Genomic DNA, 57,671 nt, shown 5'->3' with positions numbered 1-57,671 from the left:
CCGGGCCCTGCCCACCCCCGGCACCAGGCCCCTGCCCATCGCCCGCAAGCGGTTCCTCCGCGGGGCGCGCCACCACCCGCGCGCCGCTGCCCGGCATCGCCGCCGGGTCCACCGCCGCGGCGGGCAAGGGCGGCGCCGGCACGCCCGGCGCCGCGGGCAGCGCGGTGCGGTCCACGCGCTGCTGGGCGGGCACGCTCGACAGCCGGTGCGCGCTCTCCTTGAGATCGTGGGCCCCTATGCGCTCCCGGTTGCTCCGGGAGTCCTCGGGCTCCAGCGGTATGGGCGATCCGCGCAGCGCCTCGTCCGCCGTACGGGGCAGTGTCAGCCGGAACTGAGAGCCGCCGCCGGGCTCGCCCCACGCCTGGAGCCAGCCGCCGTGCAGCCGCGCGTCCTCGACGGCGATCGACAGCCCGAGGCCGGTGCCCCCGGTGGTGCGGGCGCGCGCCGGATCGGCCCGCCAGAAGCGGTTGAACACCCGGGTCGCCTCGCCGGGCTTGAGTCCCACACCGTAGTCACGCACGGCGACCGCGACGGCTCCGCCCGCGACCCCCATCCGTACGATCACATCCCGCCCCTCGCCGTGCTCGACGGCGTTGACGACCAGATTGCGCAGCACCCGCTCCACACGGCGGGCATCGGCCTCGGCGACGACCGGCTGCTCGTCCCCGAGAACACGGATCCTGCTGCCCTTCGCCTGCGCCAGCGGCTCGGCCCCGCCGATCACCCGCCGTACGACCACCCGCAGATCTATCGGCTCGGCCTCCAGCGCCGCCGCGCCCGCGTCGAAGCGGCTGATCTCCAGCAGATCCGACAGCAGCGACTCGAAGCGGTCGAGCTGGTCGCCGAGCAGCTCGGCCGAGCGCGCCGTCACCGGGTCGAAGTCGCCGCGCGCCTCATGGATGACATCGGCGGCCATCCGCACGGTCGTCAGAGGGGTGCGCAGTTCGTGCGAGACGTCGGAGACGAACCGGCGCTGCATCCTGGACAGCTCCTCCAGTTGCTGGATCTTGAGCTGGAGGTTCTGCGCCATCTTGTTGAACGCCTCGCCGAGCCGTGCGATGTCGTCCTCGCCCGTGACCTTCATCCGCTCCTGGAGACGGCCGGTGGAGAGCCGCTCGGCGATACCCGCGGCCATCCGTACGGGCGTGACGACCTGCCGCACCACCAGCCAGGCGATGGCTCCGAGCAGCACGACCACGAAGAGCCCCGCCGTGGCGAGCGTGCCCTTGACCAGATTGAGCGACTGCTCCTCCTGGGTCAGCGGGAAGAGGTAGTACAACTCGTACGCGTTGCCGTCGACGTCGTTCAGCCGCTTGCCGACGACCAGCCCCGGCTCCGGCTCCCGGTCCTCGGTGGCGCCGGTGTATCTGATCTGCGCGTACGTCTCGAACGGTCCGGTCCCCCGCGCCACCGCGGACCGCAGATCCGCGGGAACGCTGGCGAAATCCACCCCGCCCGAGACCCGGGGCGCGCGGTTGGTGGAGGCCACATCCTGCGCTTCGGGACTCAGCGCCACCACATTGAAGGCACCCGGGCCACCGCTGGCGAGCTGTTCGACCAGGTCGGAGCGCCAGTTGACGGAGTTCCTGCCCGACTTGCCGCTCGTGTCACCGTCCCGGCCACCGGGCGCGGCCGGTGCGTCGGCCTTCTCCTTGGCCACGGTGAACCCGCCCGCCGCCTGGCTCTGGGCCGCCTTCTCCTTGGCCTCGAGCAGACCGTTGCGCACCTGGCCGATGACGACGAAACCGAGCAGCAGCACCACCCCGAGCGACATCAGCAGCGTGGTCGCGACCACCCGGAGCTGGATATTGCGCCGGTACAGCCGTACCGCGGGCAGCAGCGGCCGCCTCACCCAGCGCACCAGCAGCCGCAGCACCGGTCCGCCCGGCGAGCCGTCCTGGAGCAGCCGGCCGCTCTGGAAGAGCCGGCCGAACCGTGAGAACACCCGTCCCGGGCCGGCAGCCCGCCCCGCACGGACTCCCGGCTCCCCGGGCTTCGGAGCAGCGCTGCCGCCGGACATGTCAGCTCGGTCCTGCCTTGTAGCCGACACCGCGGACGGTCACCACGATCTCGGGACGCTCCGGGTCCTTCTCGACCTTGGAGCGCAACCGCTGGACATGCACATTGACCAGCCGGGTGTCCGCCGCGTGCCGGTAGCCCCACACCTGCTCCAGGAGCACCTCACGCGTGAACACCTGCCACGGCTTGCGTGCCAGCGCGACCAGCAGATCGAACTCCAGCGGGGTCAGGGCGATCGACTGCCCTTCCCGCTTCACGGAGTGACCCGCCACATCGATGACAAGATCGCCTATCGCCAACTGCTCCGGCGCCGGCTCCTCGGACCTGCGCAGCCGCGCCCTGATACGGGCCACCAGCTCCTTGGGCTTGAACGGCTTGACGATGTAGTCATCGGCCCCCGACTCCAGACCCACCACCACATCGACCGTGTCGCTCTTGGCCGTCAGCATGACGATCGGAACCCCGGACTCGGCCCTGATGAGCCGGCACACCTCGATACCGTCCCGGCCGGGCAGCATGAGATCCAGCAGCACCAGATCCGGCTTGGTCTCGCGGAAAGCGGCGAGTGCCTTGTCACCGTCCGCTACAAACGACGGCTCGAAACCCTCACCACGCAGCACAATCCCGAGCATCTCGGCCAGTGCGGTGTCGTCATCGACGACAAGGACACGTCCCTTCATATCGACATCATCCCATTAGCTCATCGTTACCTTGGCGTGACCTGACACACAGCTCCGCGATTCCAGCCCCGGTCACCGGGGACAGCGCGCCTTTTTCGGTGACAATCGCCGTCACCAGTTCCGGGGGCGTGATGTCGAAAGCCGGGTTGTACGCCTGCGTTCCCAGCGGCGCCACCGGCATCCCACTCCCCGCCTCCACTCCCGCCACCGCGGTCTGCGGCGCCGTGACCTCTGTCACTTCCTGTCCCGACCGCTGCTCCACCTCGATCGACGCCCCGTCGGGGGTGTCGAGGTCGATCGTCGTGGTGGGGGCGACCACGACGAACGGCACATGGTGGTACTTGGCCAATACGGCGAGCGGATAACTCCCCACCTTGTTCGCCACCGAGCCGTCCGCGGCGATCCGGTCGGCCCCGATCAGAACGGCGTCCACCTCCCCCGCCGCGAACAGCGAACCAGCCGCGTTGTCCGTGAGCAATGTGTACGCCATCCCGTTGCGAGCCGCCTCATACGCCGTCAGCCGGGCCCCCTGGAGAAGCGGACGGGTCTCGTCCACCCACAGGCGCCGCAGCCGCCCGGCCCGGTGGGCCGACAGTGCCACGGCGAACGCGGTGCCCTCCCCGCCCGAGACAAGCGCCCCGGTGTTGCAGTGGGTCAGGATCCGGTGGCCGCCACCCGGCAGCAGTTCATCGAGGAGCGTAAGCCCAAACTCGGCCATCTGCGCGCTGGCCTCGGCATCCTCCCGGTGCAGCAGCCTCGCCTCGGCGAGCGCGGCCTCGGCGGCCTGCTCAAGACCGGCCCCGCTCGCGGCCGCCGAGCGGTACGCGTCCCGCGCCCTCCGCACTCCGTATCCGAGGTTCACCGCGGTGGGCCGCGCCTGCGCGAGCTGTGTCGCCGCGTCCTCCACGTCATAGCCCCGCCGCGCGGCCAGTGCCACACCGTAGGCGCCCGCGATACCCAGCAACGGCGCCCCCCGCACCGCCAGCGTCCGGATCGCCCGTACGAGGGCGGGCACATCCGTACAGACCAGCTCGGCCTCCTCGACCGGAAGTCTCGTCTGGTCGAGGAGCACCAGCACGGGCCCTTCCGGCGGCTCGTCCCAGCGAATCGAGGGGAGCATGGACGGCTCCACGCCGACCGGGGTTTGTGCGTACTGATCAACCATCCGCTCAGTCTGCCCGCTACGGCACGGACAATGAAGGCAAGCACGGACGCGATAAGGAGATACGGCCCCCGGCCCGCCCGAAGCCGACGCGTGGCACGATGGCTGCCAGCCCGCCACCCCGCTCCGCGGACAGGCACTGTCGAAACGCCGGCTCGCCGAGCCGGTCCCGCAACCAATCCACGAGGTGGACGACCGTGAACGACACTCCGGGCTGGGCCTCGCCCGGATCCGCCCCGTCCGACGGCCAGGACACCACCGTGCCCAGGCCCGCCGCGCCCGCCGACGACACCGGCTCCGCCCCGAAGTGGTCGACCGACCAGCCGCCGGCCGGGCAGTGGTCCCCGCCGAGCGCCTCCGGCACCGGACCCGCGCCGCAGCGGCCGGCACCGGGCTGGGGCGGGCCCGCCCAGGGCCGAGGACCGGGCTACGGCGGAGGCCCCGGCCCCGGTTACGGCTGGGGGCCGCCGCCCGCCGCCAAGCCGGGCGTGATCCCGCTGCGCCCGCTCGGTGTCGGCGAGATCCTGGACGGCGCCGTCTCCACGCTGCGCGCCCACTGGCGGACCGTACTGGGCGTCACCCTCGCCGTCGCCGTGGTCTCCCAGATCGCCGAGATCCTGATCCAGCGTTATCTCCTTCCCGAGCCGGTGGCCCTCGACCCCGACGCCACCCCCTCGGAAACCCTCAGGCAAGCCGCCGACTCGATGCAGCAGAGCCTTGTCTCGCTCGTGCCGTCGCTGGTCCTCACCGTGATCGGCACCCTCTTCACCACCTCGATACTCACCGTGGTGATCAGCCGCTCCGTGCTGGGACGCCCCGTCACCCTCTCCGAGGCCTGGCGCGAGTCCCGGCCCCGGCTCCCCCAACTCCTCGGCCTGACCTTGCTGTTGCTCCTGATGAGCACCGCCGTCATGACGATCGGCGTCCTCCCCGGCATGCTGCTGGGATCGGTCGCGGGTGCCGCGCTCACCATGCTCGGCGGATGCGCCGGCCTCGCCGTCGTCATCTGGCTGATGGTCCGCTTCAACCTCGCCTCGCCCGCGCTCATGCTGGAACGCCGGGGCGTGATGCCGTCCTTGCGCCGCTCCGCCAAGCTTGTGGGAGGCGCCTGGTGGCGCACCTTCGGCATCCTTCTGCTCACCCTTGTGCTGACCTTCCTCGTCACGCTGGTACTCGCGGTGCCCTTCGGCATCGTCGCCGCCGCGGTGGACGGCGGGGGTCTCGAGGGCCTGATGTCCGGCACCGGCGCGGATCTCGGCTGGCCCTTCCTGATCATCACCGGTATCGGCACGGTGGTCGCCACCACGATCACCTATCCGATCTCCGCCGGCGTGACCGTCCTCCTCTATGTGGACCAGCGCATCCGCCGCGAAGCCCTCGACCTCGAACTGGCGCGGGCCGCGGGCGTACCGGGCTACGGCCCCGAGCAGTCGGGCCACAGCCCTTCCGGGAGCTGATGCGGTGTCCACCACGGGGGGAGCCACGTCCACACGGCCGCTGATACGCCTGGGCGACGGCATACCGGTGGACACCCCTCGCGTCCCCGCCCGAGAAGCGGCGGAGCGCGAACTGTCCAAGCCGATGTACCACGAGAGCGACCCGAACCTTCTCCAGCGCGCGATCAACCGCCTCTGGGAGTGGATCGGTGATCTCCTCGACGCCGCTTCCGGCGCCGCCCCCGGCGGTCCGCTCGGCCTCGCCGTCGTCGTCCTGGTGGTGGTGGCCCTGCTCGCCGCCCTCTGGTGGCGGCTGGGTACGCCCCGCCGCATTCCCGGCCCGGACGGCTCGCTCTTCGAGGACGGACCGCGCAGCGCCGCGGAACACCGCGCCAGTGCCGAAGCACACGCCGCCGCCGAGCGCTGGAACGAGGCCGTCCAGGAGCGGATGCGCGCCATCGTCCGCTCCCTGGAGGAACGAGCGCTGCTCGACCCGCGCCCCAGCCGTACCGCCGACGAAGCCGCCGCCGAGGCCGGGCACCCGCTCCCCCACCACGCCCACCGACTCCGCGCCGCCGCGGGCGAGTTCGACGACGTCACATACGGAGGCCGCACCGCCGACCAGGGGACATATCTGCGTCTGCGGGAACTCGATCTCGATCTGGAACGAGCGAAGCCGCAGTTGAGCACCGCATCCGGAGGAACGGCCGAGTGACCTCCCCGACCAGCTCCACGTCGCTCTCCCTCACCACCGGCCAGATCTGGACCCGAGCCCGCGGACTGCTCCTCGCGCTCGCCATCCTGCTGACGGCCGGGATCGTGATGGCCGCACTCACCTCGGGTGACCGGCACGGGCGTCTCGATCCCCGCTCCGCCGACCGGTACGGCAGCCGCGCGGCCGCCGAACTGCTCAAGAACAGCGGAGTTTCCATCAGTGTCGTCACCACACTGGACGAGGCCACGGCCGCAACCGGCCCTGACACCACTCTCCTTGTCACCGATCCGAATCTGCTGACACCTCACCAGCAGTGGCTCCTGCACGACACGACCGCGCTCTCGGGAGGCCGTACCGTCCACCTCGGCGCCGGCCCGCCCTCGGTCGGCATACTGGCACCCGGTGTCCGTACCAGCACGCCCGCGCCCGTCTCCGCACGATCCCCGCGCTGCTCGCTGCCCGCCGCCGACCGTGCGGGCACCGTCGACATCGGCGGCGAGCGATACGTCACCGACTCGCCCGACGCGGACGGCTGCTACCTGATCGACGGCGCGCCGGCCTTGCTCAGGATCCCCGCCACAGGAACAGACACGCAAACGGATGCCGGTGACACCGTCCTGCTCGGTTCTCCCGATCTTCTCTACAACGACCGCCTCGACCAGCAGGGCAACGCTTCGCTCGCCCTGCAACTCCTCGGCTCCCGGCCTCATCTCGTCTGGTACCTCCCTTCGCTCAGTGATGCCTCTGCCTCCGAGGGCAGCGGCGACAACAGTGGGGACGGCGGCGACAGCGGTTTCCTCGATCTGATCCCGTCGGGCTGGCTCTGGGGCACCTTCCAGCTCTTCCTCGCCGCAGTGCTCGCCGCCGTCTGGCGCGCCCGCAGGCTGGGCCCTCTCGTGACCGAACGGCTTCCCGTCGCCATCCGGGCCTCCGAGTCCACCGAGGGCCGCGCCCGCCTCTACCGCAAGGCGAACGCCCGGGACCACGCGGCATCAGCCCTGCGCTCGGCGTCCCGCGACCGTCTCGCATCCCTCCTCGGCGTCCCAGCGGCCGAGGCACACTCGCCCGAGTCCCTGATCCCGGCCGTCGCCTCCCAGCTCGCGGACACCGGCCAGGACCCGCGCACCCTGCTCTTCGGCCCTGCCCCGGCCGACGACGCCGCTCTCGTCCGCCTGGCGGACCAACTCGACGCCCTCGAAAGAGAGGTACGCACCTCATGAGTGCTCCGACCACGCAGAACGCCGGGAACACCGAGAACACGGACAGCGCCCGCGCCTCCCTGGAAGCCCTGCGCGCCGAGATCGCGAAGGCGGTGGTCGGCCAGGACCCCGCCGTCACCGGACTCGTCGTCGCCCTTCTCTGCCGCGGCCATGTCCTCCTCGAAGGAGTGCCCGGCGTCGCGAAGACCCTTCTGGTACGAGCACTCGCCGCTTCCCTGGAACTCGACACCAAGCGCGTCCAGTTCACCCCGGATCTGATGCCGAGCGACATCACCGGATCCCTTGTGTATGACGCCAGGACCGCAGAGTTCTCCTTCCAGCCCGGCCCTGTCTTCACCAATCTGCTGCTGGCCGACGAGATCAACCGCACGCCGCCCAAGACCCAGTCGTCACTTCTGGAGGCGATGGAGGAACGTCAGGTCACGGTCGACGGCACTCCGCGTCCGCTGCCCGACCCGTTCCTTGTCGCCGCCACTCAGAACCCGGTCGAGTACGAGGGCACCTATCCGCTCCCCGAGGCCCAGCTCGACCGCTTCCTTCTCAAACTGACCGTGTCACTGCCGTCCCGCGACGACGAGATCAGCGTCCTGACCCGCCACGCGGCAGGCTTCAACCCGCGCGATCTCCAGGCCGCGGGGGTACGGCCCGTCGCCGGGCCGGCCGACCTGGAAGCCGCACGCGACGCCGTCGCCAAGACATCCGTCTCGCCCGAGATCGCGGGCTATGTCGTCGATATCTGCCGTGCCACGCGTGAATCCCCCTCGCTCTCACTCGGCGTCTCCCCGCGAGGCGCCACTGCCCTGCTCTCCACCGCCCGTGCCTGGGCCTGGCTCACCGGCCGGGACTACGTCATCCCGGACGACGTGAAGGCCCTGGCTCTCCCCACACTCCGCCATCGCGTCCAACTGCGGCCCGAGGCCGAGATGGAGGGAGTCACCGCCGACTCCGTCATCACCGCGATCCTCGCCAATGTCCCCGTTCCCCGATGAGGCGGTGAACCCGTGGCTCTCACCGGACGCACCGCGCTCCTCGCGGCTCTTGGCACTCTCCCCGTCGGCGTCTACGCCCCCGGCTGGGCGGGGATCCTTGCCGTCAACGCACCGCTCTCGATAGCAATTCTGTGCGACTACGCCCTGGCCGCACCAGTGCGAACGCTCCGATTCACCCGAAGTGGTGATACGTCTGTTCGACTCGGCGAAAGCGCCGAAGTCCATCTCACCGTCACCAACCCGTCGGGGCGCAGGCTCCGCGCCCATCTGCGTGACGCCTGGCCCCCCAGCAGCTGGTTCACCGGAACCGAACAGGCGGCGTCCCGGCACAAGCTGACCGTTCCGGCAGGGGAACGCCGACGGCTCACCACGTCCCTTCGCCCCACGCGCCGCGGCGACCGCCGTGCGGAACGCGTCACTGTGCGCTCGTACGGCCCCCTGGGCCTGGCGGCCCGCCAAGGCAACCATGACGTCCCGTGGACGGTGCGGGTCCTGCCGCCGTTCACCAGCCGCAAGCATCTGCCGTCCAGGCTCGCCCGACTGCGCGAGCTGGATGGCCGCACCAGCGTGCTGACCCGCGGCGAAGGCACCGAATTCGACAGCCTCCGCGAATACGTGCCTGGGGACGACACCCGGTCCATCGACTGGCGTGCCACCGCCCGTCGCTCGTCCGTCGCCGTACGGACCTGGCGCCCCGAACGTGACCGGCACATCCTTGTCGTCCTCGACACCGGCCGCACATCGGCCGGCCGGGTCGGCGACGTCCCCCGCCTCGACGCGGCCATGGACGCCACACTCCTCCTCACAGCGCTCGCCTCACGAGCGGGCGACCGTGTGGACCTCCTCGCCTACGACCGTCGTGTACGCGCACAAGTCCAGGGCCGTTCCGCGGGTGATGTCCTGCCGACGATGGTCAACGCGCTCGCCCCGCTCGAACCGGAGCTCGTCGAGACAGATGCCCGCGGTCTCAGCGCGGCCACGCTGCGGAACGCACCGCGCAGATCGCTCGTCGTACTCCTCACGAGCCTGGACGCCGCCCCTATCGAGGAGGGACTCCTTCCCGTCCTCCCACAGCTCACCAAACGCCACACGGTGCTTCTCGCCTCCGTCGCCGATCCGCATATCGAAAACATGAGTACGCGACGGGGCACAGTGGACGCGGTCTACGAGGCCGCCGCCGGCACTCAGGCACAGGCCCAAAGACGTCGTACGGCGGAACAATTGCAGAGGCATGGCGTCACCGTTGTGGATGCCACCCCCGAGAAACTGGCTCCAGCACTCGCGGATGCGTATCTCGCGCTGAAAGCAGCGGGACGCCTCTGATACGAGTACGAGACAAGGAGCCCGATCGCGTGTAGCCGGTGAAAACGGTCGGCTACCGCTTCGGACTTTGAAAAGTCCCGGAACGCAGAAATGCCCCGTACCGGATAACCGGCACAGGGCACTTCACACAATAATTGTTCGGCGGCGTCCTACTCTCCCACAGGGTCCCCCCTGCAGTACCATCGGCGCTGTGAGGCTTAGCTTCCGGGTTCGGAATGTAACCGGGCGTTTCCCTCACGCCATGACCACCGAAACACTGTAAAACAACAACCAACCGGATAACACACAGCTGTTCATTGTCTCAGAACTAACACAGTGGACGCGAGCAACTGAGGACAAGCCCTCGGCCTATTAGTACCGGTCAACTCCACCAGTCACCTGGCTTCCATATCCGGCCTATCAACCCAGTCGTCTACTGGGAGCCTTAACCCCTCAAAGGGGGTGGGAGTCCTCATCTCGAAGCAGGCTTCCCGCTTAGATGCTTTCAGCGGTTATCCCTCCCGAACGTAGCCAACCAGCCATGCCCTTGGCAGAACAACTGGCACACCAGAGGTTCGTCCGTCCCGGTCCTCTCGTACTAGGGACAGCCCTTCTCAAGACTCCTACGCGCACAGCGGATAGGGACCGAACTGTCTCACGACGTTCTAAACCCAGCTCGCGTACCGCTTTAATGGGCGAACAGCCCAACCCTTGGGACCGACTCCAGCCCCAGGATGCGACGAGCCGACATCGAGGTGCCAAACCATCCCGTCGATATGGACTCTTGGGGAAGATCAGCCTGTTATCCCCGGGGTACCTTTTATCCGTTGAGCGACGGCGCTTCCACAAGCCACCGCCGGATCACTAGTCCCGACTTTCGTCCCTGCTCGACCCGTCGGTCTCACAGTCAAGCTCCCTTGTGCACTTACACTCAACACCTGATTACCAACCAGGCTGAGGGAACCTTTGGGCGCCTCCGTTACCCTTTAGGAGGCAACCGCCCCAGTTAAACTACCCATCAGACACTGTCCCTGATCCGGATCACGGACCCAGGTTAGACATCCAGCACGACCAGAGTGGTATTTCAACGACGACTCCACCCATACTGGCGTATGAGCTTCAAAGTCTCCCACCTATCCTACACAAGCCGAACCGAACACCAATATCAAACTGTAGTAAAGGTCCCGGGGTCTTTCCGTCCTGCTGCGCGAAACGAGCATCTTTACTCGTAATGCAATTTCACCGGGCCTATGGTTGAGACAGTCGAGAAGTCGTTACGCCATTCGTGCAGGTCGGAACTTACCCGACAAGGAATTTCGCTACCTTAGGATGGTTATAGTTACCACCGCCGTTTACTGGCGCTTAAGTTCTCAGCCTCGCCAACCCGAAGATTGACTAACCGGTCCCCTTAACGTTCCAGCACCGGGCAGGCGTCAGTCCGTATACATCGCCTTACGGCTTCGCACGGACCTGTGTTTTTAGTAAACAGTCGCTTCTCGCTGGTCTCTGCGGCCACCCCAAGCTCAAGGAGTAAATCCCATCACCCAGTGTGGCCCCCCTTCTCCCGAAGTTACGGGGGCATTTTGCCGAGTTCCTTAACCATAGTTCACCCGAACGCCTCGGTATTCTCTACCAGACCACCTGAGTCGGTTTAGGGTACGGGCCGCCATGAAACTCGCTAGAGGCTTTTCTCGACAGCATAGGATCATCCACTTCACCACAATCGGCTCGGCATCAGGTCTCAGACACATGTTGCACGGATTTACCTGCACAACGCCCTACACCCTTACCCCGGGACAACCACCGCCCGGGCTGGACTACCTTCCTGCGTCACCCCATCGCTTACCTACTACCACCTCGGTTCAGCGGCTCCACCACTCCCCTCAACTCCGAAGAGATCAGGGCGGCTTCACGGCCTTAGCATTAATGGATTCGATACTGGGCGTTTCAAAGCGGGTACCGGAATATCAACCGGTTGTCCATCGACTACGCCTGTCGGCCTCGCCTTAGGTCCCGACTTACCCTGGGCAGATCAGCTTGACCCAGGAACCCTTAGTCAATCGGCGCACACGTTTCCCACGTGTGTATCGCTACTCATGCCTGCATTCTCACTCGTGAACCGTCCACCACTGCCTTCCGGCGCGGCTTCACCCGGCACACGACGCTCCCCTACCCATCACAACAGGCGTTAGCCCTATATGCTGCAATGACACGACTTCGGCGGTACGCTTGAGCCCCGCTACATTGTCGGCGCGGAATCACTTGACCAGTGAGCTATTACGCACTCTTTCAAGGATGGCTGCTTCTAAGCCAACCTCCTGGTTGTCTCTGCGACTCCACATCCTTTCCCACTTAGCGTACGCTTAGGGGCCTTAGTCGATGCTCTGGGCTGTTTCCCTCTCGACCATGGAGCTTATCCCCCACAGTCTCACTGCCGCGCTCTCACTTACCGGCATTCGGAGTTTGGCTAAGGTCAGTAACCCGGTAGGGCCCATCGCCTATCCAGTGCTCTACCTCCGGCAAGAAACACACGACGCTGCACCTAAATGCATTTCGGGGAGAACCAGCTATCACGGAGTTTGATTGGCCTTTCACCCCTAACCACAGGTCATCCCCCAGGTTTTCAACCCTGGTGGGTTCGGTCCTCCACGACCTCTTACAGCCGCTTCAACCTGCCCATGGCTAGATCACTCCGCTTCGGGTCTTGAGCGCGCTACTATATCGCCCTATTCGGACTCGCTTTCGCTACGGCTACCCCACACGGGTTAACCTCGCAACACACCGCAAACTCGCAGGCTCATTCTTCAAAAGGCACGCAGTCACGACCGTATGTGCAAGCACACACGGCGACGCTCCCACGGCTTGTAGGCACACGGTTTCAGGTACTATTTCACTCCGCTCCCGCGGTACTTTTCACCATTCCCTCACGGTACTATCCGCTATCGGTCACCAGGGAATATTTAGGCTTAGCGGGTGGTCCCGCCAGATTCACACGGGATTTCTCGGGCCCCGTGCTACTTGGGTGTCGCACAAACGAGCCGTACAGATTTCAGCTACGGGGGTCTTACCCTCTACGCCGGACCTTTCGCATGTCCTTCGCCTACCCATACGGTTTCTGACTCGCCCAACAGCCGGCAGACTGCTGAAGTACGATCCCACAACCCCTGAAACGCAACCCCTGCCGGGTATCACACGTCACAGGTTTGGCCTCATCCGGTTTCGCTCGCCACTACTCCCGGAATCACGGTTGTTTTCTCTTCCTGAGGGTACTGAGATGTTTCACTTCCCCTCGTTCCCTCCACACTGCCTATGTGTTCAGCAGCGGGTGACAGCCCATGACGACTGCCGGGTTTCCCCATTCGGACACCCCCGGATCAAAGCTCGGTTGACAGCTCCCCGGGGCCTATCGCGGCCTCCCACGTCCTTCATCGGTTCCTGGTACCAAGGCATCCACCGTGCGCCCTTAAAAACTTGGCCACAGATGCTCGCGTCCACTGTGCAGTTCTCAAACAACGACCAGCCACCCGCCACCCCACTCTCACGAGCGAGTACACCGGGACCGGCACATGAAGGGCGAGCAACGCTCGCACCCTCAGACACCCAACAGCGCGCCCCACACAGTCCACCAGCAAGAATCACGTTCCACGCCGAAGCAGTACTAGCAACCCTCACCAACAGACTGTGCCGAATAGTCAACGTTCCACCCATGAGCTGACCACCGTCGGACATGCGCCGACGAAGTGGCTCTCGACCCCGAAGGGTCTAGATGCTCCTTAGAAAGGAGGTGATCCAGCCGCACCTTCCGGTACGGCTACCTTGTTACGACTTCGTCCCAATCGCCAGTCCCACCTTCGACAGCTCCCTCCCCACAAGGGGGTTGGGCCACCGGCTTCGGGTGTTACCGACTTTCGTGACGTGACGGGCGGTGTGTACAAGGCCCGGGAACGTATTCACCGCAGCAATGCTGATCTGCGATTACTAGCAACTCCGACTTCATGGGGTCGAGTTGCAGACCCCAATCCGAACTGAGACCGGCTTTTTGAGATTCGCTCCGCCTCACGGCATCGCAGCTCATTGTACCGGCCATTGTAGCACGTGTGCAGCCCAAGACATAAGGGGCATGATGACTTGACGTCGTCCCCACCTTCCTCCGAGTTGACCCCGGCAGTCTCCTGTGAGTCCCCATCACCCCGAAAGGCATGCTGGCAACACAGAACAAGGGTTGCGCTCGTTGCGGGACTTAACCCAACATCTCACGACACGAGCTGACGACAGCCATGCACCACCTGTACACCGACCACAAGGGGGCGACCATCTCTGGCCGTTTCCGGTGTATGTCAAGCCTTGGTAAGGTTCTTCGCGTTGCGTCGAATTAAGCCACATGCTCCGCTGCTTGTGCGGGCCCCCGTCAATTCCTTTGAGTTTTAGCCTTGCGGCCGTACTCCCCAGGCGGGGAACTTAATGCGTTAGCTGCGGCACCGACGACGTGGAATGTCGCCAACACCTAGTTCCCAACGTTTACGGCGTGGACTACCAGGGTATCTAATCCTGTTCGCTCCCCACGCTTTCGCTCCTCAGCGTCAGTAATGGCCCAGAGATCCGCCTTCGCCACCGGTGTTCCTCCTGATATCTGCGCATTTCACCGCTACACCAGGAATTCCGATCTCCCCTACCACACTCTAGCCTGCCCGTATCGAATGCAGACCCGGGGTTAAGCCCCGGGCTTTCACATCCGACGCGACAAGCCGCCTACGAGCTCTTTACGCCCAATAATTCCGGACAACGCTTGCGCCCTACGTATTACCGCGGCTGCTGGCACGTAGTTAGCCGGCGCTTCTTCTGCAGGTACCGTCACTCACGCTTCTTCCCTGCTGAAAGAGGTTTACAACCCGAAGGCCGTCATCCCTCACGCGGCGTCGCTGCATCAGGCTTCCGCCCATTGTGCAATATTCCCCACTGCTGCCTCCCGTAGGAGTCTGGGCCGTGTCTCAGTCCCAGTGTGGCCGGTCGCCCTCTCAGGCCGGCTACCCGTCGTCGCCTTGGTAGGCCATCACCCCACCAACAAGCTGATAGGCCGCGGGCTCATCCTTCACCGCCGGAGCTTTCAACCCTCTCCCATGCAGGAGAAAGTATTATCCGGTATTAGACCCCGTTTCCAGGGCTTGTCCCAGAGTGAAGGGCAGATTGCCCACGTGTTACTCACCCGTTCGCCACTAATCCACCCCGAAAGGCTTCATCGTTCGACTTGCATGTGTTAAGCACGCCGCCAGCGTTCGTCCTGAGCCAGGATCAAACTCTCCGTGAATGATTACCCGTAATCGGGTCAGCACCACGAGAGCGGAACCACCAGCCGGAATAAGACCGGTGATTCACAGCGTCCTCGCTGTGTTACTTCAAAGGAACCCGAACCCACCGGAACACAAGTCCCGGAAGGACGGGGTATCAACATATCTGGCGTTGACTTTTGGCACGCTGTTGAGTTCTCAAGGAACGGACGCTTCCTTTGTACTCACCCTCACGGGCTTTCCTCCGGGCTTTCCCTTCGGTCCTGCTGTCTTGCGTCTCCGACTTTACCAGATCCATTCGGCGTCTTCCGCCTCGTGAATTCCAGTGACCTTTGGATTGGTCTTTTGCCTTTCGGCTTGATCCGACTTTATCAGAAACATTCGGGGCCGAATCACATCGACCTTGATGATCTGGAAGGCGAATCGAGAGGGCTCCACGGAAGTTCGTTCTCCGTCGGGAGCCGCATAGATATGTACCACCGCTCTCGAAGCTTGTCCAACTTCGAGGCAACCGTTCAAATCTACCTCCCCACCCAGACCATGTCAACAGTCTTGGCGGGGCGAAGAGGAGACTAACAGGTCAAGGACATGATCCGCACATCAGGCGGCGGTGGGGAGTTCCGCGCTTCGGTCCAGGGCCTCGACATCACCTGTCTCGCCGGCCCGCGCCGCTCGGCCGCCGAGGATGTACACATAGGCGAGAAAGAGCAGTTCAGCCGCTACGCCGATGGCGATGCGCGCCCATGTGGGCAGGCCCGAGGGGGTTACGAAACCTTCGATCAGGCCCGACACGAACAGAACCAGGGCGAGGCCTATGGCCATGCCGAGTGCGGCGCGGCCTTGCTGGGCAATCGCGGTGCGCCGGCTGTACGGCCCGGGATCGATCACTGTCCAGCCGAGGCGCAGACCCGTACCCGCGGCGACGAAGACGGCCGTCAGTTCGAGCAGACCATGGGGAAGGATCAGCCCGAGGAAGGTGTCGAGGCGGCCGGCCGAGGACATCAGCCCGATCCCGACCCCGAGATTGAGCACATTGACGAAGAGGATCGCGATCACGGGGAGGCAGAGGAACGCTCCCAGGACCAGACACATGGCGGCGGCCTGGGCGTTGTTCGTCCAGACCTGGGCCGCGAAGGAGGCCGCCGGGTGGCTGGAGTAGTACGTCTCGTACTCGCCACCAGGACGTGTCATCTGGCGCAGGTCGTCAGGGGCGCCTATGGCCGACTGGATCTCGGGGTGGGCCCCGATCCACCAGCCGATGACCGCCGCGAGAAGGGTCGAGAGAACCGCGGTCGGTATCCACCAGTACCGGGACCGGTAGACGGCCGCAGGAAAGCCCGCTGTCAGGAAGCGCACGGCGTCGCGCCAGGTGGCGCGGCGGGTGACGGTGGCGCGGGCGCGCGCCACGAGTTGGGTGAGCCGCGTGGTGATCACCGGGTCGGGAGCGGTGGACTGGATCAGCGAGAGATGGGTGGCCGTGCGCTGATAGAGGGCGACGAGTTCATCGGCCTCGGCACCGCTGAGGCGGCGACCGCGGTGCAGGAGATGGTCCAGGCGGTCCCACTCGGCACGGTGGGCTGTCACGAAGACATCGAGATCCATGGTCGGCTGCTGCTCCAGGCACTGGGTGCGTACGGTCCTCACTCCGGCGGTACCGCACTCCTGCGAGTGCAGTGCCGCGACGCGCTGCCGGTCAGCTTGGCAGACTGGTGCCTTCAGGGGCAGGGACGGCCGTCGGCGAAGGGGGAGCACCGGTGAGTGAGCTTGTGACGGGCGATGCGGTCGTACTGGGGCTGCGCCCGGCGAAGCTGCCGAGCCGGGCGCTGGCACTGGCGATCGACCTGGTGGTGGTGTGGGTCGTCTACCTTCTGGTCTCGTTCGGTCTCGCGCTGGCGACGGGCTCACTGGACGACGCGGCGATCGCGGCGCTGGCCATCGTCTCGTTCCTGCTGATTCTGGTGGGCGGTCCGATCGCGGTGGAGACGCTCAGCCACGGCCGCTCGCTGGGCAAGCTGGCCTGTGGACTGCGGGTCGTACGGGACGACGGCGGACCCATACGGTTCCGGCACGCGCTGGTGCGCGGTGCGATGGGCGTGGTGGAGATCCTGATGTCGTTCGGGGTCATCGCCTGTATCGCTTCGCTGGTGTCGGCGCGGGGGCGGCGGATCGGAGATGTCTTCGCGGGAACCCTCGTCGTACGGGAAAGGGTGCCGGCCGGGCGTATGGCGATGGTGCCGTCCCCTCCGCCGTGGCTCGTGGGACGCTTCGTGGAATTGGATCTCTCCGCCGTGCCGGATGAGCTGTGGCTCGCGATACGCCAGTACCTCACACGGATGGGGCAACTCGAGGCGGGCGTGAGCCGATCCATGGCGGAGCGGCTCGCGGACGATCTGGCGGCTCGTACGGGAGCGCCGGCGCCGGAGGGGGTTCCCGCGGGGGCCTATCTCGCGGCCGTGGTGCACGAGCGGCAGGCGCGGGACGCGCGGCGGGCCTTCGGAGGCTCCCCCGGCCCTGCGCCCGCCTCACCTGCCGTCGCTCACGTCGCTCCCGTTGCTCCCGTTGCTCCCGTCCATCCGCCGACTCATCCGCCGACGTCGGCGGATGCAGCCGCTCCGGCTCCGGCACCGAAGCCGGAGCCGCCCTCCGCGCCGGGTACCGGGGCTGAGGGGGCGCCGCGCCGTACCGGCTTCGCCCCACCCGCGTAGGCGGAGAGGCTCCTCGCGTCAGGGCATCGTCGAGGGCGGGGTTTCCAGGTCTTCGAGTTCGATGCCCGGGGCCGAGAGCACCACGTCTCCGGCGAGGTGAATCGTGTGCTGCTCACCGGTGTCGAGTGCGTTGACCTGGTACTCGTCCACGGTCAGGGGTCCGTTGTCAGTGGCGTGCGCTTCACTGTTCACCAGCGCCCAGGACTGATCGACAGTACGGGGTGCCAGGACCGGGTCCGTGAAGGCGACGAGGCGGACGCGGGTCGCCGGGGAGCCAGGAGTGAGACGCAGAAGTCGCGCTGTCGCGACGAGAAAGGCGGGGGAGGTGCCGGTGAAGGCGTGGGCGCGCACATTGCCTTCGGTGGCATGGACTCCGGTGGGGTCGGTACGGACCCAGGTGACGCCGTCGAGGGCGGCGCCGCGGATCTGCCAGCTCGCGGCATGGAGTTGCAGACGGATGGGGCGTCCGAGTTCGTCGAGGGCCAGATCGACGGAGCCGGCGTGGTCGCCGGAGGGAGTGGTGATCTGGGAGACATAGCGCCAGCCGGAGGGGCCGGGCGCGCAGTGGAAGTGTTCATCACCGAGAGGGGAGTGATCATGCTGATCATGAAGCGAATAACGGCCGCGGGGCATGGGGTCTTCCGGGTTCTTCGAGTCCTCGGCGACTGACGTTCTCCCGACGGCCGACGTTCTGCCGCGCGCTCCGCGCGCGCCATGACGCGCTCTTCCGTACGACGGAACGCGCGCACACGGGACAGGCCCCCGTCACGGGGGTGCGGGGGCCTGTCGTGTGCCGTGTACCGCCGGTACCCGCATCTGGTCGGGTACCTGCCGCTGAAGGTGCGTCAGTGGACCGTCGGCCGCCCCGGCCCGGCGGGCTGCCGGACCGGGAGGGTCAGTGGCCGCAGTGGCCGCTGGTCAGTCGCGGATCAGTAGCGGTAGTGGTCGGGCTTGTACGGGCCCGCGACATCGACACCGATGTACGCGGCCTGCTCCGGGCGGAGCGTCGTGAGCTTCACACCGAGCGCGTCGAGGTGGAGGCGGGCGACCTTCTCGTCCAGGTGCTTGGGCAGCACGTACACGTCGGTCGGGTACTCCTCCGGCTTCGTGAACAGCTCGATCTGGGCCAGCGTCTGGTCCGCGAAGGAGTTGGACATCACGAACGACGGGTGGCCGGTCGCGTTGCCCAGGTTCAGCAGACGGCCCTCGGACAGGACGATGATCGTCTTCCCGTCCGGGAAGGTCCAGGTGTGGACCTGCGGCTTGACCTCGTCCTTGACGATGCCCTCGATCTTGGCGAGACCGGCCATGTCGATCTCGTTGTCGAAGTGACCGATGTTGCCGACGATCGCCTGGTGCTTCATCTTGGCCATGTCCGAGGCCATGATGATGTCCTTGTTGCCCGTCGTGGTCACGAAGATGTCCGCGATGCCCACGACGTCGTCGAGCGTGGAGACCTGGTAGCCGTCCATCGCCGCCTGGAGCGCGCAGATCGGGTCGATCTCGGTGATGATCACGCGGGCGCCCTGGCCGCGCAGGGACTCGGCGCAGCCCTTGCCGACGTCGCCGTAGCCGAAGACGACCGCGACCTTGCCGCCGATCAGGACGTCGGTGGCGCGGTTGATGCCGTCGATCAGCGAGTGGCGGCAGCCGTACTTGTTGTCGAACTTCGACTTGGTGACCGCGTCGTTGACGTTGATCGCCGGGAACAGGAGGACACCGTCACGCTGCATCTCGTACAGCCGGTGCACACCGGTCGTGGTCTCCTCGGTGACACCGCGGATCTCGGACGCCAGCCGGGTCCACTTCTGCGGGTTCTCCGTGAGGGTGCGGTTGAGCAGGCCGAGGATGTAGCCGTACTCCTCGCTGTCCGCGGTCGACGGGTCCGGGGCCTCGCCGGCCTTCTCGAACTCGACGCCCTTGTGGACGAGGAGGGTGGCGTCGCCGCCGTCGTCCAGGATCATGTTCGGGCCGCCGGTGGGGGTGTTCGGCCAGGTCAGGGCCTGCTCCGTGCACCACCAGTACTCCTCGAGCGTCTCGCCCTTCCAGGCGAAGACGGGGACGCCCTGGGGGTTCTCCGGGGTGCCCTCGGGGCCGACCGCGATCGCGGCGGCGGCGTGGTCCTGGGTGGAGAAGATGTTGCAGGACGCCCAGCGGACCTCGGCGCCGAGGGCGGTCAGGGTCTCGATGAGGACCGCGGTCTGCACCGTCATGTGCAGGGAGCCGGTGACACGGGCGCCGGCGAGCGGCTTCGTCGCCGCGTACTCCTTGCGGATCGACATCAGGCCGGGCATCTCATGCTCGGCGAGCGTGATCTCCTTGCGGCCGAACTCGGCGAGCGAGAGGTCGGCGACCTTGAAGTCCTGTCGGTTGGCGACAGTCGTCATAACGAGCTGCTCCTCGTGAATCGGATCGAGGGTGGGTGCGTACGGCTGGCTCTACGGCGAAGGGCATACGAATGCCCGAGCGCTCGCGGGCACAGTCCGTCGGAGGCCCTCTCTCCCTCGGACGGTCCGTGGGCGGACCGCCCGACCGCCATCAGCAGCGACGTCTGGCACTGGTCACGAATCTACACCGATCGGCCCAGCGGCCCACAGTCGAACGGGGAAGAGAGGGCGACGAGATCAAGTCAAAGAGTGGTCGGACGGCCACGGAGGCGGTCCCGTCGGGGCACGCCCCTGGAAGGTCTCCCCGTGGAAGGAAGGTCTCCGTGGCAGGTCTCAGTGGGCGGCGTCCGGTGTCGGACCGCCCGGTGTCCTGCCGGGGTTGGTGCCCTCGGCGGCGGCCGACTCGCTGTAGATGTCCGGCTCCAGGTAGATCACCCGGGCGATCGGGACCGCCTCACGGATCCGGGACTCGGCGGCGTCGATCGCGCGGGCCACCTCCGCGGCGGTGTCGTCGTGCTGGACCGCGATCTTGGCCGCGACCAGCAGTTCCTCGGGGCCGAGGTGGAGCGTACGCATGTGGATGATGCCGGTGACCACGTCGTTGTCGACGAGCGCCGCCTTGATCTTCTCGACGTCCTCCGTGCCCGCGGCCTCGCCGAGGAGCAGGGACTTCGTCTCGGCGGCCAGGACCAGCGCGATCAGGATGAGAAGGACGCCGATGCAGAGCGTGCCGATGCCGTCCCAGACACCTTCGCCGGTGGCGAGGGAGATACCGACGCCGCCGAGCGCGAGGACCAGACCGACCAGTGCGCCGAGGTCCTCCAGGAGCACCACGGGGAGTTCGGGTGCCTTGGCGCGGCGGACGAACTCCGTCCAGGAGAGAGCGCCCCGGGTGGCGTTGGACTCCTTGATGGCCGTACGGAACGAGACCGATTCCGCGATGATCGCGAAGACGAGCACGCCGACCGGCCAGTACCAGGCCTCGATCTCATGGGGATGCTTGATCTTCTCGTAACCCTCGTAGATGGCGAACATGCCACCCACCGAGAACAGCACGATGGAGACCAGGAAGGCATAGATGTAGCGCTCGCGGCCGTAGCCGAAGGGGTGCTGCGGGGTGGCCTCGCGCTGCGCCTTCTTGCCGCCGAGGAGGAGCAGCCCCTGGTTGCCGGAGTCGGCGAGGGAGTGCACACCCTCCGCGAGCATCGACGACGAACCGCTGAACGCGAACGCCACGAACTTGGCTGCCGCGATCGCGAGGTTGGCGCCGAGTGCCGCCACGATCGCCTTGGTTCCGCCTGACGCGCTCATGGGTGCGTGGTGTCCCTTCCTAGGTGCTGCGGCCCTGGCGCCGCGGTACGGCGGGACATTGTTGCAGTCGTCGGCGCGGGCGGTGCATCAGACCACCACAGTGGCACGGAACACGGTGCCCGTACCGGACAGTTCGGCCTTCTCGCCCGCGGGGACGAAGACCGAGGCGCCGGGGGTCAGTTCGATGCCGTTCGCCCGGGGTGTGCCCGCCGTGCAGAGCAGGATCTGGGGGGTGTCCGCCGTGAGGTCGCGCGGTTCCACGCCCTGTGCGGGCGAGTCCTGTGCCGAGGAGTCCTGTGCGGGGGAATCTTCTGCCAAGGAGTAGCGGGACAGGCGGAATTCGTCGATGGGTGTCTCGTACAGCTCCTCGCCCGAGCGGGACGCCTCCGGGCGCAGCACCGCGGGTTCGGTCGCTTCGAAGCGCACGATCCGCAGCAGTTCGGGGACGTCCACATGCTTGGGGGTGAGACCGCAGCGCAGGACGTTGTCCGAGTTGGCCATGATCTCGACGCCGAGGCCGTTGAGATAGGCGTGCGGAACGCCCGCGCCGAGGAAGAGGGCCTCGCCCGGCTGGAGCTGTACGTAGTTGAGCAGCATGGCGGCGAGGACACCGGGGTCGCCGGGGTAGTGGTGGGCGATCGACACATACGGGGCGTAGTCACCGCCGAGACGCTCGGCCGCCGCGGCGGCCTCGGCGACGGTGATCGCCATCTCGGCGGGATCGGCGCCCAGGACGGCGGTCAGGACCTCGCGCAGCGCGGCCTCTTCGGGGTGGGCGTGGAGGATGTCGACATAGGGCTTGAGCGAGTCGACGTCCAGCCGTGCGAGCAGTTCCGCGGCCTCGGCGGGGGTGCGGAAGCCGCAGAGTCCGTCGAAGGGGGTGAGGGCGCAGATCAGTTCGGGCTTGTGGTTGGCGTCCTTGTAGTTGCGGTAGGGGGCGTCGATCGGGACGCCCCGGCTCTCCTCGTCCGCGTAACCCCGCTTCGCCTGGGCGAGGTCGGGGTGGACCTGGAGGGAGAGCGGGGAGTCGGCCGCGAGGAGCTTGAGAAGGAACGGCAGCCGGGGGCCGAACTTGCCCGCCGCGGCCACGCCGAGTTCCGCCTCGGGGTCGGCGTCGATCAGATCGGACAGCGCCTGCTCGCCGGAGCCGCGGTCGAGGCGCGACGGGGCCCCGGGGTGGGCGCCCATCCACATCTCGGCCTGGGGTTCGCCGGTGGGGGCGGTGCCGAGCAGTTCCGGGATGAGGGTCGTGGAGCCCCAGGCGTAGGGGCGCACGGTATTCGAGAGGCGGTCCATGGGGTGAGCTTTCTGGTACGTGGTGACGGCACGGGGGCGTGCTGTGACGGCGCGGGTGGGACGACGATCGCGGGTGGGACGACGATGAAGGGCGTGGGTGTGGCGGCGAAGGGTGCGGGTGAAGCGGTGCAGGGCGCGGGTGTCGTGACGCTCGCAGGTGTCGCGACAGGGGGCGCGGGTGTCGCGACGCTCTCGGGTGTCGCGACACCGAGGCCGGTGAAAGCGTGAGGGGCGTACGGGTGCTCCGGTGGAGCGGCCTCGGCCGCTCGGTGGCTCCGTGCTCCCCGGCGCCGGGTCATACGGGGGCGCCCCCGGCGAGGGCCAGATAGACCGTGGCGAAGTCGGTGACGGCGATCAGTTCGGCGAGAGCTTCGAGTTCGCTGCCTTCCTCCGGCTCCAGTTCGCTGATGGCCGTGTCATGGCCGAGGGCGAGTTCACGGGCCGCGGGGGCCGCGGTGAGTCCGCCGACCGGCCGGTCGCGGAGCAGGACGATACGGGCGCGCAGGGCCTGACGCTCCTCGACCCGGTCGCGGAAGAAGTCGTCCGGGTCGGCGCCGCCCGCGAAGTCGCCCGCGAGCAGGGCGCCATGGGCCGGAAGGGCCTCCGGAAGCTGGGCGGCGAGGGCGGGGCGGCCGGTCAGCTCGGCCAGTACGTCGGCGAACCGGCGCCCGGCCGGGGCCGCGGCCGTACCCTCCGTCCAGATCAGCGGGAGGCTGTCGGCCAGTTCGGCGGCGAGGGTCTTGGCCGGGTTGCTGTACGTCGCGATGGCGGGGCCGCAGCGCTCGGCGGTGCGGTCCAGCCGGTCGGCGACGAGTTGGAGGGTCTCGGCCGGCGCGGTCACCAGGCCGACGCGGTCCAGGAGGGAGAGCAGCGGGATGAGCAGGGCCCAGAGCGCGCCGGGGCCCGCGACCTGAGAGGCCCGTTCCTCCAGCCAGTCGTTCGGCGCGGTCGCCATCGGGAGGAGAAGGCCGCGCGAACCGTCGACCGCCTCCGTCAGCGGCGACTGACGCGGGGCGACGGCGACGACCGTGCAGCCCCGGCGGTACGCCTGTTCGGCGAGGAGCGCGAGACCCGGTTCGCTGCCCTCGGTCGTGGCGATCAGGAGCAGGTCCACCGGGCCGGCCCAGCCCGGGAGCGTCCAGCGCAGTGCGCCGGCGGCGGAGGCGACGCCGGTGGGGCGCAGCCGGGTGACGGGCGCGCTGCCACCCGCCAGGGCGGCGATCAGATCGGCGGCTCCGGTGGCGGCGGCGCCGGAGCCCGCGACCAGTACGGCGCGGGGGCGGCCCTCAGGGGTGAGCGCGGCGAGACCGGCCTCGGCGGTGTGCCGTAGAGCGGTACGCACCCGGGCTCCGGCCTCGGCCGCGCCGCGGAGCAGACCGCGGCGGTCGGCGTCGGCCAGTGCGTCGGGAGCGTCGAGCAGCGACTCGTCGAGCATGGGATGGGGCCTCCGATCGCCCGGCGCGGGACGCCGTGGCGGCGCTTGGTTGTGGCGCTGTGGGTGCGGCGCCCTGGTGTTCTCAGGCGGGGCGGCGTGCCTCGTCGACGAGGAGGACCGGAATGTCGTCCCGTACCGGATAGGCCAGACCGCAGTCCCCGGAGGTGCAGATCAGCTCGGGGGTGTCGGCGGCCGTGCTGTCGCTGAGCGGCGCGTGACAGGCCGGGCAGGCGAGGATCTCCAGGAGGCCGGCTTCGAGCGGCATGGGGGTGATGTCCCTTCGAACAGAACAGGTGGATCGGGCCACGTCAGCCTACCGCCGGGGCCCGGGGTGGGGCCCAATCCGGGGTACGGTCCCGGTCCGGACCGGTCCGGCCAGGTCCGGCCAGGTGCCGGTGCCGGCTCCGCCCGGTCACGACGGGAGCCGGTTCCGTACCGGGGGCTGCCGGGGCACGCGGCAGGCGCGGCCGGTACGGCGATCGGTACGGCGATCGGTACGGCGATCGGCCGACCAGCAGCGATGGCGCTCCGAACGGTCCGTCGGTCCCTCGGCCGGACGCTCAGCCGGTCCATCCGTGCCTGTCGCCCGGCAGGCCGGGGTCAGGCTCGGATCAAGGTGAGGGCCTCGTCCCGGATCTTGGTCATCGTCACCTCGTCGCGCGCCTCCACATTCAGGCGCAGCAGCGGTTCCGTGTTGGAGGGGCGGAGGTTGAACCACCACTCCGTACCGGTCACCGTCAGCCCGTCGAGTTCGTCGAAGGTCACGCCCTCGCGGCCCGTGAAGGCCTCGCGCACCGCCGCCGTGCGGGCTGTCTGGTCGTCGACCGTGGAGTTGATCTCCCCGGAACCGGCGTACCGGTCGTACGAGGAGACCAGTTCGGACAGCGGTCCGTCCTGGCCGCCCAGGGCCGCCAGGACATGGAGCGCGGCGAGCATGCCCGTATCGGCGTTCCAGAAGTCGCGGAAGTAGTAGTGCGCGGAGTGCTCACCGCCGAAGATCGCGCCGGTCTCGGCCATCCGCTGCTTGATGAAGGAGTGGCCGACCCGGGTGCGTACGGGAACGCCGCCCTGTTCCCTGACGACCTCGGGTACCGACCAGGACGTGATCAGGTTGTGGATGACCGTGCCGCCCGGGTGCTTCGCCAGTTCGCGCGCCGCCACCAGCGCGGTGATCGCCGACGGGGGGACGCCCTCGCCGCGCTCGTCCACGACGAAGCAGCGGTCGGCGTCTCCGTCGAAGGCCAGGCCCAGGTCCGCGCCCTCCGTCCGCACCCGGGCCTGGAGGTCCACGATGTTCTTCGGGTCCAGCGGATTGGCCTCGTGGTTCGGGAACGTACCGTCCAGTTCGAAGTACATCGGCACCACGTCGAGCGGCAGACCCTCGAAGACCGTCGGGACCGTATGTCCGCCCATGCCGTTCCCCGCGTCCACGACGACCTTCAGCGGGCGGATCGCGGAGAGGTCCACCAGGGACAGCAGATGCGCGGCGTAGTCGGTCAGGGTGTCCCGTCGCGCGGTGGTGCCCGGCCGGGCCGCCGGGGGCGGGGCGCCCGTTTCCAGCCAGCCCTCGACCAGCGTACGGATCTCCGCCAGACCCGTGTCCTGGCCCACCGGCGCCGCGCCCGCCCGGCACATCTTGATGCCGTTGTACCGGGCCGGGTTGTGCGACGCCGTGAACATCGCGCCCGGCAGGTCCAGCTTCCCCGACGCGTAGTAGAGCTGGTCGGTGGAGCAGAGCCCGATGATCGTGGCGTCCGCTCCGCGCGAGACGGCGCCCCGCGCGAAGCTCGCCGCCAGTCCGGGCGAGGAGGGCCGCATGTCATGGCCGACGACGATCGCGCGGGCCCCGGTGACCTGGACGAAGGCGGCGCCGAAGAGCTCCGCGAGCCGGTCGTCCAGTTGATCCGGGTACACCCCACGCACGTCGTACGCCTTCACGAGCTGCGACAAATCGGCCACTGCCACCCCTCCAGATGTTGCTGCCACTGCGCTCACGACAAACTACCCGTACCGGACCCCTGGCACAGATGGACCCGGGGGCCGCCCGTCGGGAGCCGCCCGCCGGGAGCCGCCCCGAGCCGCCGGCCGCCGGCGCCAGTTCGTCAGCGGTCAGCGGTCAGCGGTCAGCGGTCCAACCGTCAGCCGTCGAACCGTCGAGCCGTCAGGGCAGCATCCATCCCAGCACCGCCGTGCTCTGCCCGACGACGATCAGACACATCACCAGCAGAAGCCCCAGACTCCACGGCAGCACCTTGCGCAGCAGGTCCCCCTCCTTCCCCGCGAGTCCGACCGCCGCGCACGCGATCGTCAGATTCTGCGGCGAGATCATCTTCCCCAGCACTCCCCCGGAGCTGTTCGCCGCGGCCAGCAGCTCCGGTGACAGGCCGGACTCGTTCGCCGCCGTCACCTGGAGCGCGCCGAAGAGCGCGTTGGCGGAGGTGTCCGAGCCCGAGACCGCGACCCCGAACCAGCCCAGGACCGGGGAGAGGAACGCCAGTCCCGCGCCCGCCCCCGCGACGAAGTGGCCTATGGTCGCCGCCTGCCCGGAGAGATTCATGACGTACGCGAGGGCCAGCACCGAGGTGACGGTGAGGATCGCGTACCGCAGCTCGTACACCGTCCCCGCCCACTCGCGCGCCGCGTCACCCACCCGTACGCCGAGTACGACGGCCGTGAACACTCCCGCGAGCAGGACGAGCGTGCCGCCCGTGGCGACGAGCGGCAGCGAGAAGACATTGGCGCCGACCGGCTTCCCCGCCGAGTCGGCGACATCGAGGAAGGGCCAGTCGAAGACCTGGGTCGCCTTCGCCAGCAGATCCTTGACCGGCGGGATCTGGGCGACCGAGAAGATCACCACGATCAGACCGTACGGGGCGTAGGCGCGCAGCACTTCGGGGCGCGGGTCCTCCTGGTCCAGGTCCTCGCTCCGTACGCCTGTGAGCACCGCGACCCGCACCGGCTCCGCCGCCGGCTTGCGCGCCGAGGGGACGGCCACCAGGGCCGCCGCCCCCGCCAGCGCCGCGCCGATGTCGGCGAGTTGGGCGGAGACATAGTTCGAGGCGGCGAACTGGGCCACGGCGAAGGCGACTCCACAGGCCAGCGCGGGCACCCAGGTCTCGCGCAGTCCCCGCCGGCCGTCGACGAGCCCTATCAGCACCAGCGGTACGACGAGTGCGAGCAGCGGGGTCTGCCTGCCGACGACCGAGGCGACCGTGTCCAGCGGCAGTCCGGTGACCTGGGCGAGTGTCACCACCGGCGTACCCATCGCGCCGAAGGCCACGGGCGCGGTGTTGGCGACGAGCGAGACGATGGCGGCCTTGACCGGGTCGAAGCCGAGCGCGACCAGCATCACCGAGCAGATCGCGACGGGCGCCCCGAAACCGGCGAGGGCCTCAAGCAGCGCGCCGAAGCAGAAGGCGATGACCAGCGCCTGGATACGGGGATCGTCGGAGAGCCGTCCGAAGGAGCGCCGCAGGATGTCGAAGTGGTGGGTACGGACCGTCAGCCGGTACACCCAGAGCGCGTTGACGACGATCCACATGATCGGGAAGAGCCCGAAGAGCACGCCTGCGGCGCCGGCCGAGAGGGTCTGGCCGAGGGGCATGCCGAAGGTGAGCCAGCCGACCAGGACGGCGACTCCGAGCCCGGTCAGCCCCGCGAGATGCGCTTTCATCCGGATGACACCGAGCAGGATCAGGACGGTGGCGAGGGGCAGCGCGGCGACGAGTGCGGAGAGTGCGAGCGAGTCGGCGACAGGTTCGAGTTGCTGTACGAACACGACAGTCCTCCGGATTCCGCGATACGGAAACTGATCTCTCACTAGCGCGAGTGGGGGAATGGTCGTGTCCGCGACAAGTGAAGGTCAATGGCCCGCGCAGGATCCATGCGAAATCCGCGAGGGCCCGGGACACGGTGTCCGGAAGGACCCGGGGCATGGCATCCGAAAGGAGCCCGGACAGGGCATCCGGAAGGGCGAGGGACACGACATCGGGGAGGACGCGGAACACGACATCGGGGAGGACGCGGAACACGGCACCGCGGAGGGCCGGGAGCACGAGCGCGGGCTCGGGCGGGGGCTGCGGTGAAGGACCGATGGCTCAGGGGTATCGATGGCTCAGGAGTCCGGGGAGCGCAGTACCCGCAGATGGCCCCGGCGTCCGACCTCCATCGGATCCCCCCCGCGCGTGCCCTTGCCGCCGCCCTCGGCCGCGCGCTCCTGCGGGCGGGCCGCTTCCCGTACGGCGTTGGCGAGCGCTTCCAGATCGTCGCCGCTCGGGCGCGCGGGAGCCGAACCGTCCGTCAGACGGACGACCTCCCAGCCGCGCGGAGCCGTCAGCCGCTCACTGTGTTCCGCACACAGGTCGTAGCAGTGAGGCTCGGCGTAGGTGGCGAGCGGGCCGAGGACCGCGGTCGAGTCGGCATAGACGTACGTCAGTGTCGCGACAGCAGGGCGGCCGCACGCGGTGCGCGAACAGCGACGTACAGGGCTCACGACGTTGGACGGTACCGCACTCTTGAGCGGGCCGCGACGACTCTCCACCAGGTCACTCCACCGTGTCGCACCGTGACTTCGGCCACAAGTTGGCTGGAAGCAACTGCCCTGACCTGCATGGGAAGACGCGTGACGGGACAGCGACAGCCCGTCACACAGTCACCACTTGGGGCAAAACCTGTCAAGGAAGGCGAGATCGGTGATCGCAAAGCCAACTGGAATCGAGCCCATTCTTGGCCTGAATGCTCAATATGCGACATGCGGTACGAGGGAGGCGACGGCGCGTTCGGCGGAAGCCCAGGAGGGCTACCCTGCGTCAGTGATGGAGAGTCCTGTACCGCCCCGCCCGACCGAGCCACGGCCGCGCCGGCGCGATCGCCACGGCCGCGGAATGCGCGGGCCCGTCGCACCGCCCCAGGTGCCGCTCGCCACCAGCCGCTCGGAGTCGTTCCGCGATCTCGTGCGGGACTCCGTGGACCGCCTCGAACGGCGCTGGCCGCAGCTCGCCGAGGTCGAGTTCCTGGTCATGGACGTGCCCACCACGCAGGACGAGACCGTACCGCTCGGCAGCTCGGTCCCGGCGGGCAAGGAGCACCCCGCGCGGATCCTCGTCTACCGGCGGCCGGTGGAGATCCGTACCAAGAACCGTGACGAGCGGGCCCTGCTGGTGCACGAGGTTGTGGTCGAGCAGGTCGCGGAACTGCTCGGGCTGGCGCCCGAGTCCGTGGATCCGCGGTACGGGCAGGAGTGACCCGCCGCGGGGCCCGCGTCTCCGTCGTCGAGGCGCGGGCCCTGCGGCCCGGTCACCGGGACGCGGGGTCCGCGGCTCGATGACCGGACGCGGGGCGGGTCCGCGGCTCAGTCTCCGAGGATCGACAGGTCCTCTCGGGCCTTCGGTACGGACACCATCCCCCGGTCGTCCGGCAGCGTCTGCACCGTGAACATCGGGACGCCGTCCTCCGGCAGCGCGAGTGTGCGCGCCGCGTGGACCGGGCCGCCCCCCGCCTCCGGCTCGACCGTCACCGCGTACGAGCCCTTCAGCCCCTTCGGCGCCGGCGGGGTGACGGCCAGGGTCGTACCGGCCTTGACCGTGTACGTCTGCACGGCCGGTTCGCCGCCGCCGGTCCCGGCCGAGGACGTGACCTTGACCTTCGCCGCCGCGCCCGGCGCGGTCAGCGAGAGCGTGGAGCCCTTGGCGCGGTTGTCGGCCACGGTCGCCCGTGAGGCGATCGGCGCGGTCGCCGGGATGAACGCGATCTCCTGGTTCGCGCCCTTGCCCCGGACCACACGCAGCGCCGCGACCACCGGGGCCGCGCGACCGCTGCCGACCGGGCTGAGCACCAGCGAACCCGCCTGGCCCTTGGTGACGTCCGCGAGGTCGACGGACGCGGTCATCCTGGACTTGACGTGCAGGGTCTCGTTCCCCGCGGGGGTGATCGTGCCGTCGGCGCCCGCGAGCTGCACCTTCAGATCGGCGTCGTCCTCGCCGGTCGCGAACGCCACCAGCCGTACGTCCGTCGCGTCCGCCGGGATACCAGGCAGGACCAGACGGGCCGCCGGATCACCCGAGGCGGCCAGCCAGTCGCTGCCCGCCTTCTCGTCGGCGACACGCACCACGGCACCGACCCGGCCGGTACGGGTGGTGACATGCACGGTCGCGTCGGGAGCGTTCTCGCCGGTCAGCGTGGAGAGCAGCACCGGAACGCTCGACCTGCCGGGGACCGGAATGCCCTCCCCCACCTCCGACTTGAGGACACCGTCCTTCCCGTACACCTCGATGTCGGCGACGGCGGCGGTCTCGTCGGGGTTGGTGAGATGGACGTAGTCCTGGCGCGACGCCTCGGTGCTCACCCCGGGGAACCAGAAGTCGGTGTCCGGACCGGCGCAGGTCATACCGAGCAGCCCGCGCGCGCCGCCGACGCTGACGGTGGTGGTCTGCTGGGTGGTCCAGCCGGGGGCGAGGCGGCCGTCGGCGCTGCCGACCAGGGCGGGGGCCTCGGCGCCGCTCGCCTCGGCGGAGACCGGCTTGCCGGGCTCCTTCAGCGCGAGGAACGCCTTGTCCTGCGCGGAATCCGTCTTCTCGCCGTCGCTCTTGGCGTCCTTGTCGTCGCTCTTGTCGCTCTTGTCGTCCTTCTGTGCGTCCTTGGTGGCGTCCTTCGTGTTCCCGGCCGTGTCGGCCAGGGTGACGACCGACTCGCTCAGTCCGGCCGATCCGGATGTGCCGGAACCGGATGTTCCGGCGGGGGTGAAGGAGGTGTACGTCGTCTCCGCGATGTCCGACATGCTCGGGGCCGGGCAGAGCTGGCTGGTGCGCTCCACCGGCAGCAGCGCGGGGGTCTGGGCCACCGCCGCGCCCGTGGAGTCCGGCGCGGTCAGCGTGGCGAAGCCGGTGACGGCGGCGAGGGCGGTGGCGACCGCGATGAGGGAGAGGGTCGTACGGTTCACTGGTTGCTCCCGTCGGGGCGCGGACGCCGGTCGTTCTCATGGCCGTCGGTATAGGGCCGGCCGTCGGCGTAGGGCTGCTGTCCGTAGCCGTAGGGGTCGTACTGGGACGGGTCGTACTGGGACGGCACCTGGCCCGGCACCTGGCCTTCCTGATACTGGCCCTCCTGGTACTGGCCCTGGCCCTGGCCGTACGGGCCGTCCGCCGGATACTGGCCCTGGTCGTACGAGCCGGCCGGGTACTGGCCGTCCTGGTACTGGCCCTCGGGGTACTGCTGATACGGCTGCTGGTACTGCCCTTCGGCGTACTGCCCGCCCTCGGAGTACTGGCCTTCCCCGTACTGCCCGTTCCCGTAGGGATCCTGGGCGTACTCCGCACCGGCGTACGTCTGAGCGCCGGCGCCCGCGTTCGCGTTCCCGTTCGCGTTGGCGGCGTCCCAGTCGTACGTCTGCTGCTGGGGCACCGCCCCGTACTGCGGCTGCTGCGGCTGCTCCTCCGGAGCCCCGGCGGGCATCGGCGGAACGGACGGGTCCGACGGGTCTGGTCCATATGCCCCGGCCCCGGTCCCGGTCCCGGTCTCTTCGCTCTCGGCCCCCTCCGCGGTCTCCGCCTCCGCCGCCGCCCGCAGCCTCCTGGCCCGGCGTCCCTCGCCGTCCACCGGCTGCGGCGGAACCTGGACATCGTCCTCGGGCAGGTCGTCGTCGATCTCCCGGCGGCGCCCCGGCAGTGCGAGCACCAGCAGGACGACGGCGAGCGCGACCTGCGCCCAGATCCACGCCGTGTGCGTGATCGGGTCCTCGTAGGTGAGATCCAGCCGGCCGCCCTCGGCGGGCAGTTCGAATCCCTGGGCCCAGCCGTCGACGGTCTTCTTCGTGAGGACCTCGCCGTCGAGGGTGGCCTGCCAGCCCTCGGCGGCCCGGTCCGCGATCCGCAGCACCCGTCCCGCGGCGCCCGCCGGGATCTCCGTGTGCGCCTCGACCGGGGCGGCGGCGACGGCCAGCGGTTCTCCCGCGCCCTTACCGTCCACGATCACGGCCCGCGAGATCTGCCGGTCCACCCGCCACAGGGCACTGCCGTCGAGCTGGCTCAGCCGGGTGAGCCCCGGCGTGGCGTCGAGGACACGGCTCATCTGGCGCGGCGCCCCGTCCCGTACCAGCACATAGCGGATCGCGAATCCGCTCAGCTGGTCGGTCTGGTCGGCGCCGGAGCCCGCGACCAGATTCGCGACGACCTTGTCCAGCCGCGGGTCGCTGCCGCCCGACTCGGTCAGCTCGGCGTCACCGAGCCGCCCGCCGGAGCCGCGGACCAGGGTGTACGAGACCTCCGCCGCCGTCGTACCGCCGAGCACCAGGGTGCGCGGCTGGTCACGGGTGATGCTCTCCTCCGCGACGAAGGCCGGGACCTGCACCGGGTCGCGGCGCTCCAGCGGGCCCGCCGCGCCGCTGATCATCCAGCCGAACGCGGCCAGCACCGGGGCGAGGCCCGCGGCGGCGGCGATGAGGACGGCGACGGGCTGGCGCCAGCCGAAGTTCTCCGCGGCGACCCGCTCCCGGGCACCGTCCGCGCCGAGCACGGCCGCCGCGATCAGCGCGATGCCGTAGACCAGGGTGGCGGGTCCCGCCCAGCCCGAGTTGTTGGAGAGCACCGCGAAGACCAGCGCGAGGAGCGCCACGGCCCAGGCGGTACGGATGGCGAACTGCCGCTCGCCCCGGAGCAGGGCCGCCAGCGCGGCCAGCACCACACCGATCAGCAGGACACCGCCCACGGCCTTGGGGCCGCCGGGGCTCATACCGAGCAGATCGAACGCGGACGCCGATCCCGTACCGAACTCCAGGCCCGCCTCGCGGAAGAACGCGGAGGGAGAGGTCACCACCGACAGCGACCAGGGCGCGAGAAGCAGGACGGGCGTACCGAGCCCGGCCAGGACGCGTGTCCCGTACGCCGCGATGTCGTCACGGCGCAGCGCCAGGACACCGAGGCCGAGCAGCAGCGCCAGCGGCCAGACGACCGGGGTGAACGCCATCGCGAGGGTCAGCAGGAAGGCGTAGGCCCAGGTGGCGCGCCAGCTTCCGCGGGTCCCCCCGGCGTGCGCGCCCGCGCGCAGCCCGTACGCCGCGACGGCGGCGCGGGCGATCAGCGGCAGCAGGATGGCGAGGACGGCGGTGCCGAGCCGTCCGGTCGCCAGGGCGCCGGTCGCGGCGGGCAGGAAGGCGTACGCGATGCTCGCCCAGGCGCGCAGCAGCCGGGACTCGACGAGCGGCCGTGAGGCGAAGTAGGCGGTCACCCCGGCGAGCGGTACGGAGCAGACGAGCAGCAGGGTCAGCGCGAAGCCGGTGGAGCCGAGGAAGAGCGCGGACAGCACGGCGAGTACGGCGAGATAGGGCGGCGCGGTCTCGGTGTTGCCCGTGCCGACGGCGTGCCAGCCGTCCGCGTACCGGGACCAGAGGTCGGAGACGTCCCCGGGGGCGGGCAGCAGCGCGCCGCCCGCCAGCGCGCCGCCGCCGAGCAGTCCGCGGCAGGCGACGAGCGAGACGACGAGCAGCAGCGCGAAGAGCACGGGCCCCGGCCGGTGCGCGAGCTTCTTCAGCCGGGCGAACTGTTCGATCTCCAGGAAGTCCGCGTCGTCGCCGCCGGGTCCCGATTCGACGGCGCCGTGGCGTGAGCCGCCCGCGTCGGCCTCGTTGCCGGAGCCGAGGCTCGCGGCGATCTGCTCGACGGTGGCCCGGACGGTCGCGCCGGGCGGCGGGAAGAGGGGGCGCAGCTCGGCCGCCTCGACGACACCCTTGCCGCGGACGCGCCGTCCGCCGATGATCCGTCCCGGTCGCAGCAGGGTGCCGGAGAGTCCCATGACCTCGTCGACGGCCTGGCCGGGCGCCTTGCCCACCAGATAGGCGAGGGTGCGCAGCAGGGTTCCGACGACAAGACGGAGCAGTACGTACGGGAGGACGGCGGCCCGCGCGTTGACGAGCATGGTGTAGACGGCGCCGGCCTTGTCGACGCGGTGCGGGTTGACGACGGAGCGGCCCGCGCAGTCGACCGTACGGCGCTCACGGGCGGCGGCCTCCGCGTGCCGCAGGACGGCGTCGGGGGCGACGAGCACCCGGTGGCCCGCGGCGTGCGCGCGCCAGCACAGGTCGACGTCGTCGCGCATGAGCGGCAGCCGCCGGTCGAAGCCGCCCAGCTCCTCCCACACATCGCGGCGGATGAGCATGCCGGCGCTGGAGACGGAGAGGACGGTACGGACCTGGTCGTGCTGGCCCTGGTCCTGTTCGCGCCGGTCGAGCCCGGTCCAGCGGCGCCCGCTGTTGGCGATGGAGACGCCGACTTCGAGGAGCTGCTTCCGGTCGTACCAGCCGCGCAGCTTGGGGCCGATGACGGCGGCGTACTCGTCGGAGTCGGCGACGCGCAGCAGCTCGGCGAGGGCGTCGGGCTCGGGCGCGCAGTCGTCGTGGAGGAGCCACAGCCACTGCACCGGTTCGCCGTGGGGCAGTTCCGGCATGTCGTACGTGTCGTCGCGCCAGCTCCGGCTGACCGGGTCCCAGCCGCTGGGCCGCTTCAGATAGGGCAGGTCGTCGGGCGTGAGCTCCCCGGCGGTCCTGGCCGCCTCGTCGACGGCGGTACCGAATCCGGAGCGGCGCGCGAGATGCAGGACGCGGTCGGCGCCGAGTGCCTCGGTGAGCAGCCGGGCGGAGTCGTCGGCGCTGCCGGTGTCGGCTGCCATGACGTTCTGTACGGGGCGTTCCTGGCCCAGCAGCCCGGCGAGGGCGTCGGGCAGCCAGCGCGCACCGTCGTGTGAGACGAGCACCGCGGTCACTACGTGCCGCGGGAACTCGGGGGCGGTGGCGGGAACGAACGCGGCGGTGGTGGGGGACATTGAGGTAACGGGCCCTCCGGCCGTGGGGTCGCCCCGGAGGGGCGTTGGAGCGTCTCGGACGGGGCCCCACACTAACGGCTGACAACAGGACGGTCCGCCGCCTGCGGGGGAAGGCGCAGACCGCGGACCGTTCGATCGGTACGAGGTTGTGACGATCGGGCGCGACGGCCACCGGGCCGGAGCACGGGGAACGAGGGGACCGGACGGCTCTGTCGAATGAATGGGCGAGCCCGATCGTTGCCCGGCGAGTTACCTGACGAAAAGTGGTCAGATCGCGGCCTTCTTCAATCGCCGCCGCTCACGTTCGGACAGACCGCCCCAGATACCGAATCTCTCGTCATTGGCGAGGGCATACTCAAGGCATTCGGAACGGACCTCACAGGCGAGGCAGACCTTCTTGGCCTCACGGGTGGAACCGCCCTTCTCGGGGAAGAAGGACTCGGGGTCGGTCTGGGCGCACAAGGCGCGCTCCTGCCAGCCGAGTTCCTCGTCCGCGTCCTCGACCAGCAGTTGCTGGAACAGCTCGGTCATGTGCGCCCCTCGTCTGTCTTCGCGTCCCCGTGATCTGGCCGCTGTCGATTTCGGCCGAACGACACGAGTGAAATTACAAGTGTGTGCTCTGGGCCGGTCAAGCCGAGATCTGCTATTGGGCCCGGTATTCACTCTGCGGAACCAAGGCTATGCGGAAAGTGTTCAAATCACCAAAAACCTGACACATGCCACTGGCCAACCCGCATCCACCCTTTCCCGTCGCGAGAGACGCCTCACCAAGACAGACGCCGCCCCTCACCGGGAGAGACGCCATGAACTCCGGACTTGGTGCCGATCCGGTCGCGGAAGCGATCCGGATCACAGTCTGATCACAAGGGCGTGACGGTGTTTACGAGCACGGTCGCTGCCCGATGTCTCCGCGAGTGGGGGTGGACAAACCTCTCAGCGGACGGAGTAACCGGATGAGGTGAAACATTACCGCCAAATCGGTCATCGAGTTGACAGTGGCTACCGGATTCGCCACCTTTGGTGTCATGCCAGTGAGCCCCGCGCACCCCGCGACCCACGTCCGTGGATTCCGCAGCGCTGTCCAGGTTCGCTGTTGCTGTTGCTCTCCGAGCTGTTGACCGATCGGGTGACTGACCGTTCGGGGCGTCATATCGGTTGACGGCCGTCCCGGACTTCGGCCGATCGTTCTGATCACGTTTGTCTTTTCCCCTCCCCCCGCGTTCGCGGTGTCCGTCGCGTACCCCGGTTTCCGTACGGCTACGCGATACGTCCCGCGACACCCCGCACGTCCTTTCTGCCGAGGAACCACCGCACCCATGAACAGCGACAGCGATCTCCAGATCGCCGGCGACCTCCTTGAGGTCCAGCATCTTCTCCAGCCGGCCCGTCAGCACCCGGCCACCGTGGCCGAGTTCGCCGGTCTCGCCCGGACACTCGCCGCCGACCGGGCGCAGTGGGCCCCGCTCGTCCAGTACGACGCGACGAGCCGCTGGTACCACCGGCTGCGCACGGGTCCCGGCTATGAGGTGTGGCTGCTCTCCTGGGTGCCGGGGCAGGGCACCGGCTCGCACGACCACGGCAGGTCCTCGGGCTTACTGACCGTCCTCGCGGGGGAACTGACGGAACGTTCGGGAAGCGGGAGCCGCACACTGGTCCCGGGGACCCAGCGGGTCTTCGCGCCCGGCTATGTCCATGAAGTGGCCAACGACACGATCGAACCGGCCGTGAGTCTGCACATCTACTACCCGGGTCTGACCGAGATGCCGATGCACGCGGCCCAGTGCGCACCAGCGGCGGAGAATGCCGTAAGCGCCTGATACGGCCACCCGTACCGGTGCCCGGCCACCGCCCCTGGACGATCAGCCTTCGGCTGACAGGCCCACCCGTCGCCCGACCACCGCCCCTGGACGATCAGCCTTCGGCTGACAGACTGTTCCTATGCGCATTGTGGTTCTGGCCGGCGGTATCGGCGGCGCCCGTTTCCTCCGTGGCCTCAAGCAGGCCGCGCCCGACGCGGACGTCACAGTGATCGGCAACACCGGTGACGACATCCATCTGTTCGGGCTGAAGGTCTGCCCCGATCTCGACACGGTGATGTACACCCTGGGCGGTGGCATCAATGAGGAGCAGGGCTGGGGGCGTACGGACGAGACATTCCAGGTCAAGGCGGAGCTGGCGGCGTACGGGGTCGGACCCGAGTGGTTCGGCCTCGGGGACCGCGACTTCGCCACCCATATCGTCCGTACGCAGATGCTCGGCGCGGGCTATCCGCTGAGCGCGGTCACCGAGGCGCTGTGCGCCCGCTGGAAGCCGGGCGTACGGCTGCTGCCGATGTCGGACGACCGCATCGAGACGCATGTCGCGGTCGATGTGGACGGCGAGCGCAAGGCCGTGCACTTCCAGGAGTACTGGGTGCGGATGCGGGCGTCCGTACCGGCCCAGGCGGTCGTACCGGTCGGTGCCGACCAGGCCAAGCCGGCGCCGGGGGTGCTGGAGGCGATCGCCGCCGCCGACGTGATTCTCTTCCCGCCGTCCAATCCGGTGGTCAGCATCGGCACGATCCTGGCCGTCCCCGGTATCCGGGAGGCGATCGCCGAGGCGGGCGTGCCGGTGGTGGGCCTCTCCCCCATCGTGGGGGACGCGCCCGTGCGCGGGATGGCCGACAAGGTGCTCGCCGCGATCGGTGTCGAGGCGACGGCCGCCGCGGTCGCGCTGCACTACGGCTCGGGGCTGCTCGACGGCTGGCTCGTCGACACGGTGGACGCGGCTGCGGTGGCCGAGATCGAGGGCGCGGGCATCCGCAGCCGCGCCGTGCCGCTGCTGATGACGGATGTGGACGCGGCGGCGGCGATGGCGCGTGAGGCGCTGACGCTGGCGGAGGAGGTACAGGGATGACAGCGCCGCTGACTCCGGCTCCGGACCCGGCTCCGGGCTCGTCCGCGCCGTCCGCGCCGTCCGCGCGGTCCGCCGTGTCGTACCGCGTCCGCGCGGTGCCCGGACTGCCGGAGGTCCGTCCCGGGGACGATCTCGCGAAGCTGATCACGGCCGCCGGGCCGGGGCTGGCCGCCGGTGACATCCTGCTGGTCACCTCGAAGATCGTCTCCAAGGCCGAGGGCAGGATCGTCGAGGCGACGGACCGCGAGGCGGCGATCGACGCGGAGACCGTACGGGTCGTCGCGCGGCGCGGGCCCCTCCGTATCGTCGAGAACCGGCAGGGTCTGGTGATGGCGGCGGCCGGGGTGGACGCCTCCAACACCGCGCCGGGGACGGTGCTGCTGCTGCCGGAGGACCCCGACGCCTCGGCGCGGGCGATCCGGGACGGGCTGCGGGACGCGCTCGGGGTGGACATCGGCGTGATCGTCACGGACACCTTCGGGCGGCCGTGGCGCAACGGTCTCACCGATGTCGCGATCGGGGCCGCGGGGGTGCGGGTCCTGGACGATCTGCGGGGCGGGACGGACGCGTACGGCAATCCGCTGAACGCCACGGTCGTCGCCGTCGCCGATGAACTGGCCGCGGCCGGCGACCTGGTGAAGGGCAAGGCCGAGGGGCTGCCGGTGGCGGTGGTGAGCGGTCTGGCGCATCTCGTCGGCGGCGCGGACGGATCCGCGGGCGGAGCGAATGCGGACGTGGACGGATCCGCGGGCGAATCCGCGGACTCGTCGGGGGCGGGTACGGACGGATCCACGGCCGGGGCGGGGGCGCGGGCGCTGGTACGGGTCGCGCCGGACGACATGTTCCGGCTCGGCACCTCCGAGGCGATACGGGAAGCGGTCACCCAGCGCCGTACGGTCCGCGACTTCACCGACGAGCCGGTCGACCCGGGCGCGGTCCGCCGCGCGGTGGCGGCGGCGCTCACGGCGCCCGCCCCGCACCACACGACGCCCTGGCGCTTCGTCCTCCTGGAGTCGCCGGAGTCCCGGCTGCGTCTCCTCGACGCGATGCGCGACGCCTGGATCGCTGACCTGCGTGCCGACGGCAGGACGGAGGAGTCCGTCGCCAAGCGCGTCCGCCGCGGTGATGTCCTGCGCAAGGCGCCCTACCTGGTGATCCCCTGTCTGGTCATGGACGGCTCCCACACCTACGGCGACCCGCGCCGCGACACCGCGGAACGTGAGATGTTCACGGTCGCCATGGGCGCGGGCGTCCAGAACCTCCTGGTCGCGCTCGCCGCCGAACGCCTCGGTTCGGCCTGGGTCTCCTCCACCATGTTCTGCCGCGAGGTCGTACGTGACGTACTGGACCTCCCGGCCCACTGGGACCCCATGGGCGCGGTGGCGGTGGGCCACGCGTCGGCCCCGCCGAAGGACCGTCCGGCCCGGGACCCGGGGGACTTCATCGAGGTGCGCTGACGTGTGCGCCTCGGTGCCTCGGTGCCTCGGTGCCAAGTCCCTCGGTGCGCAGTCCCCTCGGTGCGCAGTCCCCTCGGGGCGGAGTCCCCTCGGTGGCGGTTCGCTCGGTGCCGGTTCGCTCGGTGCGCGCCCGGTTCACAGGCCGGCGATGTCGCCGATCGGCATACGGGGAGCCCGGCGGGAGGGGGTCCGGCCGGAGAGAAGGATCAGGCGGGCGGCGCGGTGGCGCTGGCCGGCGTAGGGGGCGAGGAGTTCCAGCATCGCGGCGTCGTCGGCGTCCCGGTCTCCGGCGAGGGCGTGGCCGACGATGCCCGGGAGGTGGAGATCGCCGACGGTGAGGGCGTCGGGGGCGCCGTTCGAGCGCTGGACGGTCTCCGCGGCGGTCCACGGGCCGATGCCCGGGATCAGTCGCAGCCGGGCGGCGGCCGGCTCCGGGTCCATGGCGGCGGCCTCCTCCATACGGCGGGCGACGCGGACGGCGCGCAGGATCGTGGTGGAGCGCTTGGCGTCGACGCCTGCCTTGTGCCACTCCCAGGAGGGGATCAGCGTCCAGGTGCGCGCGTCGGGCACGACGTACAGCCGCTCACCGGACGGGAGGGCCGGGCCGGGGGCGGGCTCTCCGTACGCGCGTACGAGCGAGCGCCAGGCGCGGTACGCCTCGACGGTGGTGACCTTCTGCTCCAGGATCGACGGGATCAGCGATTCCATCACCAGCCCGGTACGGCACAGACGCAGTCCGGGGCGGCGGCGCAGGGTCTCGGCGAGGAGACGGTGGCGCGGGGTGAAGGCCTCGGGGTCGTCCGCGGCGCCGAGCAGGTCGGGGAGTTGCTCCAGCATCCACTCGGCCCCCGGGCCCCAGGCCTCGGCCTCCACGGCGCCGCCGCGCGCCACGGTCCGGAGCATGCCGGGTCCTGCGGGGGTGCGGCCGGTCCGCAGATACGAGCCGTCCGGCGCGGCCCGGAAGGTCGGATCGGCGGGACCCCGGCGGAGGGGTCCGAGGACGAGCCCGAGGTCGTACGGACCCGACGGCGTCCACCGGCGCCGGATCCCGTCCACGGGCGGGGCGGGGTGCGGGACGGCCGGGCGCCGGTGGACGCCGTCGGGTGAGGCGTGCGCGGGGCGGGGGACGAAGCGGCCTGCCACGGGTGAGGTCCTCGGGGTCGGGGTCACTCACGAGAGTACGGGGCGCGCCTCGTGCCGCCCGGCCCCGCCCCCTCTCGTATCCCTCCCGCGATCCCTCCCGCGTGTCCCTTCCCCGTGTCCCTCCCTGGTGTTGCTCCCGGACGAGAACGAGCCCGTCCCGAGCGGGACTACTGATCCGACGAGAATCTCACCGTCGCCGGCGGGAGTGTGGTGTCGCACCAGACGCGGACACCGTCGCGCAGTTCGTTGTCGGCGCCGATCACCGCGCCGTCTCCGATCACGGCGCCCGAGAGGACCGAGCGCGCGCCCACGCGGGCGTTCGCGCCGATGAGGGAGTGGGTGATCAGGGCGCCCGGTTCGACGATCGCGTCGGGGAGGACCGCGGTGGCGGCAAGACGGGCGCCCGCGCCGATCACCGCCCCGGCGCCGATCACCGTACCCGCGGTGAGTTTGGCGTCGGGCGCCACGGAGGCCGTCGGGAGGATCAGCCGTTCGCCGCAGCGGCCCGGGAGCGCCGGGGAGGGGACGCGGCCCAGCACCAGATCGGCGGAGCCGCGCACGAAGGCCTGGGGGGTGCCCAGGTCCAGCCAGTACGCGTGGTCGACCATGCCCTGGAGATGCGCGCCGGCGGCCAGCAGGCCGGGGAACGTCTCCCGTTCCACGGAGACCGGGCGCCCCTCCGGTATGGAGTCGATCACCGAGCGCCGGAACACGTACGCGCCCGCGTTGATCTGGTCCGTGACGATCTCCTCCGGCGTCTGCGGCTTCTCCAGGAACGCCGTCACCCGCCCGTCCTCGTCCGTCGGCACCAGACCGTAGGCTCTCGGGTCCTCGACCCGGGTGAGATGGAGGGAGACGTCGGCGCCCGACCGCGCGTGGGTGGCGACCAGCGCGCGGATGTCCAGGCCCGTCAAAATGTCGCCGTTGAAGATCAGTACGGGCTCGTCGGGCCCGGAGCGCAGCCGGGAGGCGACGTTCCTGATGGCTCCGCCCGTGCCGAGCGGCTCGCGCTCGGTCACGTACTCCAGTTCCAGGCCGAACGCCGAACCGTCACCGAAGTACGGCTCGAAGACCTCCGCCAGATAGGACGTGGCCAGGACTATGTGTCCGACGCCCGCCGCCCGCGCGCGGGCCAGTTGGTGCGCCAGGAACGGGACGCCCGCCGCGGGCACCATCGGCTTGGGTGTGCGCACCGTGAGCGGCCGCAGCCGGGTGCCCTTGCCGCCGACCAGGAGGATCGCTTCTGTCACCGTGTCGTCTCCGCTTCCCGCTCGGGCCGGTGTTTTCCCCGTATGCCGCGCGTACGTCGTGTATGTCCATGGATACCTGTGTCCGCGCCCGTAACCGACCAGTGTTTGGCGCCGCGTTCGCCGCCGTGTGTGCGCCGCTCAGCGGCCCTGGTAGCGCGCGGCCGTGGTCCGTGCGGTGCCGAGCTTCCCGTAGAGCCTGCTTCCTGGGCAGTCGGTGTTGAATCCGTCCCGGTGCCCGGCGATGGCGCGGAGGCGGACCCTGGTCCCCTTCTTGTACTTGCCGCTCCCCCCGGAGATCAGCGTGGTCCTTCCGCGTGGATCGACCCGGTGCAGACCGAGCTTCCACGCGGTGAGCTTGGCGACGGCTGTCGTGGCGGCCGACGACGGATTCGTGCCGCGGTACGTTCCGAGCACCGCGATGCCCGTTGTGTTCGCGTTGAAACCGAGCGTGTGGGCACCCTTGACGGGCTTCGCCGTGCCGCCGGCGCGTCCCTCGTAGATGTTTCCGCACTTGTCGACGGCGAAGTTGTAGCCGATGTCGCGCCATCCGCTGCTCTTGACGTGGTAGCGGTAGATACCGCGCAGGACGGAGGCGGACTGCCGGCAGTCGTAGTTGTTCCCGGTGGCGCTGTGGTGGACGAAGGCCGCCTTGAGGGTGCCGCTGTAGCCGAACTGCCTCTCGCGCAGCGACTCGTCCGCTCCCCAGCCCCCGCGGGTGACGATGCGCGGGCGCGGTCCGATGTACGGCCTCACGGACCGGGCGGACACGGAGCGGGGGGACACGGACCGGGCGGACTCCGGCCCGGCGAACCCGGCCCACACGGGTCCCGGGTCACCCGGGCCGCCGGGATCGCCAGGTCCGCCGGGATCACCCGGTCCGCCCGGGTCACCTGGTCCACCGGGGTCGCCCGGCCCACCGGGGCCGCCCTGGTCACCCGGCCCACCGGGGTCACCCGCGCCGGGGTCGCCCTGGTCACCCGGTCCGCCGGGATCGCCCGGACCGGCCGGGCCGTCGGGCTGTGCCGCGGGGGCCTCCCCCGGGTCGACCAGTTCCAGGCGCAGCCCCCGCGGCAGCCGTTCGCGGGCCGCCCCCTCCGTGCCCGCCCCCTTCGCCGCCCGTACGCGGATCACCACACCGTCCGAGTCGCCGACCCAGAGCGGTGCGGTGGAGCCGCGCACGGTGGCCGCGTCGCGCTCGGGCGTACCGGGGTCGGCGCCGTGTTCGTGGTTGTGCGTCTCCAGGTCCTGCCAGCCGGACCAGACGTGTGTCTGCCTGGCACGGCTGCGGACCTGGACCGTGCCGTGGAGTTCGGCGTCGGCGTCGTCCCAGACGACACCGAGCAGCGAGAAGGGCCGGACGTCGCGGCGGGCCAGCCCCTGTTCCGCGCCCTTCTCCGGGGCGGCGCCGGACGCGCGGTCCGAGCCGGGGGCGGTCAGGGCGAGCGACTGGGTGGAGCCGGGCACGGCCCGTACAGCACGCGCGCCAGGCACGGCCGGCGCGCGCTGCCACCGGGAGGCGGCGGCCCGTACGGCGGGTGAGGCGCGCCTGCCCGCCTCGGCGACGGCCGCTTCGGCGTCCCGTGGGGCGGTGATCCGTGGCGCGGCGGACGCGCTCGTCGGCTGGGGCAGCGGAAGGACCAGGGCGGCGGTGCACACCGCTCCGATCGAAGACGCAAGGTAGGCACGCATGTGCCGATCCTGGGGGCGCCCCGGCGGACCCGCCCGTCGGGAAACCGGAGGTGTGCCGGTCCAACCGGTGGACCCCTTCACCGGTACGGCGGTGGCCGCCCCGCCCCGCGGCGTACCCTTTCCCGAGTGAATGCCAGCCATCGCACCCCCGCCGACCTGCTGCGATCCGCTCTCGCCACGGATCCCGCCCGCCCTTTGGTCACTTTCTACGACGACGCCACCGGTGAACGTGTCGAATTGTCCGTGGCCACCTTCGCCAATTGGGTGTCCAAGACCGCGAACCTGCTCCAGGGCGATCTCGCGGCGGCGCCCGGCGACCGGCTCGCGCTGCTGCTGCCCGCGCACTGGCAGAGCGCGGTGTGGCTGCTCGCCTGTTCCTCGGTCGGTGTGACCGTCGACATCGGCGGCGACCCGGCCGCCGCCGATCTCGTCGTCAGCGGTCCCGGCCCCGAGTCGCTCGACGCGGCGCGCGCCTGCCGGGGCGAGCGGGTGGCCCTGGCGCTGCGCCCGCTGGGCGGCCGGTTCCCGCGGCCCCCGGAGGGCTTCGTCGACTACGCGGTCGAGGTGCCGGGCCAGGGTGACCGCTTCGCGCCGTACGCACCGGTCGACCCGGACGCGCCCACGCTCGCCGTCGGCGGTACGGAGCTGACCTCGGCCCAACTCGTCACGCGGGCGCGCAAGGACGCCGACGAGCGCGGTCTCACGGCGGGATCCCGGCTGCTGTCGGGCCTCCCGTACGACAGCTGGGAGGGGCTGTCGGCCGGGCTGTTCGCACCGCTCGCGGCGGGCGGGTCCGCCGTACTCTGCCGGCACCTCGGCGAACTGTCCGCCGACCGGCTCGAAAAGCGCGTCGAGAGCGAGCGGGTGACACACCGCGCACTCTGAGCCACCGCACCCACGGGTCCCGGCGGCCCTCACTCCGTGTGGTCATCACCCCGTGTGGTCATCCCCCCACGCGGTCACCACCCCTCGTTGTCATCACCGCCGAACCTCCCCGTAACACACACCGTCACCGCGCGGTACAGGATCGTCGATACCTGCGATTCACAGCGATTCACAGCAACGCACAGCACAACCAAGCGCGGTGTTCGCCCGTCTACCCCAGCAACCGGCGGCCCAGTGCGCCGCCGACGCCTTGAAGGATGGACGCAGACGTGACCGACAGTGCTGGCAGAACGCCGGCCGAACCGGCCGACACCGACAACGACACCGGCAACGGGGTCAGCGACGACAACGATGCCGAAACGCCCGCGTCGGGCCCCGACCGCAAGCGCCACTGGCTGCGTTGGACCGCGCTCGGCACCTCCGTCGTCGTGCTCGCCGTCGCCGGTGCGGGCTGGTGGTTCTACAAGAAGCTCGACGGCAACATCACCACCGACACCGGCGCCGCCGCCGAGCTGCGTACGTACGAGAAGGAACGTCCCACCCCGATCGTGCTGGACGCGAAGAACATCCTGCTCATCGGCTCCGACAGCCGCTCGGGCAAGGGCAACGACAAGTACGGGCGGGACGACACCGGTTCACAGCGATCCGACACCACGATCCTGCTGCATCTCGCCGAGGACGGGCAGAGCGCGACCGGCGTCTCCATACCCCGCGACCTGATGGTCGACATCCCGAGCTGCCGCAAGCCGGACGGGACCCGCAGCACGGCCCAGTTCGCTCAGTTCAACTGGGCGTTCCAGTTCGGTGGCACCGCGTGCACGGTCCGTACGGTCGAGAAGCTCACCGGTATACGCGTCGATCACCACATGGTGGTCGACTTCAATGGTTTCAAGGGCATAGTTGACGCGGTGGACGGTGTCGAGGTCTGCCTCAAGGAACCGGTCGACGACATACAGGCGCAGCTCAGGCTGCCCGCCGGCACCCAGACCCTCGACGGCGAGCAGGCCCTCGGCTTCGTACGCGCGCGTCATGGCATCGGTGACGGCAGCGACACCCAGCGTATGGAGCGGCAGCAGCGGTTCCTCGGCGCCCTGTTCAAGAAGGTGCGGAGCAACGGGGTGCTGCTGAACCCGACCCGGCTCTATCCGGTGCTGGACGCGGCGACGAAGTCCATCACCACCGACCCGGGCCTGAACTCGCTGACCGATCTTTACGATCTGGCGCGCTCGATGCAGAGCGTTCCGGTGGAAAAGGTGCAATTCCTGACCGTTCCCCGGCAGCCGTACCGCGCGGACCGCAACCGCGACGAACTCGTCCAGCCCGCCGCGGGGAATCTCTTCGAGCGGCTGCGCGAGGACGGACCCGTCGCCGTCGAAACGCCGGGCGGTACGGACCGGAAGGGCGCCGGCGCCGGTCCCACCGCCGAACCGGGCACCACCGCCGGTTCGGCTCCCACCGCCGGTTCGACTCCCACGGCCGGTCCGAATCCGGCCACGGGACCGACGGCCACCGCCGGTTCGACCCCGGGCCCCGGGCCCACATTCGAGGGCACCAACGCGGCGGCGGGCCTGTGTGAGTAAGGCAATAACCGAAGAGAGACGTTCGGTCCAGGAAGATTGAGCGGATTGCCCGCTTGTAAATGTCGTGGAATTTGTCACTGGCGTCGTTCGACGCTGAACTGGGCGGATAGTGTGACGCGATCCGGTGCATCGGACCGCGAGGCCCTGCACCGCTGGATCGAAAGACCGAGCGCCTTGGGGGAGGCGCCTCGCGTGGCACCGACGGAGGATTCAAGCAACCGTGGATGCGCAAAGCCGTGGACAGGCGGACGAGATCGACCCCGCCGACCAGTGGGTCCTCAACCCGCAGACGGGTAACTACGAACTGCGACTGGACCACTCCACAGGGCAGCCGCCCTCCTCCCGGCCACGAGGCGCCGGCAGACGTAGCGCTCCGCAACAGGACACCCGGCGAACACCCGCGGCCCGGGACGGAAGTGCCGCGCCGGGCGACGGCGCCCGGACGGGAAGCGGTACGTCCCGCGGCGGCGCGGCCCGCGGCAGCGGCGGCACACGCGCCGACGCCCCCCGGAGCGGTGCCGCGCGCACGGCCTCGGAAGGCCGGGCCGCGGGGCCTCTCGCCGACGTACCCGGGCAGCGCAGCCGCCGCGCGGGCAAGGGCCCGGCGGCCGACACGGCGCCCGCCGCGGCCGGCCGCCGTAAGCGCAAGGCGAAGAAGTCGGGCAGGAAGAAGGTGCTGGTGTGGACCGGCAGCGCGCTGGCGTTCGTGCTCGTCGCCGGTTCCGTCGGCGCGTACGCCTACTACCAGCACCTCAACAGCAACATCGACAAGATCGATGTCGGGAGCGCGGGCAGCGGCGGCTTCAAGAAGGACCAGGCCGTCAACATACTGCTGATCGGTACGGACAAACGGACCGGCTCGGGCAACGAGGGCTACGGCGACGCGGGCAGTGTCGGCCACGCCGACACCACTCTGCTGTTCCATGTCTCCAAGGACCGTTCGAACGCGACGGTGCTCTCCATCCCGCGTGACCTGATCACGGACATCCCGGACTGCGAGACGAAGACGGCGGAGGGCACCAAGGTCATCCCCGGCTCCTCTCAGACCCATTTCAACACCAGCCTCGGTCAGGACGGCCGGGACCCCGGCTGCACGATGCGCACCGTCAAGGAACTGACCGGACTCACGGTCGACCACTTCATGATGGCCGACTTCAACGCGGTCAAGACGCTGTCCACAGCGGTGGGCGGTGTCGAGGTGTGCGTCGACAAGGACGTCGACGACCCGAAGTCGCATCTCAAACTGAGCAAGGGCACCCACACCATCGAGGGCGAGCAGGCCCTCGCGTTCGTCCGTACGCGGCACGCGTTCGGCTTCGGGAGCGACCTGAGCCGGATCGAGACGCAGCAGCAGTTCCTCAGCTCGATGATCCGGAAGATGAAGTCCGGCGACACCCTGACGAACCCCAAGAAGCTGTTCGGTCTGGCGGAGGCCGCGACCAAGGCGCTCACCGTCGACACCGGCATCGGCAGCATCGACAAGCTCAGCGGTCTCGCCAAGGAGCTGGCGAAGGTCGATCCCAAGAACATCACCTTCACCACGCTGCCGGTGGTCGACAATCCGGCGGAGGTCGTCAAGGCCACAGTCGTCGTCAACGAGGCCAAGGCGAAGCCGCTGTTCGCGATGATGCAGAGCGACACCTCGCTCACCGAGGTGAAGCAGCAGGAGAAGGCGGCCAAGAGCAAGCAGGAGGCGCTGCTCAAGGGGCCCAAGGCGGCGCCGGAGGATGTGCGCGTCGACGTGTACAACGGCGGCGGTCCGCAGGGCTCCGCGCAGGAGACCCTGGCCTGGCTCCAGAACGAAGAGGGTGTACCGAAGTCCACCAACAAGGGCAACTCCCCGGGAGCGGATCTGCCCAGGACGAGCCTGGAGTACGCGCCGAACCAGGCCGACCAGGCGCGTGCCCTCGCGGACATGATGGGGCTGCCCGCCGCGGCCCTGAAGCCGGGCACGCAGGACGCCGAGGGGCTGGAAGCGATGACGCTGACGCTCGGGGCGGACTTCAAGGGCGCGGGGGTGCCCATCACCGGACCGGCAAAGGCGCCGGAGGGTGTGCAGAAGGTGGAAGCCGACAAGCAGGTCTGCGCCAAGTGACGCCGGAATTCCGGCTCATACGGACGATCTGACGAGGGGGGTCTGGGTGCGTCAGAGCAGTGTGAGACGGGAAGGGGCGGACGAACACATACCGCACCCCCGCGAGTTGGGCTGGGACGACAGCCTGTACGAGAACGGCACCGGCGGCGCCGACGGCACCGGCGCGGAGGGTGGTACGGCGGGTCCCCGGGGTCCGGGCGACGACGGCACTCCTGACGGCCGCGGTGCCGGACCCGGCAACAGCACCGGCACCGGCACCGGCACCGGCGCCGGCGCCCCGGAGACCCACCGCGAAGGCGGAGCGGCCCCGGACGGAGAAGGTCCGGCGGAAAGCGGCCAGGACCCCGATACCCAGGCCGCCAAGACCCAGCACAAGGCCGGCCGGGGCAAGGGCGGGCGCGGCACCGCCTCACGCCGCCGCGCGAGACGCGGCCCCTGGCGAATACTTCGCTGGGTCGCCGCCGGGCTCGCGCTGCTGCTGCTCGGCACGGCCGGCGCCGGCTATCTCTACTACCGGCATCTCAACGGCAATATCCGCAGCGGCGACCGCAGCAACGGCTCCACCGGTCTCGCCAGGCCCGACGCGAACGCCGCGGGCCAGACCCCGGTGAACATCCTGCTGATCGGCTCCGACAGCCGTGCCAAGGCGGAGAACGTCAAACTGGGCGGCAGCAGGGACACCGCGGGCAACCCGCCCCTCGCGGATGTGCAGATGCTGGTCCATGTCTCCGCCGACCGCAAGAACGCCTCGGTCGTGAGCATCCCCCGTGACACCCGGGTGGACATCCCGGAGTGCAAGGACACCAAGACCGGCAAGGTCTATCCCGCGACCAACGCGATCATCAACGAGACGCTGATGCGCGGCGGCGCCGGCTGCACCCTGAGCACCTGGGAGAAGCTGACCGGTGTCTATATCGACCACTGGATGACGATCGACTTCTCCGGTGTGGTGAGCATGGCCGACGCGATAGGCGGCGTCGAGGTCTGTGTCGAGAACAACGTCTGGGACCGCCCGCTGCCCGGGGTCCCCGGAGGCTCCGGGCTGAAGCTGACGGCGGGCTCGCACCATGTCCAGGGCGAGCAGGCCCTCCAGTGGCTGCGCACCCGCCATGCCTTCGAGAGCGACCTCGGCCGGGCCAGGGCCCAGCACATGTACATGAACTCGATGATCCGCGAGCTGAAGTCGCAGAACGTCTTCACGGACACCATGCGGCTGACCGGTCTGGCGGAGGCCGCGACCAATTCGCTGGAGGTCTCCGAGGAGATCGGTACGGTCAAGAAGCTCTACGACCTGGCCATGCAGCTCAAGAGCGTGCCGACCAACCGCATCACCATGACGACCATGCCGTCGGACGAGGATCCGGAGAACCGGAACCATCTCGTGCCCAAGGAGCCCGACGCCGACAAGGTCTGGACGATGCTCCGCGAGGACGTGGCCTTCGACTCCAACGGCGGCAAGGCCGACGCGCGGAAGAGCGAGAAGCCGGCCCAGCCCGTCTCCGAGGACCCGGCGGCGGCCCCCGCCGAGATCGGTGTGATCGTACGCAACGGCACCGGCAGCGAGCAGCGCAGTGCGGTGCCGCGCCGCGCCGCCGACATCGCCCAGCGGCTCAACGGCAAGGGCTACACACTGGCCCAGGCGGATTCCACGCCCAGCCCGCAGGAGAAGACGACGATCGCCTTCCCCAGCGCGGATCTGGAGGGGGACGCGCAGGCGGTGGCCAAGTCCCTGGGGATTCCGCTGAGTTCGGTGCGGAAGTCGACGGATGTGTCGGGGGTCACCCTGGTGGTGGGCGCGGACTGGCGCGACGGCCTGTCGTATCCGAAGGAGTCCAAGCCCGAGGCGGGCGGCGTACCGGAGTCGGCGGACGCGATCAACGGCTCGAAGAAGGACGCGTGCATGCCGGTGTACGCGCCGTACCGCTTCTGACCGTCGTCCGGAACGTGAGGCGCCGCCCGGTGGATCACCGGGCGGCGCCTCAGCCGGACCCGAACGAGAGGCCCTATGCCTCGACCGTCGGCCGTACGGCGGGGCGGCGGCTGGCGATGACCTTCTTCGCCAGCGAACGCGGGCTGGTCAGAAACCCGTATCCCCACGACATGTGCATCGTGGCCAGCGCCACCGGGATCTGGAGCCTGGCCTTCAGCGGCAGACCCCTGCCCGCGGGCACCGAGCCCGCGGCGATCGCGGCGAGATAGCCGGCCGGGACGACCAGACCCCACGGGGTGAGCACCACGCCGGCCACGATGCCCGCGACGATGGCGCAGACGGCCGTCGGCGGCGCCAGATAGCGCAGATTGATCGAGCCCGAGTGGTAGCGGGCGACGACATGGCGCCAGCGTCCGTAGTCCTTGTACTGCTTGGCGAGCGCCCTGACCGAGGGTCGCGGACGGTATTGCACCCGCAGCTCGGGGGAGAACCAGATCCCGCCGCCGGCCTCACGGATCCGGAAGTTCAGCTCCCAGTCCTGGGCCCGGATGAACTCCTCGTTGTAGCCGCCCTGCCGCTCCAGCGCCTCGCGCCGGAAGACACCCAGATACACGGTTTCGGCGGGCCCCGCCTCGCCTCCGGTGTGGAACGCCGCGTTGCCGACCCCTATTTTCGAGGTCATGGCGGCGGCGACCGCGTTCTCCCAGTCGTTCTCACCCTCGGCGTGCATGATCCCGCCGACGTTCTGCGCGCCCGTCTCCTCCAGCAGCCGGACGGCGGTCGCGATGTAGTTCGGCGAGAGCATGCCATGCCCGTCGACCCGCACCACGACGGGGTGCCTGGACGCCTTGATCGCGGCGTTCAGGGCGGCGGGGGTGCGGCCGGTCGGGTTCGGGACGGTCCGGACGGCGGCCCTCGGGTGGGAGGCGGTCTCCCGGACCAGCTCCGCGGCGATCTCGTCCGTACGGTCCGTGGAGGGCCCGAGCGCGATCACCACCTCCATCTCGCCCTCGTACTCCTGCTCCAGGATGTGCCGGACGGAGTTCCTCAGATGACGTTCCTCGTTGAGCACCGGCATGATCACGGAAACCGCGGGCGGCAGGGCAGGCATGGAGTCTTCTGGGTCCTTCGGGAGACGTCGGTACGGCGATTGATACGGGGGCTGATACGGGGGCTGATACGGCGGCCCACGTTACCGCGAACGGGGGACAGCGACGCGCGCCGCCCGTGCGGTGCGCGTACGGTGCCCGGCGGCGCTGATCGTATGGACATACCGCTGGCACGCAGGAGGCGTGCCACACGCCCGGAAACGACCTGCCGCACGCCCGTGGACGTACCGCGACGCCCGTGAACGTACCGCGACCACGCTCCTCCAGCACCCGCTGCCCTACCACCGCGGAGGTGTCCCCCGTTGACCACGCCACCCCGCTCCCCGCGCCGCCCGCCCCATCCCGTCCCGCCCGTCCCGCCCGTCCGCCGCCGGCCCGTCCCCTGCCCGCCGGTCCCGGAGAGACGGCGCAAGCGGCCCCGCTGGGGGATGCGGGTGACGACGACCCTCTCCGTACTGGTGCTGAGCGCCGGCGGGATCGGCCACGCGGTGGTGAGCAGCCTCGGCACCGGGATCGACCGGGTGGACGCGTTCAAGGACATGAAGAACCGGCCGGACGCGGGCCATGGGATGAACCTCCTGCTCGTCGGCACCGACGGCCGCGACAAGATCACGGAGGACGAGCGGCAGCGGTACCGGCTCGGCGGGGCGCCCTGTCACTGCACCGACACGATCATGCTGGTGCATCTCTCGGCGAACGGGGAGCGCGCGAGCGTCGTGAGCGTGCCGCGCGACAGCTATACGGAGCTGCCCGAGCACATCGACAACACCACCGGCAAGCGGCACCTGCCCCATGTGGTGAAGCTCAACGCGGCCTACACGGAGGGCGGGCCCAATCTGACGGTCCGGACCCTCGAACATATGACAGGCGTGAAGATCAGCCACTATCTGGAGGTCGACTTCACCAGCTTCATGAAGACGGTGGACGCCCTGGGCGGGGTGGAGATCTGTACGCCCAGGGCGCTCCAGGACTCGTACACGGGACTCGATCTGACGCCCGGCACGCACAAGCTGGACGGCGGGCAGGCGTTGCAGTACGTACGGTCCCGGCATATCGACGGCGCGGCCGACCTCGGCAGGATGCGGCGCCAGCAGCGCTTCCTGGCCGCGCTGATCGACCGGGCCACCAGCAGCGGTGTACTGCTGAATCCGGTGAAGTTCCGGGACGTCACCTCGACGATGCTCACCTCGGTCCGGGCGGACGCGGAGTTCGGTACGGAGCAGATGCTCGCCCTCAACGAGGCGATGCGCGGCTTCTCGGCCGCGTCGTCGGAGTTCACCTCCGTACCGCTGGCCGACGCCGGGGCGGGGGTCGCGGTCAAGGGGGTCGGCTCGACGGTGAAATGGGACCCGGTGAAGTCGAAGCGGCTCTTCCGGGCGCTGCGCGAGGACCGGCCGCTGACCACGCTGAACGAGCCGAAGCCCAAGCCGAGGCCGGACGGGGACGGCGCGGACGGCACGGGCGGCGAGCGCGGCCCGGCGGCGGGCGCGAGCCGGCCGCCGGAGCGGGCGCCCGAAGGCGGGCAGGAGCCGGCACCGGTCGAGGTGGAGCCGAAACGGGTCCGGGTGCAGGTCTACAACGGGACACGCAAGGAGGGACTCGCCAGACGGGCCGACAAGGCGCTGCGCGCCACCGGCTTCGACACGACCCGCGTACCGCTCAACGCCCGGAAGCACGATCTGCGGCGGACGGTCGTGCTCTACGACCCGCGCTGGGACCGCTCGGCGAGATCCCTGGCCGCCGCGCTGCCCGGCAGCGAACTGCGCCCGGTGCGGCAGCAGGGCGCGACGCTCAAGGTGACGCTGGGTTCGGACTACCGGGCGGTGACACCGGTACGGGTGGAGAAGCCCGCGAAGGACCACTTCGAGACGGTGACCGGGGACCAGGCCGTCTGCCGTTGAGCCGCCCCCGGGCGGCGCCCTTCGGCACACGGGTCTCAGTCGTCGAAGCCGTCCGCCGCGCGCTTCTCCCGCAGCTCCTTGATCGCCTGCCGCCGGGCCAGCCGGTGCGTACGCCGGATCTGGGCCTCCTGGTAGCGCCGCTTGTCCCGCTCCGTCTCCGGGATCACCGGCGGTACGGGACGGGGCCTGCCGTCCTGGTCGACGGCCGCGAAGACCAGATACGCGCTGCCGACCTGGGTCGCCGGGGTGGACTCGTTCCACCGCTCGGCCAGCACCCGCACCCCGACCTCCATCGAGGACCGGCCCGTCCAGTTCACCTGGGCCTTCACATGCACCAGATCCCCGACCCGCACCGGCTCCAGAAAGACCATCTCGTCCATGGAGGCGGTGACGGCGGGCCCACCGGAGTGCCGCCCCGCGACGGCGCCCGCCGCGTCGTCGACCAGCTTCATGATCACGCCGCCGTGCACCGTGCCCAGCAGATTGGTGTCGCTGCCGGTCATGATGTGGCTGAGCGTGGTCCGGGAGGCGGCGGTGGGCTTGCCCTGTATCCGGGACTCCGGACGGTCGGACTGATCTGTCATGGCCCCACCTTATGCGCAGGTCCGGCGGGGTCCGGGCCCGGTACGCAATGCATCAGCTTGGCAACAGGCCCGACCCGATTTTCCATCTCCCCTGTCTGCGGCACGGCGGCGCCCGGCACACTGGTCCGCATGAATGATTGGCCCGATGGATGGACCGGCGACCGCGACAACCGCGGCGACCGCTACGGGCGCGGCAGTGCGGGCGCACAGCCCGAGGGCGCGCGCGTGATGCCGCATGTGCAGCCTCGTGGCGTCCCCCAGCAGTCGCAGGGGTACGACCGGGGCCCTGAGCCGGGGTACGACAGCGGCTACAACACGGGCCAGGTCTACGGCTCACCGCCCGGGGGCGGCGGCGATCGCAACGGCGGTCCGCCGCCCCCGCCGAGCGGCCCTCCTGCGCCCCGGTACGCCCCCGACTGGCGCCGCCGTATCAAGATCGGCGCGCTGACGCTGGTCGTCGTGGTCCTCGGTGTCTCCATCGGTACCTACTTCTGGGCCGACTCCAAGCTCCAGCGCGAGGTCGATCTCTCCAAGGTCATCGAGCGCCCGGAGGCGGGCGACGGTACGAACTATCTGATCGTCGGCTCGGACAGCCGTGAGGGTATGTCCGCCGAGGAGAAGAAGAAGCTCCACACGGGCTCGGCCGACGGCAAGCGCACCGACTCGATGATGATCCTGCACGACGGGTCGAACGGGCCGACGCTGATCTCGCTGCCGCGTGACTCCAATGTGACGATCCCCTCGTTCCGGGGGTCGGAGTCCGGCAAGATGTTCCCGAACACGGGCCGGCAGACCAAGCTCAACGCGGCCTACGCGGAGGACGGCCCCGAGCTGCTCGTCCGTACCGTCGAGTTCAACACCGGGCTGCACATCGACCACTACGTCGAGATCGGCTTCGCGGGCTTCGCCAATATCGTGGACGCGATCGGCGGGGTGGAGATCGACATCCCGAAGGCGTTCAAGGACGAGAAGTCCGGCGCCGACTTCCAGGCGGGCAAGCAGACCCTGAACGGCGAGCAGTCCCTGGCCTTCGTACGGACGCGGTACGCCTTCGCCAACAGCGATCTGGACCGTACGAAGAACCAGCAGAAGTTCCTCGCGGCGCTCGCCTCGCAGACGGCCACGCCCGGCACGATCCTCAACCCGTTCAAGCTCTACCCGACCATGGGCGCGGGCCTGGACACGCTGATCGTGGACAAGGACATGTCGCTGTGGTCCCTGGGCCAGATGTTCTTCGCGATGAAGGGCGTCACGGGCGGCGACGGCAAGTCCATGAACATGCCGATCTCGGGCAGCACGGGCGGCAATCTCGTCTGGGACAAGGCCAAGGTCAAGGAGCTGGTGAACCAGCTCAACAACGACGAGAAGGTCACGGTCTCCGGCAACTGATGTCCGCACCTGTCTCCGGGGCCGGGCCCGATGTCGACCATGAGCTGATCGAGGCGGCGGCCGAGGCGGCGCGGACGCGCTCCCGGGGCGACAACCACACCATGGCCGCCGCCGCCCGCGCCCGCGACGGCCGCGTCATCACCGCGATGAACGCGTACCACTTCACCGGAGGCCCCTGCGCCGAGCTGGCCGTGCTCGGCGCGGCGGCCGCCCAGGGCGCCTACGACCTCGTCACGATCGTGGCCGTGGGCGACCGTGACCGGGGGGTGGTGCCCCCGTGCGGCCGGTGCCGCCAGGTCCTGCTCGACTACTTCCCGGGACTGAGGGTCATCGTGGCCATGGCCGACGGCCCGCGCGCGGTCCCGGTCGCCGACCTGCTCCCCGAGAGCTACCTCTGGGCGGCCCACCAGCTCGACGAGCCCGACCCCGGATAGCGCGTTCGGGGAGTACCACGACGACCTCCCCCTACGGCAGGTTGCGCGCCATGACGATGCGCTGGATCTGGTTGGTGCCCTCGTAGATCTGGGTGATCTTGGCGTCGCGCATCATGCGCTCCAGCGGGTAGTCGCGGGTGTAGCCGTAACCGCCGAGGAGCTGGACGGCGTCCGTGGTGATCTCCATGGCCGCGTCGGAGGCGAAGCACTTGGCCGCCGCGCCGAAGAAGGTCAGGTCCTCCTTGGCGCTGCCCCCGCTCACCCGCTCCGACCTGGCGGCGGCGGAGTAGGTGAGCTGGCGTGCGGCCTCCAGCTTCATCGCCATGTCGGCGAGCATGAACTGAACGCCCTGGAAGTCGCCGATCGGCTTGCCGAACTGCTTGCGCTCCTGGACATACCCCTTGGCGTGGTCGAGCGCGCCCTGTGCGATTCCGAGCGCCTGGGCCGCGATCGTGATGCGGGTGTGGTCGAGCGTCTTCATGGCGGTGGCGAAGCCGGTGCCCTCGGCGCCGATCAGCCGGTCGGCGGGGATACGGACGTTGTCGAGGTAGACCTCGCGGGTCGGGGAGCCCTTGATACCGAGCTTCTTCTCCGGGGCGCCGAAGGAGACACCCTCGTCCCCCTTCTCCACCACGAACGCGCTGATGCCCTTGGTGCGCTTCTCCGGGTCGGTGACGGCCATCACCGTGTAGTACTCGGAGACACCGGCGTTGGTGATCCAGCGCTTCACACCGTTGAGGACGTAGTGGTCGCCGTCCCGTACGGCCTTGGTCCTCATCCCGCCGGCGTCGGAGCCCGCGTCCGGCTCGGAGAGGCAGTACGAGAACATCGCGTCGCCCTTGGCCAGCGGGCCCAGATACCTCTTCTTCAGGTCATCGCCGCCGGCGAGTATCACGGGCAGCGAGCCGAGCTTGTTCACGGCCGGGATCAGGGACGACGAGGCGCAGACCCGCGCCACCTCCTCGATCACGATCACGGTGGCGAGCGCGTCGGCGCCGGCCCCGCCGTACTCCTCAGGCACATGGACGGCGTGCAGATCCGAGGCGACCAGCGCGTCCAGCGCCTCCTGCGGGAAACGGGCCTCCTCGTCGACCGCGGCGGCGAAGGGCGCGATCTTCGCCTCGGCGAGCGCGCGCACGGACTCGCGGAGCATGTCGTGCTCTTCGGACGGGCGGTACAGGTCGAAATCAGCCGATCCGGCCACGGTCTTTCACTCCCCAAGATGCTAACTACCGTTAAGTAACCCAATTTTAGGGGCCGGACTCCCACAGGCATAGGTGACGTTGCCGACAAGCCCCGGAGCGCGGGAACGGCACGGGGACAGCGCCCCTGCGGAGGTCCCGTGACACGCGGCTATGCTCAGGCCCGCACCCCGCCCGCGTCCCCTGGAGCACCCCATGGCCCTCAAGATCACAGTGATCGGCACCGGTTATCTCGGCGCCACGCACGCCGCGGCCATGGCGGAGCTGGGCTTCGAGGTGCTCGGTCTCGATGTGGTCCCCGAGAAGATCGAGATGCTCTCGGCGGGCCGGGTGCCGATGTACGAACCCGGCCTGGAAGAGCTGCTGCGCAAGCATGTCGCGGGCATCGGGGGATCGACCGGCCGGCTGCGCTTCACCATGGACTGGGCGGAGATCGCGGAGTTCGGCGATGTGCACTTCATCTGTGTGAACACCCCGCAGAAGCACGGCGAGTACGCGTGCGACATGTCGTACGTCGACTCCGCGGTCGACAGCCTCGCCAGGCATCTCGCCAGGCCGGCGCTGGTCGTCGGCAAGTCCACGGTGCCCGTGGGCAGCGCGGAGCGGCTGGCGGCCCGGATCACCGAACTGGCGCCCGCGGGCCGCGAGGTGGAGCTGGCGTGGAACCCGGAGTTCCTGCGCGAGGGCTTCGCCGTACAGGACACCCTGCGCCCGGACCGCATCGTGGCCGGTGTCCGCGGCGAGCACGCGGAGCGGATCCTGCGCGAGGTGTACGCGAAGCCGATCGGACACGGTTCGCCGTTCGTGGTGACGGACTTCCCGACCGCCGAGCTGGTGAAGACCTCCGCGAACTCCTTCCTGGCCACGAAGATCTCGTTCATCAACGCGATGGCGGAGGTCTGCGAGGCGGCCGGCGGCGATGTCGTGAAGCTGGCGGAGGCACTCGGCTACGACGAGCGGATCGGCAGGAAGTTCCTGCGCGCGGGGATCGGCTTCGGCGGGGGGTGTCTGCCGAAGGACATCCGCGCGTTCATGGCGCGCGCGGGCGAACTGGGCGCGGACCAGGCCCTGACCTTCCTGCGCGAGGTCGACTCGATCAATATGCGGCGCCGGCGCGACATGGTGGAGCTGGCCCGGGAGGCCGTGGGCGGCGACTCGTCCTTCCTCGGGAAGCGGGTCGCCGTGCTCGGCGCGACCTTCAAGCCGGACTCCGACGACGTACGGGACTCCCCCGCGCTCAATGTCGCCGGGCAGATCCATCTCCAGGGCGGCCAGGTGACGGTGTACGACCCCAAGGGCATGGAGAACGCGAAGCGGGTCTTCCCGACGCTGGGGTACGCGGACTCCGCGGTGGAGGCGGTGCGGGGCGCGGACGCG

40 protein-coding genes and 3 rRNA genes (2 of these 43 cut by a window edge) are annotated in these 57,671 nt (G+C 69.6%); 18 read left to right on the top strand and 25 right to left on the bottom strand.

Annotated features, from left to right (window positions below; all coding sequences use genetic code 11):
* The 3 genes in view from mtrB to mtnA are tightly spaced (at most 7 nt apart) and all read right to left on the bottom strand, a layout consistent with a single transcriptional unit that may run on beyond the window.
* A protein-coding gene (gene mtrB, locus OG214_RS24725) for an MtrAB system histidine kinase MtrB (protein WP_405985992.1) crosses the window boundary here: on the bottom strand, window positions 1-2,020 show its 5' portion. 62 nt of this gene lie to the left of the window's left edge; only the first 2,020 of its 2,082 coding nucleotides appear in the window; it begins with the start codon at window positions 2,018-2,020; the stop codon falls past the left edge of the window.
* Between the two features lies 1 nt (window position 2,021).
* The gene (gene mtrA / locus OG214_RS24720) at window positions 2,022-2,699 is read right to left on the bottom strand and encodes a two-component system response regulator MtrA (RefSeq protein ID WP_026245691.1); all 678 of its coding nucleotides are present in this window, start codon (window positions 2,697-2,699) and stop codon (window positions 2,022-2,024) included.
* 7 nt (window positions 2,700-2,706) lie between these two features.
* Window positions 2,707-3,864, bottom strand: a complete 1,158-nt coding sequence (gene mtnA, locus OG214_RS24715) for an S-methyl-5-thioribose-1-phosphate isomerase (RefSeq protein WP_363081378.1) — start codon at window positions 3,862-3,864, stop codon at window positions 2,707-2,709.
* A 194-nt stretch (window positions 3,865-4,058) separates the two neighbouring features.
* On the opposite strand from mtnA, the gene OG214_RS24710 reads away from it, so the two are divergent.
* From OG214_RS24710 to OG214_RS24690, 5 genes are read left to right on the top strand one after another with little or no spacing between them, the layout of a single operon-like run.
* Entirely contained in the window at window positions 4,059-5,318 is a 1,260-nt protein-coding gene (locus tag OG214_RS24710) for a hypothetical protein (protein ID WP_405985991.1), read from the top strand.
* 4 nt (window positions 5,319-5,322) lie between these two features.
* Window positions 5,323-6,012: a DUF4129 domain-containing protein gene (locus OG214_RS24705; RefSeq protein ID WP_405985990.1), complete on the top strand. Its 690-nt coding sequence runs from the start codon at window positions 5,323-5,325 to the stop codon at window positions 6,010-6,012.
* A complete protein-coding gene (locus OG214_RS24700) occupies window positions 6,009-7,232 on the top strand; it encodes a DUF4350 domain-containing protein (RefSeq protein ID WP_405985989.1) in 1,224 nt (407 codons plus the stop codon). The genes OG214_RS24705 and OG214_RS24700 overlap by 4 nt, the downstream gene beginning before the upstream one ends.
* Window positions 7,229-8,221, top strand: coding sequence for an AAA family ATPase (locus OG214_RS24695; protein WP_405985988.1), 993 nt, complete (start codon window positions 7,229-7,231; stop codon window positions 8,219-8,221). The genes OG214_RS24700 and OG214_RS24695 overlap by 4 nt, the downstream gene beginning before the upstream one ends.
* A 12-nt stretch (window positions 8,222-8,233) precedes the next feature.
* Complete coding sequence (locus tag OG214_RS24690) at window positions 8,234-9,544, top strand: DUF58 domain-containing protein (RefSeq protein WP_405985987.1); 1,311 nt, start codon at window positions 8,234-8,236, stop codon at window positions 9,542-9,544.
* 136 nt (window positions 9,545-9,680) lie between these two features.
* On the opposite strand, the gene rrf is transcribed toward OG214_RS24690, so the two are convergent.
* The 4 genes from rrf to OG214_RS24670 all read right to left on the bottom strand — a co-directional run bounded on the left by rrf (window position 9,681) and on the right by OG214_RS24670 (window position 16,410).
* Window positions 9,681-9,797: ribosomal RNA gene (gene rrf / locus OG214_RS24685) — 5S ribosomal RNA — on the bottom strand.
* A gap of 78 nt (window positions 9,798-9,875) precedes the next feature.
* A 23S ribosomal RNA gene (locus OG214_RS24680) occupies window positions 9,876-13,000 on the bottom strand.
* A 300-nt stretch (window positions 13,001-13,300) separates the two neighbouring features.
* Window positions 13,301-14,828, bottom strand: a 16S ribosomal RNA gene (locus OG214_RS24675).
* Together the 16S, 23S and 5S rRNA genes form the textbook arrangement of a ribosomal RNA operon.
* Window positions 14,829-15,408: 580 nt before the next feature.
* Window positions 15,409-16,410: a stage II sporulation protein M gene (locus OG214_RS24670; RefSeq protein ID WP_405987607.1), complete on the bottom strand. Its 1,002-nt coding sequence runs from the start codon at window positions 16,408-16,410 to the stop codon at window positions 15,409-15,411.
* 152 nt (window positions 16,411-16,562) lie between these two features.
* On the opposite strand from OG214_RS24670, the gene OG214_RS24665 reads away from it, so the two are divergent.
* On the top strand, window positions 16,563-17,513 hold the full coding sequence (locus tag OG214_RS24665) for an RDD family protein (protein ID WP_405985986.1): 951 nt from the start codon (window positions 16,563-16,565) through the stop codon (window positions 17,511-17,513).
* 18 nt (window positions 17,514-17,531) lie between these two features.
* Here the strand turns inward: OG214_RS24665 and OG214_RS24660 are convergent, their stop codons facing one another.
* The 9 genes from OG214_RS24660 to OG214_RS24620 all read right to left on the bottom strand — a co-directional run bounded on the left by OG214_RS24660 (window position 17,532) and on the right by OG214_RS24620 (window position 28,482).
* A complete protein-coding gene (locus OG214_RS24660) occupies window positions 17,532-18,146 on the bottom strand; it encodes a hypothetical protein (RefSeq protein ID WP_405985985.1) in 615 nt (204 codons plus the stop codon).
* Between the two features lie 296 nt (window positions 18,147-18,442).
* Window positions 18,443-19,900, bottom strand: a complete 1,458-nt coding sequence (gene ahcY / locus OG214_RS24655; RefSeq protein ID WP_363080234.1) for an adenosylhomocysteinase — start codon at window positions 19,898-19,900, stop codon at window positions 18,443-18,445.
* 333 nt (window positions 19,901-20,233) lie between these two features.
* Window positions 20,234-21,211: a cation diffusion facilitator family transporter gene (locus tag OG214_RS24650; RefSeq protein ID WP_363080235.1), complete on the bottom strand. Its 978-nt coding sequence runs from the start codon at window positions 21,209-21,211 to the stop codon at window positions 20,234-20,236.
* Between the two features lie 87 nt (window positions 21,212-21,298).
* Window positions 21,299-22,507 carry a mannose-6-phosphate isomerase, class I gene (manA, locus tag OG214_RS24645; RefSeq protein ID WP_405985984.1) on the bottom strand — a complete coding sequence of 403 codons (1,209 nt, stop codon included), beginning with the start codon at window positions 22,505-22,507 and terminating at the stop codon, window positions 21,299-21,301.
* Between the two features lie 295 nt (window positions 22,508-22,802).
* Window positions 22,803-23,942: an SIS domain-containing protein gene (locus OG214_RS24640; protein WP_363080237.1), complete on the bottom strand. Its 1,140-nt coding sequence runs from the start codon at window positions 23,940-23,942 to the stop codon at window positions 22,803-22,805.
* Window positions 23,943-24,024: 82 nt separating this feature from the next.
* Entirely contained in the window at window positions 24,025-24,207 is a 183-nt protein-coding gene (locus OG214_RS24635; protein ID WP_363080238.1) for a Trm112 family protein, read from the bottom strand.
* A 335-nt stretch (window positions 24,208-24,542) separates the two neighbouring features.
* Window positions 24,543-25,907: a phosphomannomutase/phosphoglucomutase gene (locus OG214_RS24630; protein WP_405985983.1), complete on the bottom strand. Its 1,365-nt coding sequence runs from the start codon at window positions 25,905-25,907 to the stop codon at window positions 24,543-24,545.
* A 196-nt stretch (window positions 25,908-26,103) separates the two neighbouring features.
* Window positions 26,104-27,720 carry an L-lactate permease gene (locus OG214_RS24625; protein ID WP_405985982.1) on the bottom strand — a complete coding sequence of 539 codons (1,617 nt, stop codon included), beginning with the start codon at window positions 27,718-27,720 and terminating at the stop codon, window positions 26,104-26,106.
* Between the two features lie 336 nt (window positions 27,721-28,056).
* Complete coding sequence (locus OG214_RS24620) at window positions 28,057-28,482, bottom strand: DUF3499 domain-containing protein (protein ID WP_363080241.1); 426 nt, start codon at window positions 28,480-28,482, stop codon at window positions 28,057-28,059.
* 274 nt (window positions 28,483-28,756) lie between these two features.
* Between OG214_RS24620 and OG214_RS24615 the strand changes: the two genes are divergently transcribed.
* Window positions 28,757-29,185 (top strand): metallopeptidase family protein, encoded by a 429-nt coding sequence (locus OG214_RS24615; protein ID WP_363080261.1) that lies wholly within the window; start codon window positions 28,757-28,759, stop codon window positions 29,183-29,185.
* A 107-nt stretch (window positions 29,186-29,292) separates the two neighbouring features.
* Here OG214_RS24615 and OG214_RS24610 read toward each other — a convergent pair whose 3' ends face one another.
* From OG214_RS24610 to OG214_RS24600, 3 genes are all read right to left on the bottom strand, one after another.
* Window positions 29,293-30,879: a DUF5719 family protein gene (locus tag OG214_RS24610; protein WP_405985981.1), complete on the bottom strand. Its 1,587-nt coding sequence runs from the start codon at window positions 30,877-30,879 to the stop codon at window positions 29,293-29,295.
* Window positions 30,876-34,751 (bottom strand): glycosyltransferase, encoded by a 3,876-nt coding sequence (locus OG214_RS24605; RefSeq protein WP_405985980.1) that lies wholly within the window; start codon window positions 34,749-34,751, stop codon window positions 30,876-30,878. Before OG214_RS24605 ends, OG214_RS24610 begins: the two co-directional genes overlap by 4 nt.
* A gap of 267 nt (window positions 34,752-35,018) precedes the next feature.
* Window positions 35,019-35,282 (bottom strand): WhiB family transcriptional regulator, encoded by a 264-nt coding sequence (locus tag OG214_RS24600; RefSeq protein ID WP_014046372.1) that lies wholly within the window; start codon window positions 35,280-35,282, stop codon window positions 35,019-35,021.
* A 785-nt stretch (window positions 35,283-36,067) separates the two neighbouring features.
* Between OG214_RS24600 and OG214_RS24595 the strand changes: the two genes are divergently transcribed.
* The 3 genes from OG214_RS24595 (at window position 36,068) to OG214_RS24585 (ending at window position 39,103) form a co-directional block, all read left to right on the top strand.
* Window positions 36,068-36,568: a cysteine dioxygenase gene (locus OG214_RS24595; protein ID WP_382865784.1), complete on the top strand. Its 501-nt coding sequence runs from the start codon at window positions 36,068-36,070 to the stop codon at window positions 36,566-36,568.
* A 121-nt stretch (window positions 36,569-36,689) separates the two neighbouring features.
* A complete protein-coding gene (gene cofD / locus OG214_RS24590) occupies window positions 36,690-37,646 on the top strand; it encodes a 2-phospho-L-lactate transferase (protein ID WP_405985979.1) in 957 nt (318 codons plus the stop codon).
* Window positions 37,643-39,103, top strand: a complete 1,461-nt coding sequence (locus OG214_RS24585) for a coenzyme F420-0:L-glutamate ligase (RefSeq protein ID WP_405985978.1) — start codon at window positions 37,643-37,645, stop codon at window positions 39,101-39,103. Before cofD ends, OG214_RS24585 begins: the two co-directional genes overlap by 4 nt.
* A gap of 135 nt (window positions 39,104-39,238) precedes the next feature.
* Here OG214_RS24585 and OG214_RS24580 read toward each other — a convergent pair whose 3' ends face one another.
* The 3 genes from OG214_RS24580 to OG214_RS24570 form a co-directional block, all read right to left on the bottom strand.
* Window positions 39,239-40,246 carry a DNA-3-methyladenine glycosylase family protein gene (locus OG214_RS24580; protein ID WP_405985977.1) on the bottom strand — a complete coding sequence of 336 codons (1,008 nt, stop codon included), beginning with the start codon at window positions 40,244-40,246 and terminating at the stop codon, window positions 39,239-39,241.
* Window positions 40,247-40,413: 167 nt separating this feature from the next.
* Entirely contained in the window at window positions 40,414-41,496 is a 1,083-nt protein-coding gene (locus OG214_RS24575) for a sugar phosphate nucleotidyltransferase (RefSeq protein WP_405985976.1), read from the bottom strand.
* A 138-nt stretch (window positions 41,497-41,634) separates the two neighbouring features.
* On the bottom strand, window positions 41,635-43,185 hold the full coding sequence (locus OG214_RS24570; protein ID WP_405985975.1) for an N-acetylmuramoyl-L-alanine amidase: 1,551 nt from the start codon (window positions 43,183-43,185) through the stop codon (window positions 41,635-41,637).
* Window positions 43,186-43,311: 126 nt separating this feature from the next.
* Here OG214_RS24570 and OG214_RS24565 point away from each other — a divergent pair, with 126 nt between their 5' ends.
* The 4 genes from OG214_RS24565 (at window position 43,312) to OG214_RS24550 (ending at window position 49,675) form a co-directional block, all read left to right on the top strand.
* A complete protein-coding gene (locus OG214_RS24565; protein WP_405985974.1) occupies window positions 43,312-44,070 on the top strand; it encodes a TIGR03089 family protein in 759 nt (252 codons plus the stop codon).
* 257 nt (window positions 44,071-44,327) lie between these two features.
* Entirely contained in the window at window positions 44,328-45,650 is a 1,323-nt protein-coding gene (locus tag OG214_RS24560) for an LCP family protein (protein WP_363080251.1), read from the top strand.
* A gap of 220 nt (window positions 45,651-45,870) precedes the next feature.
* Window positions 45,871-47,745, top strand: coding sequence for an LCP family protein (locus OG214_RS24555; protein ID WP_405985973.1), 1,875 nt, complete (start codon window positions 45,871-45,873; stop codon window positions 47,743-47,745).
* A 46-nt stretch (window positions 47,746-47,791) separates the two neighbouring features.
* A complete protein-coding gene (locus OG214_RS24550) occupies window positions 47,792-49,675 on the top strand; it encodes an LCP family protein (protein ID WP_405985972.1) in 1,884 nt (627 codons plus the stop codon).
* Between the two features lie 73 nt (window positions 49,676-49,748).
* Here OG214_RS24550 and OG214_RS24545 read toward each other — a convergent pair whose 3' ends face one another.
* The gene (locus OG214_RS24545; RefSeq protein ID WP_363080254.1) at window positions 49,749-50,786 is read right to left on the bottom strand and encodes a glycosyltransferase family 2 protein; all 1,038 of its coding nucleotides are present in this window, start codon (window positions 50,784-50,786) and stop codon (window positions 49,749-49,751) included.
* 426 nt (window positions 50,787-51,212) lie between these two features.
* Here OG214_RS24545 and OG214_RS24540 point away from each other — a divergent pair, with 426 nt between their 5' ends.
* Window positions 51,213-52,685 carry an LCP family protein gene (locus OG214_RS24540; RefSeq protein ID WP_405987606.1) on the top strand — a complete coding sequence of 491 codons (1,473 nt, stop codon included), beginning with the start codon at window positions 51,213-51,215 and terminating at the stop codon, window positions 52,683-52,685.
* Between the two features lie 35 nt (window positions 52,686-52,720).
* On the opposite strand, the gene OG214_RS24535 is transcribed toward OG214_RS24540, so the two are convergent.
* Entirely contained in the window at window positions 52,721-53,269 is a 549-nt protein-coding gene (locus tag OG214_RS24535; RefSeq protein ID WP_363080255.1) for an acyl-CoA thioesterase, read from the bottom strand.
* A 129-nt stretch (window positions 53,270-53,398) separates the two neighbouring features.
* Here OG214_RS24535 and OG214_RS24530 point away from each other — a divergent pair, with 129 nt between their 5' ends.
* A complete protein-coding gene (locus tag OG214_RS24530) occupies window positions 53,399-54,658 on the top strand; it encodes an LCP family protein (RefSeq protein WP_405985971.1) in 1,260 nt (419 codons plus the stop codon).
* Entirely contained in the window at window positions 54,658-55,092 is a 435-nt protein-coding gene (locus tag OG214_RS24525) for a cytidine deaminase (protein ID WP_405985970.1), read from the top strand. The genes OG214_RS24530 and OG214_RS24525 overlap by 1 nt, the downstream gene beginning before the upstream one ends.
* A gap of 31 nt (window positions 55,093-55,123) precedes the next feature.
* Here OG214_RS24525 and OG214_RS24520 read toward each other — a convergent pair whose 3' ends face one another.
* Window positions 55,124-56,296: an acyl-CoA dehydrogenase gene (locus OG214_RS24520; protein WP_363080258.1), complete on the bottom strand. Its 1,173-nt coding sequence runs from the start codon at window positions 56,294-56,296 to the stop codon at window positions 55,124-55,126.
* A 193-nt stretch (window positions 56,297-56,489) separates the two neighbouring features.
* Here OG214_RS24520 and OG214_RS24515 point away from each other — a divergent pair, with 193 nt between their 5' ends.
* Window positions 56,490-57,671 carry the 5' portion of a UDP-glucose dehydrogenase family protein gene (locus tag OG214_RS24515; protein ID WP_405985969.1) on the top strand. The gene runs 165 nt beyond the window's last position, so the window shows 1,182 of its 1,347 coding nt (coding positions 1-1,182); the start codon lies at window positions 56,490-56,492; its stop codon lies beyond the right edge, outside the window.

Source organism: Streptomyces sp. NBC_00872, from assembly GCF_045161915.1.
GTDB lineage: Bacteria > Actinomycetota > Actinomycetes > Streptomycetales > Streptomycetaceae > Streptomyces.
Note: the sequence above shows the minus strand (reverse complement) of the source record. Positions and strands in the feature narration are given on the sequence as shown.

Coding starts and splice junctions, on each gene's coding strand:
- mtrA (WP_026245691.1), bottom strand. CDS start 2,699: ATGAAGGGACGTGTCCTTGTCGTCGATGACGACACCGCACTGGCCGAG.
- mtnA (WP_363081378.1), bottom strand. CDS start 3,864: ATGGTTGATCAGTACGCACAAACCCCGGTCGGCGTGGAGCCGTCCATG.
- OG214_RS24695 (WP_405985988.1), top strand. CDS start 7,229: ATGAGTGCTCCGACCACGCAGAACGCCGGGAACACCGAGAACACGGAC.
- OG214_RS24670 (WP_405987607.1), bottom strand. CDS start 16,410: ATGGATCTCGATGTCTTCGTGACAGCCCACCGTGCCGAGTGGGACCGC.
- OG214_RS24660 (WP_405985985.1), bottom strand. CDS start 18,146: ATGCCCCGCGGCCGTTATTCGCTTCATGATCAGCATGATCACTCCCCT.
- ahcY (WP_363080234.1), bottom strand. CDS start 19,900: ATGACGACTGTCGCCAACCGACAGGACTTCAAGGTCGCCGACCTCTCG.
- OG214_RS24650 (WP_363080235.1), bottom strand. CDS start 21,211: ATGAGCGCGTCAGGCGGAACCAAGGCGATCGTGGCGGCACTCGGCGCC.
- manA (WP_405985984.1), bottom strand. CDS start 22,507: ATGGACCGCCTCTCGAATACCGTGCGCCCCTACGCCTGGGGCTCCACG.
- OG214_RS24640 (WP_363080237.1), bottom strand. CDS start 23,942: ATGCTCGACGAGTCGCTGCTCGACGCTCCCGACGCACTGGCCGACGCC.
- OG214_RS24635 (WP_363080238.1), bottom strand. CDS start 24,207: ATGCCGCTCGAAGCCGGCCTCCTGGAGATCCTCGCCTGCCCGGCCTGT.
- OG214_RS24615 (WP_363080261.1), top strand. CDS start 28,757: ATGGAGAGTCCTGTACCGCCCCGCCCGACCGAGCCACGGCCGCGCCGG.
- OG214_RS24605 (WP_405985980.1), bottom strand. CDS start 34,751: ATGTCCCCCACCACCGCCGCGTTCGTTCCCGCCACCGCCCCCGAGTTC.
- OG214_RS24600 (WP_014046372.1), bottom strand. CDS start 35,282: ATGACCGAGCTGTTCCAGCAACTGCTGGTCGAGGACGCGGACGAGGAA.
- OG214_RS24595 (WP_382865784.1), top strand. CDS start 36,068: ATGAACAGCGACAGCGATCTCCAGATCGCCGGCGACCTCCTTGAGGTC.
- cofD (WP_405985979.1), top strand. CDS start 36,690: ATGCGCATTGTGGTTCTGGCCGGCGGTATCGGCGGCGCCCGTTTCCTC.
- OG214_RS24585 (WP_405985978.1), top strand. CDS start 37,643: ATGACAGCGCCGCTGACTCCGGCTCCGGACCCGGCTCCGGGCTCGTCC.
- OG214_RS24570 (WP_405985975.1), bottom strand. CDS start 43,185: ATGCGTGCCTACCTTGCGTCTTCGATCGGAGCGGTGTGCACCGCCGCC.
- OG214_RS24560 (WP_363080251.1), top strand. CDS start 44,328: ATGGACGCAGACGTGACCGACAGTGCTGGCAGAACGCCGGCCGAACCG.
- OG214_RS24545 (WP_363080254.1), bottom strand. CDS start 50,786: ATGCCTGCCCTGCCGCCCGCGGTTTCCGTGATCATGCCGGTGCTCAAC.
- OG214_RS24540 (WP_405987606.1), top strand. CDS start 51,213: ATGCGGGTGACGACGACCCTCTCCGTACTGGTGCTGAGCGCCGGCGGG.
- OG214_RS24535 (WP_363080255.1), bottom strand. CDS start 53,269: ATGACAGATCAGTCCGACCGTCCGGAGTCCCGGATACAGGGCAAGCCC.
- OG214_RS24530 (WP_405985971.1), top strand. CDS start 53,399: ATGAATGATTGGCCCGATGGATGGACCGGCGACCGCGACAACCGCGGC.
- OG214_RS24525 (WP_405985970.1), top strand. CDS start 54,658: ATGTCCGCACCTGTCTCCGGGGCCGGGCCCGATGTCGACCATGAGCTG.